Origin of the sequence: Nitrosospira sp. Nsp1 (assembly GCF_900100985.1) — a bacterium.
In the GTDB taxonomy this organism is placed as follows: domain Bacteria; phylum Pseudomonadota; class Gammaproteobacteria; order Burkholderiales; family Nitrosomonadaceae; genus Nitrosospira.
The window spans coordinates 57,672-115,342 of the sequence record NZ_FMUF01000008.1 but is presented as its reverse complement, the minus strand read 5'-3'; the positions used below and the strand labels follow the sequence as shown (position 1 = coordinate 115,342).

General features: G+C 52.0%; 55 protein-coding genes (2 of these 55 cut by a window edge). 10 read left to right on the top strand and 45 right to left on the bottom strand.

Annotation, left to right across the window (positions count from 1 at the left end; genetic code table 11):
- From BLP78_RS07215 to cysC, 17 genes are all read right to left on the bottom strand, one after another.
- Positions 1-627, bottom strand: the 5' portion of a protein-coding gene (locus tag BLP78_RS07215) for an RNA polymerase sigma factor (protein WP_218118939.1). 210 nt of this gene lie to the left of the window's left edge; the window shows 627 of its 837 coding nt (coding positions 1-627); it begins with the start codon at positions 625-627; its stop codon lies off the left edge, out of view.
- A 468-nt stretch (positions 628-1,095) separates the two neighbouring features.
- Complete coding sequence (gene glmS / locus BLP78_RS07210; protein WP_090457977.1) at positions 1,096-2,946, bottom strand: glutamine--fructose-6-phosphate transaminase (isomerizing); 1,851 nt, start codon at positions 2,944-2,946, stop codon at positions 1,096-1,098.
- A gap of 334 nt (positions 2,947-3,280) precedes the next feature.
- Complete coding sequence (glmU, locus tag BLP78_RS07205; RefSeq protein ID WP_256330146.1) at positions 3,281-4,663, bottom strand: bifunctional UDP-N-acetylglucosamine diphosphorylase/glucosamine-1-phosphate N-acetyltransferase GlmU; 1,383 nt, start codon at positions 4,661-4,663, stop codon at positions 3,281-3,283.
- Between the two features lie 345 nt (positions 4,664-5,008).
- On the bottom strand, positions 5,009-5,428 hold the full coding sequence (locus BLP78_RS07200) for a F0F1 ATP synthase subunit epsilon (protein ID WP_025040880.1): 420 nt from the start codon (positions 5,426-5,428) through the stop codon (positions 5,009-5,011).
- Between the two features lie 77 nt (positions 5,429-5,505).
- Positions 5,506-6,885, bottom strand: coding sequence for a F0F1 ATP synthase subunit beta (atpD, locus tag BLP78_RS07195; protein ID WP_025040881.1), 1,380 nt, complete (start codon positions 6,883-6,885; stop codon positions 5,506-5,508).
- 29 nt (positions 6,886-6,914) lie between these two features.
- The gene (atpG, locus tag BLP78_RS07190; protein ID WP_025040882.1) at positions 6,915-7,796 is read right to left on the bottom strand and encodes a F0F1 ATP synthase subunit gamma; all 882 of its coding nucleotides are present in this window, start codon (positions 7,794-7,796) and stop codon (positions 6,915-6,917) included.
- Between the two features lie 3 nt (positions 7,797-7,799).
- Positions 7,800-9,341, bottom strand: coding sequence for a F0F1 ATP synthase subunit alpha (atpA, locus tag BLP78_RS07185; protein ID WP_090457975.1), 1,542 nt, complete (start codon positions 9,339-9,341; stop codon positions 7,800-7,802).
- Between the two features lie 12 nt (positions 9,342-9,353).
- The gene (locus BLP78_RS07180) at positions 9,354-9,890 is read right to left on the bottom strand and encodes a F0F1 ATP synthase subunit delta (protein ID WP_090457972.1); all 537 of its coding nucleotides are present in this window, start codon (positions 9,888-9,890) and stop codon (positions 9,354-9,356) included.
- A 3-nt stretch (positions 9,891-9,893) separates the two neighbouring features.
- Positions 9,894-10,364 carry a F0F1 ATP synthase subunit B gene (locus BLP78_RS07175; protein WP_090457970.1) on the bottom strand — a complete coding sequence of 157 codons (471 nt, stop codon included), beginning with the start codon at positions 10,362-10,364 and terminating at the stop codon, positions 9,894-9,896.
- Between the two features lie 37 nt (positions 10,365-10,401).
- A complete protein-coding gene (gene atpE, locus BLP78_RS07170) occupies positions 10,402-10,674 on the bottom strand; it encodes a F0F1 ATP synthase subunit C (RefSeq protein ID WP_004180856.1) in 273 nt (90 codons plus the stop codon).
- A 60-nt stretch (positions 10,675-10,734) separates the two neighbouring features.
- Positions 10,735-11,541, bottom strand: a complete 807-nt coding sequence (atpB, locus tag BLP78_RS07165) for a F0F1 ATP synthase subunit A (protein WP_090457968.1) — start codon at positions 11,539-11,541, stop codon at positions 10,735-10,737.
- Between the two features lie 16 nt (positions 11,542-11,557).
- Positions 11,558-11,947, bottom strand: coding sequence for an ATP synthase subunit I (locus tag BLP78_RS07160; protein WP_025040887.1), 390 nt, complete (start codon positions 11,945-11,947; stop codon positions 11,558-11,560).
- A gap of 354 nt (positions 11,948-12,301) precedes the next feature.
- Entirely contained in the window at positions 12,302-12,772 is a 471-nt protein-coding gene (locus tag BLP78_RS07155; RefSeq protein ID WP_090457966.1) for a DUF3565 domain-containing protein, read from the bottom strand.
- Positions 12,773-12,949: 177 nt separating this feature from the next.
- The gene (locus BLP78_RS07150; RefSeq protein WP_256330144.1) at positions 12,950-13,933 is read right to left on the bottom strand and encodes a polysaccharide deacetylase family protein; all 984 of its coding nucleotides are present in this window, start codon (positions 13,931-13,933) and stop codon (positions 12,950-12,952) included.
- 108 nt (positions 13,934-14,041) lie between these two features.
- Positions 14,042-14,917 carry a putative O-glycosylation ligase, exosortase A system-associated gene (locus BLP78_RS15975; protein WP_256330153.1) on the bottom strand — a complete coding sequence of 292 codons (876 nt, stop codon included), beginning with the start codon at positions 14,915-14,917 and terminating at the stop codon, positions 14,042-14,044.
- Complete coding sequence (locus tag BLP78_RS15970; protein ID WP_256330143.1) at positions 14,877-15,389, bottom strand: putative O-glycosylation ligase, exosortase A system-associated; 513 nt, start codon at positions 15,387-15,389, stop codon at positions 14,877-14,879. The genes BLP78_RS15975 and BLP78_RS15970 overlap by 41 nt, the downstream gene beginning before the upstream one ends.
- Positions 15,390-15,526: 137 nt before the next feature.
- The gene (gene cysC / locus BLP78_RS07140) at positions 15,527-16,195 is read right to left on the bottom strand and encodes an adenylyl-sulfate kinase (RefSeq protein ID WP_090457964.1); all 669 of its coding nucleotides are present in this window, start codon (positions 16,193-16,195) and stop codon (positions 15,527-15,529) included.
- A gap of 682 nt (positions 16,196-16,877) precedes the next feature.
- Between cysC and BLP78_RS07135 the strand changes: the two genes are divergently transcribed.
- Positions 16,878-17,855, top strand: a complete 978-nt coding sequence (locus tag BLP78_RS07135; protein ID WP_090457962.1) for a sulfotransferase family protein — start codon at positions 16,878-16,880, stop codon at positions 17,853-17,855.
- Positions 17,856-17,950: 95 nt separating this feature from the next.
- On the opposite strand, the gene BLP78_RS07130 is transcribed toward BLP78_RS07135, so the two are convergent.
- A complete protein-coding gene (locus BLP78_RS07130) occupies positions 17,951-18,889 on the bottom strand; it encodes a glycosyltransferase family 2 protein (RefSeq protein WP_090457960.1) in 939 nt (312 codons plus the stop codon).
- Between the two features lie 240 nt (positions 18,890-19,129).
- Between BLP78_RS07130 and BLP78_RS07125 the strand changes: the two genes are divergently transcribed.
- From BLP78_RS07125 to BLP78_RS07110, 4 genes are all read left to right on the top strand, one after another.
- Positions 19,130-20,602 (top strand): lipopolysaccharide biosynthesis protein, encoded by a 1,473-nt coding sequence (locus BLP78_RS07125; protein ID WP_090457958.1) that lies wholly within the window; start codon positions 19,130-19,132, stop codon positions 20,600-20,602.
- 89 nt (positions 20,603-20,691) lie between these two features.
- Positions 20,692-21,843 carry a glycosyltransferase gene (locus BLP78_RS07120; RefSeq protein ID WP_218118936.1) on the top strand — a complete coding sequence of 384 codons (1,152 nt, stop codon included), beginning with the start codon at positions 20,692-20,694 and terminating at the stop codon, positions 21,841-21,843.
- A gap of 348 nt (positions 21,844-22,191) precedes the next feature.
- A complete protein-coding gene (locus BLP78_RS07115; protein WP_090457953.1) occupies positions 22,192-23,043 on the top strand; it encodes a glycosyltransferase family 2 protein in 852 nt (283 codons plus the stop codon).
- 195 nt (positions 23,044-23,238) lie between these two features.
- Complete coding sequence (locus BLP78_RS07110; protein WP_090457951.1) at positions 23,239-24,099, top strand: hypothetical protein; 861 nt, start codon at positions 23,239-23,241, stop codon at positions 24,097-24,099.
- A gap of 102 nt (positions 24,100-24,201) precedes the next feature.
- Here the strand turns inward: BLP78_RS07110 and BLP78_RS07105 are convergent, their stop codons facing one another.
- From BLP78_RS07105 to BLP78_RS07000, 22 genes are all read right to left on the bottom strand, one after another.
- Entirely contained in the window at positions 24,202-25,074 is an 873-nt protein-coding gene (locus BLP78_RS07105; protein ID WP_176752808.1) for an FkbM family methyltransferase, read from the bottom strand.
- 284 nt (positions 25,075-25,358) lie between these two features.
- Complete coding sequence (locus BLP78_RS07100; protein WP_090457947.1) at positions 25,359-26,267, bottom strand: O-methyltransferase; 909 nt, start codon at positions 26,265-26,267, stop codon at positions 25,359-25,361.
- 15 nt (positions 26,268-26,282) lie between these two features.
- Positions 26,283-27,650 carry a phenylacetate--CoA ligase family protein gene (locus tag BLP78_RS07095; protein WP_090457945.1) on the bottom strand — a complete coding sequence of 456 codons (1,368 nt, stop codon included), beginning with the start codon at positions 27,648-27,650 and terminating at the stop codon, positions 26,283-26,285.
- 73 nt (positions 27,651-27,723) lie between these two features.
- Positions 27,724-29,637, bottom strand: a complete 1,914-nt coding sequence (locus BLP78_RS07090) for an acyltransferase family protein (protein WP_218118935.1) — start codon at positions 29,635-29,637, stop codon at positions 27,724-27,726.
- A 324-nt stretch (positions 29,638-29,961) separates the two neighbouring features.
- A complete protein-coding gene (locus BLP78_RS07085) occupies positions 29,962-31,053 on the bottom strand; it encodes a glycosyltransferase family 4 protein (RefSeq protein ID WP_090457943.1) in 1,092 nt (363 codons plus the stop codon).
- The gene (locus BLP78_RS07080; RefSeq protein ID WP_090457941.1) at positions 31,050-32,267 is read right to left on the bottom strand and encodes a TIGR04063 family PEP-CTERM/XrtA system glycosyltransferase; all 1,218 of its coding nucleotides are present in this window, start codon (positions 32,265-32,267) and stop codon (positions 31,050-31,052) included. Before BLP78_RS07080 ends, BLP78_RS07085 begins: the two co-directional genes overlap by 4 nt.
- 205 nt (positions 32,268-32,472) lie before the next feature.
- Complete coding sequence (locus BLP78_RS07075) at positions 32,473-34,182, bottom strand: ArnT family glycosyltransferase (RefSeq protein ID WP_143002907.1); 1,710 nt, start codon at positions 34,180-34,182, stop codon at positions 32,473-32,475.
- A 4-nt stretch (positions 34,183-34,186) separates the two neighbouring features.
- Positions 34,187-35,308 (bottom strand): dTDP-4-amino-4,6-dideoxygalactose transaminase, encoded by a 1,122-nt coding sequence (gene rffA, locus BLP78_RS07070; protein ID WP_090457936.1) that lies wholly within the window; start codon positions 35,306-35,308, stop codon positions 34,187-34,189.
- Positions 35,309-35,357: 49 nt separating this feature from the next.
- On the bottom strand, positions 35,358-35,741 hold the full coding sequence (locus tag BLP78_RS07065) for an EamA family transporter (protein ID WP_218118934.1): 384 nt from the start codon (positions 35,739-35,741) through the stop codon (positions 35,358-35,360).
- Positions 35,742-35,748: 7 nt separating this feature from the next.
- On the bottom strand, positions 35,749-36,462 hold the full coding sequence (locus tag BLP78_RS07060) for a WbqC family protein (protein WP_090457934.1): 714 nt from the start codon (positions 36,460-36,462) through the stop codon (positions 35,749-35,751).
- Between the two features lie 12 nt (positions 36,463-36,474).
- Positions 36,475-37,158 (bottom strand): acetyltransferase, encoded by a 684-nt coding sequence (locus BLP78_RS07055; protein ID WP_090457931.1) that lies wholly within the window; start codon positions 37,156-37,158, stop codon positions 36,475-36,477.
- Entirely contained in the window at positions 37,155-37,391 is a 237-nt protein-coding gene (locus BLP78_RS07050; protein ID WP_090458009.1) for an acyl carrier protein, read from the bottom strand. The genes BLP78_RS07055 and BLP78_RS07050 overlap by 4 nt, the downstream gene beginning before the upstream one ends.
- Positions 37,392-37,398: 7 nt before the next feature.
- Complete coding sequence (locus tag BLP78_RS07045) at positions 37,399-39,168, bottom strand: HAD-IIIC family phosphatase (RefSeq protein WP_143002906.1); 1,770 nt, start codon at positions 39,166-39,168, stop codon at positions 37,399-37,401.
- Positions 39,169-39,195: 27 nt separating this feature from the next.
- Complete coding sequence (locus BLP78_RS07040) at positions 39,196-39,609, bottom strand: VOC family protein (RefSeq protein ID WP_090457927.1); 414 nt, start codon at positions 39,607-39,609, stop codon at positions 39,196-39,198.
- Between the two features lie 101 nt (positions 39,610-39,710).
- Entirely contained in the window at positions 39,711-40,433 is a 723-nt protein-coding gene (locus BLP78_RS07035; protein WP_090457924.1) for a class I SAM-dependent methyltransferase, read from the bottom strand.
- Positions 40,434-40,656: 223 nt separating this feature from the next.
- Positions 40,657-41,244 (bottom strand): acyltransferase, encoded by a 588-nt coding sequence (locus BLP78_RS07030; protein ID WP_090457922.1) that lies wholly within the window; start codon positions 41,242-41,244, stop codon positions 40,657-40,659.
- Between the two features lie 61 nt (positions 41,245-41,305).
- Entirely contained in the window at positions 41,306-42,259 is a 954-nt protein-coding gene (locus BLP78_RS07025; protein WP_090457920.1) for a glycosyltransferase family 2 protein, read from the bottom strand.
- Positions 42,260-42,431: 172 nt separating this feature from the next.
- The gene (locus BLP78_RS07020; RefSeq protein WP_090457918.1) at positions 42,432-43,733 is read right to left on the bottom strand and encodes an ArnT family glycosyltransferase; all 1,302 of its coding nucleotides are present in this window, start codon (positions 43,731-43,733) and stop codon (positions 42,432-42,434) included.
- Between the two features lie 262 nt (positions 43,734-43,995).
- Positions 43,996-44,385, bottom strand: coding sequence for a GtrA family protein (locus BLP78_RS07015; protein WP_090457916.1), 390 nt, complete (start codon positions 44,383-44,385; stop codon positions 43,996-43,998).
- Between the two features lie 48 nt (positions 44,386-44,433).
- Positions 44,434-45,138, bottom strand: a complete 705-nt coding sequence (locus tag BLP78_RS07010; RefSeq protein WP_090457913.1) for a class I SAM-dependent methyltransferase — start codon at positions 45,136-45,138, stop codon at positions 44,434-44,436.
- A gap of 29 nt (positions 45,139-45,167) precedes the next feature.
- Complete coding sequence (locus BLP78_RS07005) at positions 45,168-46,100, bottom strand: glycosyltransferase family 2 protein (RefSeq protein WP_090457911.1); 933 nt, start codon at positions 46,098-46,100, stop codon at positions 45,168-45,170.
- A gap of 379 nt (positions 46,101-46,479) precedes the next feature.
- Positions 46,480-48,015 carry a PEP-CTERM sorting domain-containing protein gene (locus BLP78_RS07000; RefSeq protein ID WP_090457909.1) on the bottom strand — a complete coding sequence of 512 codons (1,536 nt, stop codon included), beginning with the start codon at positions 48,013-48,015 and terminating at the stop codon, positions 46,480-46,482.
- A 366-nt stretch (positions 48,016-48,381) separates the two neighbouring features.
- Here BLP78_RS07000 and BLP78_RS06995 point away from each other — a divergent pair, with 366 nt between their 5' ends.
- The 5 genes from BLP78_RS06995 (at position 48,382) to BLP78_RS06975 (ending at position 51,986) form a co-directional block, all read left to right on the top strand.
- The gene (locus BLP78_RS06995; RefSeq protein WP_176752807.1) at positions 48,382-49,161 is read left to right on the top strand and encodes a GNAT family N-acetyltransferase; all 780 of its coding nucleotides are present in this window, start codon (positions 48,382-48,384) and stop codon (positions 49,159-49,161) included.
- A 17-nt stretch (positions 49,162-49,178) separates the two neighbouring features.
- Positions 49,179-49,430 carry an acyl carrier protein gene (locus BLP78_RS06990; protein ID WP_090457904.1) on the top strand — a complete coding sequence of 84 codons (252 nt, stop codon included), beginning with the start codon at positions 49,179-49,181 and terminating at the stop codon, positions 49,428-49,430.
- A complete protein-coding gene (locus BLP78_RS06985; RefSeq protein WP_090457902.1) occupies positions 49,427-50,284 on the top strand; it encodes a hydrolase 2, exosortase A system-associated in 858 nt (285 codons plus the stop codon). The genes BLP78_RS06990 and BLP78_RS06985 overlap by 4 nt, the downstream gene beginning before the upstream one ends.
- Positions 50,281-51,150: a hydrolase 1, exosortase A system-associated gene (locus BLP78_RS06980; RefSeq protein WP_090457900.1), complete on the top strand. Its 870-nt coding sequence runs from the start codon at positions 50,281-50,283 to the stop codon at positions 51,148-51,150. The genes BLP78_RS06985 and BLP78_RS06980 overlap by 4 nt, the downstream gene beginning before the upstream one ends.
- A gap of 206 nt (positions 51,151-51,356) precedes the next feature.
- Positions 51,357-51,986, top strand: a complete 630-nt coding sequence (locus BLP78_RS06975) for a tetratricopeptide repeat protein (RefSeq protein WP_090457898.1) — start codon at positions 51,357-51,359, stop codon at positions 51,984-51,986.
- A gap of 59 nt (positions 51,987-52,045) precedes the next feature.
- Here BLP78_RS06975 and BLP78_RS06970 read toward each other — a convergent pair whose 3' ends face one another.
- The 5 genes from BLP78_RS06970 to rfbA all read right to left on the bottom strand — a co-directional run.
- A complete protein-coding gene (locus BLP78_RS06970) occupies positions 52,046-53,104 on the bottom strand; it encodes an SDR family oxidoreductase (protein ID WP_090457895.1) in 1,059 nt (352 codons plus the stop codon).
- A gap of 108 nt (positions 53,105-53,212) precedes the next feature.
- Positions 53,213-54,493 carry a nucleotide sugar dehydrogenase gene (locus BLP78_RS06965; RefSeq protein ID WP_090457893.1) on the bottom strand — a complete coding sequence of 427 codons (1,281 nt, stop codon included), beginning with the start codon at positions 54,491-54,493 and terminating at the stop codon, positions 53,213-53,215.
- A 537-nt stretch (positions 54,494-55,030) separates the two neighbouring features.
- Positions 55,031-56,143, bottom strand: coding sequence for a fatty acid desaturase family protein (locus tag BLP78_RS06960; protein WP_090458008.1), 1,113 nt, complete (start codon positions 56,141-56,143; stop codon positions 55,031-55,033).
- 150 nt (positions 56,144-56,293) lie between these two features.
- Positions 56,294-56,842 (bottom strand): dTDP-4-dehydrorhamnose 3,5-epimerase, encoded by a 549-nt coding sequence (rfbC, locus tag BLP78_RS06955; RefSeq protein ID WP_090457891.1) that lies wholly within the window; start codon positions 56,840-56,842, stop codon positions 56,294-56,296.
- Positions 56,839-57,671: the 3' portion of a glucose-1-phosphate thymidylyltransferase RfbA gene (gene rfbA / locus BLP78_RS06950; protein ID WP_090457888.1), read on the bottom strand. Its footprint extends 55 nt past the window's final position; 833 of the gene's 888 nt are visible here — the last part of the coding sequence; its start codon lies beyond the right edge, outside the window; the stop codon is at positions 56,839-56,841. Before rfbA ends, rfbC begins: the two co-directional genes overlap by 4 nt.

Sequence of the window (57,671 nt, the reverse complement as noted above, 5' to 3'; positions counted from 1 at the left end):
GTAAAGATAATCGTCAAGTACCGTCGGATCGAAGGGCTCGTAAGAGCCAGCAGCCTGCTCCACCTCGTCGTTGATATTCCCAATATCGTCGTCTGCCTCGAGTTCTGTGTTGCGGTTTTCTTCTTTCCAGGCTTTCTTTTGAGCGCCCAGTTTCAGCAAAGTAAGACCGCCATTGAAGTCAACCTCAAAGAAATCCAGACGTTCCACGTACGCGATGCGCTCCTCAATCAACAGCGTTACAAATTTGTCATAAACCTGTTCAAACACCTGGCTTCTCGTGAAGGATAACGTTATTCCATCCGGGTTTTCGACCCTCGGCAATGCGCGGCGGATCCGTTCAGCAAGGATCTGGAAGAGCTGTCCGAAAAGAATTTCGTCTTTGTCGACTGAGCTTCGCCGCACGAAATACAAAACGCATTGTGTGGGAACGTACAGAGCCTCACCTTTGGGTAGCCGACATCGTTCGACGAGGTCTACCTTCGCAACGAGATTAAGCTCGCCAAGCATTTTTTCGATGTCAGGAAATCGCGTGTACAAACCTCCGTCAGGCTTATGTTTACGCAGAGGAACAATCAAAAAAAACTCCTTCGGTTTCAGGATGCGCTTAAGATGAGCAAGCATCTCCACATTCGCAGAAGACTTGCATCAGCTTTGCCAATACTGGCATCTACAACGAATCCTTCACCACCAATCAGCCCTTCAGTCATGCAGCACCAGACGCACTCGAAGAGTTTGCGGAAGGCATTGCTCTCATGAAAGCGGACATGTCGGTTCTTGGAGAGCCGGAGCGATCAAGAATCTCATCATCCAACCCGAAGTGGCAGAACCAGCGGTGTTTACGACTTTAATTGCTCGAAATAGCTGTCTCCAACCCCGATTTCGCTAAGTAATCCTCGTTCAGTTATTGCCTGAGTCAAAGTTACCTTCGTGGATCTGCGGTGGGCATCTTATTGGCCACTGTTGCATGAACTGCTAAAAAATGAAATAGGAATAATTATCTGCATTAACTTTTATTTAGTTATTTTTATTTTTTAACTTTAAAAATTATCCATAATAATAGTCATTTAAAGACCAAGGCGAGCTTTAAGACACCTGTTACTCCACCGTCACCGACTTCGCCAGATTCCGCGGCTTATCGACGTCAGTCCCTTTCTGCAGGGCGACATGGTAGGCAAGCAGTTGCAAGGGGATGGTGTGAAGGATGGGGCTGAGCAAGCCAGCGTGTTCCGCGAGGCGGATGACGTGGACGCCTTCGCTTTCCTGAATACGGGAATCGGCATCGGCGAAAACATAGAGTTCTCCGCCGCGTGCGCTCACTTCCTGTAGATTGGATTTGAGTTTTTCCAGTAGCGTGTCGTTGGGGGCGATGGCGACTACCGGCATATCCTTATCCACCAGCGCGAGGGGGCCGTGCTTCAGTTCACCGGCGGCGTAGGCTTCGGCGTGAATGTATGAAATTTCCTTGAGCTTGAGGGCTCCTTCCATGGCGATTGGATAATGCATGCCACGCCCAAGGAACAATGCGTGGCTTTTCCCCGCGAATCTTTCGGCCCAGGCCTTGACCTGCGGTTCGACCTGTAACGCATTCTGTAGTGCAACGGGCAGGTGCCGCAACTCGGCGATCATCTGGCGTTCGCGTTCGCCGGATAATTTGCCGCGCATTTTTGCTAATGTCATGGTGAGCAGCATCAGCGCCGCCAACTGGGTGGTGAATGCCTTGGTGGAGGCTACGCCGATTTCCGGGCCTGCGCGGGTGAGGAAGCGCAGGTCGGTCTGGCGCACCAGGGCACTTTCGGCCACGTTGCAGATGCCGAGGCTGTAGCGGTGCCCTAATGATTTCGCATAGATGAGGCCAGCCAGGGTGTCGGCTGTTTCCCCCGATTGGGAAATTCCTACCACGAGGGTATTCGGACTGACCGCGGGATTACGGTAGCGGTACTCGCTGGCGATCTCGACATTGCAGGGCAATCCGGCTACGGTCTCAAGCCAGTAGCGGGCTACCAGCCCGGCGTGGTAGCTGGTGCCGCACGCAAGTATCAGGATGCTATCCGTGTCATTGAAAATATTCTCTGCTTCGCTGCCAAACAACCTTGGAGAAATGGATTGCGCATTGAGGACCATCTCCAGCGTATTGGCCACCACGCCGGGCTGTTCGAATATTTCCTTCTGCATGAAATGGGCATAAGGCCCCATCTCTACCGCATCATTGCTGAGCTCACTTTCTTGCACGGCACGCGTCACTTCCTTGCACACGCTGTCATGCAGGCAATTGATAATGCGGTAGCTGTCGCGGTGCAGTTCGGCCACATCGCCATCTTCGAGGTAGATCATGCGCCGGGTGACCTGCAGCAGGGCGGACGCATCTGAGGCGGCGTAGTTGCCGGATTCGCCCAGCCCCAGCAATAACGGCGCGCCGTTGCGGCAGACGACAATGCGTTCCGGGCGCGATTCCTCCATGACCGCGATTGCATAGGCACCCTGCAATTCGGCTATGGCACGGCACACTGCTTCAAATAGATCGGGTGTTTTTTCCAGATGAAACGAAATCAGGTGGGCGATCACTTCGGTGTCGGTGTCCGAAGTGAATATGAATCCCTCATCCTGCAGGCGCTGGCGCAGCAGTTCGTGATTTTCGATGATACCGTTGTGGACGACCGCGACTTCCTTTGATTTTTTGCCTGAAAAATGCGGATGAGCGTTGCGCTCGGATGGAGCGCCGTGGGTAGCCCAGCGGGTATGGGCAATACCTGTTTCGCCGCTAAAGTTCTGGCTATCCGCAAGTTTGCTCAGTTCCGCAACGCGGCCGGTGGTACGCAGCCTGTGCAACCCGCCGTTGTTAAGCGCGATCCCGGCGGAATCGTACCCCCGGTATTCCAGGCGGCGCAGGCCTTCAAGCAGGGTGGGAACAATATTACTTGTTGCGACTGCGCCGACTATTCCACACATTTGATGGCATCCTTCTATAGGTTTGGCGAACAAACAGTACAAACGTCATACTGGAGAGAGAGTGAGTGTCGAGTGATGTTCAAAGCAGCAGCTTACGCGCGCGTCACGTTGGCGTGGACTGGATTTGGGGTCGAGCCCCGAATGAAGACAATTATCAGCTACTTGCCGGATAAACGGGGTGTGACAAAGAAATATATGCCTCTGTATGGTTTTCAGGAGTTTTGATGGGTTGCGCTCCGCTCCGCTCCACCCATCCTACTCAACATAGGTATCAAACTGAGAAGGTGCATAGGCATAAAGAAATATAATCCCGAAAATGCTGCGGTTTTGGTTTTTATTTCTCACCCTTCGGTTTTTTAACCGGCCGCTGCCAGCCCTCGATGCTCAACTGCCTGGCTCGTGAGAGCGACAGTTTATGCGGCGGCGTGTTTTTGGTGATGGTGGAACCGGCGCCGATGGTAGAGCCTTGCGCTACTGTAACCGGCGCAATCAGTTGAGTATCGGAGCCGACAAAAACATCGTCCTCGATGATCGTCTGGTATTTATTGGCGCCGTCGTAATTGCACGTAATCGTTCCGGCACCAATGTTGACGTTCTTTCCGATGACGGCATCGCCGATGTAGCTCAGGTGATTCGCCTTGCTGCCGGCGGCGATGGCGCTATTCTTGACTTCGACGAAATTACCGACATGGACATCCTCGGCGAGCCGGGTTCCGGGACGGATGCGTGCGTAAGGTCCGACACGACAGTTCTTTCCGATTTCAGCCGCTTCGATCAGGCTGAATGGCGCGATGGCCGATCCGGCCGCGACTTTGACATTTTTCAGGATACAGTGAGCGCCCACTTTCACGCCATCATCTAGTTGCACGTCGCCCTCGAAAATGCAGTTGATATCTATTTCCACATCCCTGCCGCAGACGAGCTGGCCGCGAATGTCGATACGGGCGGGATCCGCCAGCGTCACGCCCTGTTCCAGCAGTTTTGTCGCAAATTGGTTCTGGTAAATCCGTTCAAGCGCTGCGAGCTGAGTCTTGCTATTAACGCCAACTGTTTCCCAGGCATGCGCCGGCTGGGCAACTTTTATGCTGACGCCATCCTTGACCGCCATCGCAATAATGTCGGTAAGATAATATTCCTTTTGCGCGTTGTTGTTTTCCAGCTTGTGCAGCCAACCATGAAGGTACCGATTCGGGATCACCATGATGCCGGTATTGATTTCGCGGATTTGCCGCTGGGCCGGGGTGGCGTCTTTTTCTTCGACAATGGCGACGACCTCGCCTGTTTCGCCATCACGCACGATCCTGCCGTAACCGGAGGGATCGGCCAACTCTACAGTCAGAAGACCGATGGTTTTTTCGCCAGCGGTCGAGATCAATTTTTTTAACGTTTCGACGCTGGTAAGCGGTACATCGCCATACAGGATGAGTGTCATACCTTGCTCATCCAGATGGGGCAGCACCTGCTTCACCGCGTGACCGGTGCCAAGTTGCGGTATCTGCTGCACCCAGGTCAGGCTTTTGTCGTCTATCGCCTGCGGCACGGCCTCGCCGCCATGGCCGTAGACAACACAAATTCCTTGCGGCGATAATGCGCGCGCTGCGTCGAGCACATGTGCCAGCAGGGTCTTGCCTGCAAGGGGATGCAAAACCTTGGGCAGAGCCGAGTTCATGCGCTTGCCGAGTCCGGCAGCGAGAATTACGATATTCAGTTTAGACACGTCAATGAAAGAGCGGTCAACGAAAGGAAATTCTGGCGAACAGCAGACGTCTATCTGATTTATATGCCTTGCCGCACGCATGACAATGCTCGGGAACACATGCGCGACAAAGGGGCGACAACGTCGTGCCAATAACTTTGGAAGGCTAATTTATCACATCATGGGATCAGAATCCATCTACTGCTTAGCTGAACATCAGGTTCGGTGCCATGCCTGGTGTTACGCTTGGCAAGCCTGGCGTTGTACGTGCGTTTTGTTTTGCAGGCTGCTTGTCACCGTGCGGCTTATTCCAGGCATAAAAAAAGGCGGTTGTCGCCGCCCTTTTTTTGTCTGGAATCCTGCTTATCAGTGCCCGCTTTTTCGCAGTCTCTGAATGGTGGCCAATTGCGCGATCGCTTCGGCTAGCTCGGCTTGTGCCCGCGCATAGTCCATCGCGGAAGACCGGTCTCTCATGGCTTCTTCTGCCCGCTTCTTGGCATCGATCGCCTTCAATTCGTCGAGATCGGCGCCCCGCACAGCAGTGTCGGCAAGAATGGTTACCACGTCCGGCTGAACTTCGAGCATGCCGCCGGAAACATAGACCAGTTCCTCATCTTGCAGAGGCGCCTTGATGCGTACCGACCCCGGCTTGATTCTTGTCAGCATCGGTGTGTGTTGCGGATAAATCCCCACTTCCCCCGCCTCTGCCGGCGCCACCAGGAACTCGGCGGGGCCGGAGTAAATCGATTCCTCGGCGCTGACAATATCAACGTGAAACACACCCATTTTAGTTTCCATTCAACATTGATTGGCTGATCCCGTTATCGTTCACACAGAGAACAGCAGATTCATGAATATCTTTTCTATTGTAACGTCTTGGCTTTTTCGACGGCTTCGTCTATTCCGCCAACCATGTAAAACGCCTGCTCCGGCAAGTGATCGTATTCGCCGGCAACAATGCCTTTGAAACCTTTGATGGTTTCCTTAAGGGATACATATTTGCCGGGTGAGCCGGTAAATACCTCGGCCACGTTAAAGGGCTGCGAAAGAAAACGCTGAATCTTGCGCGCCCTGGCCACCGCCAGTTTGTCTTCGGGCGAAAGCTCATCCATTCCAAGAATGGCGATAATGTCGCGCAATTCCTTGTAGCGCTGCAGGGTTTGCTGCACGTCGCGCGCGGTATTGTAGTGTTCTTCGCCAACCACGAGCGGATCGAGCTGCCGCGATGAGGAGTCGAGCGGGTCCACCGCTGGATAAATGCCCAGCGAGGCGATGTCGCGCGACAGCACTACGGTTGCATCCAGGTGACCAAAGGTCGTCGCGGGGGATGGATCGGTCAAATCGTCCGCCGGGACATACACAGCCTGAATCGATGTGATGGAACCGGACTTGGTGGATGTAATGCGCTCCTGCAGCCGCCCCATTTCCTCAGCCAGCGTCGGCTGGTAACCCACCGCGGAAGGCATCCGCCCCAGCAAAGCCGATACTTCAGTCCCCGCCAGGGTGAAGCGGTAGATATTGTCCACGAAAAGCAGCACGTCGCGCCCTTCGTCACGGAAATATTCCGCCATGGTCAGGCCAGTCAGCGCCACGCGCAACCGGTTTCCGGGCGGCTCATTCATTTGCCCGTAAACCAGCGCCACCTTGTCCAGCACATTCGAGTCTTTCATTTCATGGTAGAAATCGTTGCCTTCGCGAGTCCGTTCGCCGACACCCGCGAATACGGAAAAACCGCTGTGCTCGACGGCGATGTTACGGATCAACTCCATCATGTTGACAGTCTTGCCCACGCCCGCGCCACCAAACAGCCCTACTTTTCCGCCTTTGGCGAAGGGGCAGACCAGATCGATAACCTTGATACCGGTTTCCAGTAATTCGGTAGATGCGGAGAGCTCGTCGAATGCAGGCGCTTTCCGATGAATGGACATGGTCTTTTCGGCGCCGATATCACCCATTTCGTCTATAGGCCTGCCGAGAACGTCCATGATCCTGCCCAGGGTCTTGGTGCCGACAGGAACCTTGATCTGTTCGCGGGTGTTCGTTACCATCATGCCACGGCGCAGTCCATCCGAAGACCCCAGCGCAATCGTGCGCACCACGCCATCTCCCAACTGCTGCTGTACTTCGAGCGTTAACTCTGTTCCCTCAAGCACGAGTGCGTCATACACTTTGGGCAGTTCTTCGCGCGCAAACTCGACGTCGACCACCGCCCCGATACACTGAACAATTTTTCCCTGGCTCATGTTGTTCCCTAAAATGCTAAATCAAAATATTAAACCGCTGCCGCGCCACCGACAATTTCCGACAATTCCTTGGTAATGGCGGCCTGGCGCGATTTGTTGTATATCAGCGTCAATTCATTTATGACGCTGCCGGCATTGTCCGACGCGGCCTTCATCGCCACCATTCGGGCGGACTGTTCGGATGCCATGTTTTCCGTCAGCGCCTGATAAATGAGGGCCTCGACGTACCTCACCATGATATCGTCGATAACAGGCTTGGCTTCAGGTTCGTAAATGTAATCCCATACGCCTCGCTGTCCCGTCGGACCATCGCCCGCTTTGAGCTGCTCATCGGAAAGCGGAAGCAATTGTTCCATCACCGGCTCCTGCTTCATCGTATTGATGAAGCGCGTATAAAAAATATACACGCGGTCGAAACGGTCCTGGGTATAGCCATCCAGCAGGATTTTTATCGCCCCGATCAGTTTCTCGAGGTCGGGCGCATCACCCAGGCCTACGACGTGCGAAATGACGTTCGCGCCCAACCGGTTCATGAATCCAAAACCCTTGTTGCCGATACAGCATGCTTCGATCTGTTCGCCTTCCGCTTCCCACGCTTTCATTTTACCTATCGCCATGCGCAACACGTTCGTGTTGAGCCCGCCGCACAATCCCTTGTCGGACGTAACGACGACGATACCGATCCGTTTCACCGTATCACGGTCTATCAGGAACGGGTGGCGATACTCGGTATAGGCCCGGCTCATGTGCGCGGCTACGTTACGGATTTTCTCGCCATATGGACGCGCCTTCTTCATGCGCTCCTGCGCCTTGCGCATTTTAGAGGCTGCTACCATTTCCATGGCGCGCGTGATCTTCTGCGTGTTCTTTACGCTTTTGATCTTGTTGCGTATTTCTCTGCTGCCGGCCATGGGTTAGTATGTTCCGTTTTTCTTGAAGTCCTGAATCGCGGCGTCGAGCGCCTTCTCGGTCTCCGCGTTCATATCCTTGGTGGTTTCTATCTTTTCCAGGATGGCGCCATACTTGCTGCGCATAAAACCTTTCAGCGCCGATTCGAACGCCAAGGCACGCTTGACTTCAACATCGTCCAGATATCCCTTGGTGACGGCGAACAGGGTGAGCGCCATCTCGGATACGCTCAAGGTGGCGTATTGTGGCTGCTTCATCAATTCGGTCACCATCTTGCCGCGTTCCAGTTGCTTGCGGGTGGCCTCATCGAGATCGGAAGCAAACTGCGCAAATGCCGCGAGTTCGCGATACTGCGCCAGCGCGAGACGTACGCCGCCGCCCAGCTTCTTGATAACTTTTGTCTGCGCCGCGCCGCCGACGCGCGATACTGAAACACCGGCATTGATAGCAGGGCGAATACCCGCGTTGAACAAATCGGTTTCCAGAAAAATCTGACCGTCGGTAATCGAAATAACGTTAGTGGGGACGAAAGCGGTTACGTCGCCTGCCTGAGTCTCGATCACCGGAAGTGCCGTAAGTGAACCGGTCTTCCCTTTGACTGCGCCGTTAGTGGCTTTTTCCACCCAGGCCGCGCTTACCCGCGCGGCTCGTTCCAGCAGGCGCGAGTGCAGATAAAACACGTCGCCGGGATAGGCTTCGCGTCCGGGCGGACGCCGCAGCAGCAGCGATATCTGGCGATAGGCCCATGCCTGTTTCGTCAGATCGTCATAAATGATGAGTGCGTCTCTACCGGAGTCGCGAAAATACTCGCCCATGGTGCAGCCGGAGTAAGGCGCAATGAACTGCATTGCCGCCGATTCCGACGCGGTGGCCGCCACCACGATGGTATATTCCATTGCACCGTGTTCTTCCAGCTTGCGAACGACGTTGTTGATGGACGAGGCTTTCTGTCCGATCGCAACGTAGATGCAAGTCATATTCTCGCCCTTCTGATTTATGATCGCGTCTATCGCCACGGCGGTCTTGCCTGTCTGGCGGTCGCCAATGATCAATTCACGCTGCCCCCGCCCTACGGGAACCATGGAATCAATGGATTTAAGGCCAGTTTGCACGGGTTGGTTCACCGACTGACGCCAGATGACGCCGGGGGCGATTTTTTCGATTGGCTCCGAACGGTGCGTGTTTATCGGGCCTTTGCCGTCGATTGGCTGCCCCAGCGCGTTCACTACCCGGCCTATCAACTCCTCGCCCACCGGTACTTCAAGGATACGGCTGGTACACTTGACGATGTCGCCTTCAGTGATGTGCTCGTATTCACCCATGATTACCGCACCCACGGAGTCGCGCTCGAGATTGAGCGCCAGACCGAAGGTATTGCCGGGAAATTCCAGCATTTCGCCCTGCATCACGTCCGCGAGGCCGTGGACACGCACGATCCCGTCTGTCACCGAGACAACGGTTCCTTGCGTGCGAACTTCCGCGGAAGCGGGGAGCCCTTCAATTCTGCTTCTAATCAGCTCACTGATTTCGGATGGATTCAACTGCATTTCAAATAGCTCCTAGCTTTTAAGTGCAACAGCCATGGCTTCCAGTTTAGCTCGCACGGAAGCGTCAAGCACTTCGTCGCCGATTTCAACCTTCACCCCGCCTATCAATTCCGGATCGATGCTTACTTTGGCTTCTATCTTGCGCTTGAACCTGGCCTCGAGGTCAGCCACCAAGTCTTTCAATTGCGCATCGCTCATGGCAAACGCGGAAGTAATTTTCGCGTCCAATACCCCATCATGACGGGTCTTGAGTTGTTCGAACATTTCGCTCACTTCCGGCAATACTTCGATTCTGCCGTTTTCCGCAAGCAGCAAAACAAAATTACGGCCTTCATCGGTGAGCTTGTCGCCACATATGCCGAGAAGCAACTCGCCCAATCGTTTGGCCGGAACCTTCGGATTACCGATAAGCGCCTGAATCCGCTCATCCACTGCTATCGCCGCTAGAAGTTGCAGCATTCCCGACCAGGCGGGCAGCGTTCCGCCGGTTTTTGCCAGCTTGAAAACGGCTTCTGCGTAAGGCCGTGCAATCGTGCGCGCTTCGGCCATCGCCTAGAGCTCCGCTTTGATGGATGCGAGCAAATCCGCGTGCGTTTTGGCGTCTACCTCGCGGCGCAAAATTTTAGCCGCACCGGCCAAAGCTAGGTCCGCCACATTCTGCCGCAACGTTTCCCTTGCGCGAAATACTTCCTGCTCGACCTCGGCCTTGGCACCGGTAAGGATGCGGCCGCCTTCATCTTTCGCCACTGACTTTGCTTCCTCGATAATCTCGGAAGCGCGTTTTTCTGCCTGGGCAATGATTTCGGCCGCTCGCTGCTTGGCGTCCCTCACCACATCGGCGGAACGATGGCTGGCCAATTCAAGTTCGTTCTTGCCTCGCTCGCCTGCAGCCAACCCGTCGGCGATCGTTTTCTGCCGGTTTTCGATTGCACGCATCAACGGCGGCCAGACAAATTTAACTGTGAACCAGATAAAAATGGCGAACGCCATCGCCTGGGAAAGAAGGGTCAAGTTGATATTCATGGCTAGTCTCTGATAATGGTACCGGGAGCAGGCATTATTACTTGATGACGGCCAGCAATGGATTACCGAATGCAAAGAGCATGGCCAGACCAACACCGATAATGAACGAGGCGTCGATCAATCCGAGTAACAGGAACACTTTGCCTTGCAGTGTCGGAATCATTTCAGGCTGACGCGCAGCGCCTTCAAGGAAGCTGCTGCACATGATACCGATACCGATACAGGCGCCGGCTGCGCCGAGGCCGATCATCAGGCCGATACCGATGCCCGTGTAGGCCTGAATCATCGCCAAGTATTGCAAATTGTCCATCTCGTTTTTCCTCTCTTCGTGGTAGTAAATAGTAATCTGGAAAGCAGGGTTGAAGCTGAATCAGTGGGACTCGTGCGCCATGGAAAGATAAACGACCGTCAGCATCATGAAGATAAACGCTTGCAGCGTAACGATCAAAATATGGAAAATCGCCCATCCCGCACCAAGCACCGTGCCGAATAGCGTACCGGCCAGGCCGGTAGCGGCCCACATGCCGAGCAGCAGAAAAATGATTTCGCCGGCGTAAATGTTTCCGTAGAGACGCAGGGAATGTGAGAGCGGCTTGGAAACGTATTCAACCAGGTTGAACAGCAGGTTGACCGGCCACAGCATGGGATTCTTGCCGAAGGGGGTGCAGACCAGCTCATGTATCCAGCCGCCCAGCCCTTTGACCTTTATGTTGAAAAAAATCATCAGCAGCCAGACGGAAAGCGCCAGCGCAAATGTGGTGTTCACATCGGCGGTCGGAACACTGCGCCAGTTGTGCAACCCCAATAATTCATAGACCGAAGCCATGATATCGATCGGCAAAAAGTCCAGCGCGCTCATCATGAACACCCAGACAAACACGGTAAGCGCCGCGGGGGCCACGAACGCATGCCGGTCGCCGTGAAAAGTGCTCTTCACCTGATTATCGACGAACTCGATGGCCAACTCGACGAACGCCTGGCGTTTGCCGGGAACGCCGGAAGTCGCGCCGCGCACCACCCACCACAGGAAGCCGAAGCTGATGATACCGATCAGCGACGACATCACGAGCGTGTCCACGTGCAGCGTCCAGAACGAGCCTTCACCTACCGAACTGGTCAGGTTCGTCAGATGGTGATCCATGTATGAGGTTGGGGTGAGTTCCTTGTCCGATGCCATTTTTTGCCTATTCAAACTATTTAATTCGGGCAACCTTTGCGTCGTCCCTTACAAACAACGCCATTCCGAAAATCAGGACCGTCAGTGCAAATGTTCCGATAAACCCGGCCGCGACAACATCCTTGTAAAGCGTCAGTACCAGCCAAAGCAGGATAATCATGACGATAACCTTTACCGCTTCCGCTTTTAGCGCCGTTATCAATACGCCCGTTGCGGTAGAACCGTTGTACCGCGAAACGATTGCCGAAAAAGCGGCTGCGGAAACCAGGCTGACCGCGCCCCCCAACAATGCGGAAGCGGCACCGTGAAATCCCCACAAAAAGCCAAGACCCAGCACCATCGCCATGGTGACGATCAATTGCCAGCGCATGACAATGCGCACTGGCTCGTTTCGTATCAAAGGCATTGTTTTCTGGCGTCTGTCAGAGGCAACCGACTAGCGTGAAGCCAGGCGAATTGCCATTCTGTTTTCGGAAGACCTGATTTTCGTTCCAGCCGGCGCCCTCTTCGGGTTTTTTTAGCCCATGCCGGATTGTGGAACCCGACGTTGGCTGATTTCAAAACACGCGGATTCTAAACTTCTTGAGCACGACAGTCAATTAAAACCACTCTGGGAGTGGGTAATACACGCGAGATTTTGAGGCGCAGAGCTACGCCCAGCCTACGCTCATGGCTATAAAGCAGCCGCAAGGACAAGTGAGGAGTACGGAATCATTCTCCATTGACTGTGGATGGTTTTATGAGCAAGAACGCCAGGATATTACACATCCTTATCCGGTGCGCGATAAAATTCCACGAAGAAACGTACAGCGCCCAGCGGTTCCACATGATGCGGAACCTCCGGCACAACGATTCCGACGTTGTCCGTGGATAATTCCGTGTCTGCGCCCAGCGCGGCCACGCAATATCGCAGCTTTCCTTCCAGAATCGTTATTTTTGCCCAAGTACCGGTTTTTGTGGAATGGTCTTTCGTCAACGCGGCGGGAACCGATTCCTCCGTAAATACAGGTGTCCGCTTGTATGGAACAAAGCCATCGGGCATCTCGAACTTATCGCACCGAACGCAGTTGAGCATTTTTCCGATCATGCCGTTACGGCCTTCCTCGGAAATGACCCACGGGCGATTGATAAATGGCGGATTATGCCGTACATGCTGCGCATGGCCGCAATTGAGGAGCGCTATCGGGTCGCCTTCGCTGTCCAGGTCGAATCCTGTAATTGGTCTTTCCATAAGTAATGAGGGTACCGTTAAAAGTTATTGGCCAAGTCCTGGAACAGATTGCTTATCAGACTCGTATTCTGAAGATGGCTCCTGCTGCCAAGACCTGATTTGTTCTGGGAAAAAAAGGATTAATGAAGCAATACCGAACTCGGGATATGAAATGCAGATGAGCTTATGTGAATGCCGCTAAACCGTTTCCACGGTCCTGAGCATATTTTGAACCATCCGAAGGGTTAAACGCACCGGCCCCCGACCCCATGGGGTAAACCGCGGGAGCTGGTATAAATCGCTGTCCATCCGTGCTGCGCCATGAGCGGTTGAAACCGCTGCATCGAAGCCCAAACGCCTGACCATCCTGACATGATCGGGCAAATAATCCTGCCCCGGCTTTCCGTTTGGGTAAGCGAAAAGCCGTACCGGCGCGCGAATGATGCCTTCAAGTATTTCCTTGCCATGAGCAATGTCGGCAGAAGCTGCGCCATTCTCCATCTTTGCGAGAATGGGATGGCTAGCGGTATGCCCGCCAATTTCCATCCCTGCCTCGTGCAGAACCCTGACCTGATCCGAGGTCATCATGAGATTGCCGCTGGAACCGGGAGCTACGGGGATGAGCGAGCTCATCGCCTCTACTTTCGATTGCCTTATGTCGGGAGGCAGGTACTTGAGCTTACCTAGCAGATACTCGATGGCTTGGCGGCGCTGGGGAATAGTTTCGATTTCGAATTGCCCCAACCCCAAGCTGCCAAGGTCGATTATACCTGCGGTTGCATGGCGGATCAATTCGATGACTGTATCGTTCCACATCCTGCCGCCATCGATGAAATTGGCCGCCACAAAAAAAGTAGCCGAAATGCCATGTTTTTTCAAAATCGGCAAGGCGACTTCCGCATTGTCGGCGTAGCCGTCGTCAAAGGTAATGCAGGCGGCGCGCGGCGGCAACTTCCCGTGACGCAGGCCCTGTATTGCATCGAGAAGCGGTATTATCCTGAAGCAGCCTGCAAGCTGTTCTATTTGGCGGTCAAAGTCTTCCGCATCGCCCTCTTCCGGAAATAATGGGTCCCGCCGAGGCAATACGCGATGATAGATCAGTATCGACAAGCGGTTGCGTGAACCCCCGGGAGAAAACAGGTGCAGGAGCGCGCGGTTCGGCAGTAAGATTGGAGGTTGCATAGGGTTAGGGTGATTTTCAGCATGCCTCATTCATGCGCTGGCATGGCGCGAAATTCTGGAATGCCGCTATGGAATTTACAGGAGAATATCCTTACCGATGTATCTGTCCTAGCTTGAGTCCCGGGTAATGGGTTGCGGGGGTGATGGCTCCAAAGTTCCCGTGTGTCGTGGCGAACCTGTGCCTTTCTTACCGGCCATCGACAAGGCTCTCTGCTTAAGTTCTTTTTCTACCAGAACACGCATGATTATCATGGCACCCATCAGGTAATACGGCACATCGAAATAGAGCAGGCTAAGAAATGTCCCACCTACCGCAAAGCCGATAATCGACACCTGAATCATGGTCGCCAGGCTTGAGGCCCACTTGTATCCCTCAAGGTTTTTTGTATTGCGAATGATCCATGAGCCCGTCCGCCAGGTATATAGCCCCAGCAGGAGATATAGCCCCAGGCCGACAAAACCGTGCTCACCGAGGGCCTGGAAATAAATGCTGTGGGCAGCATGTATGTCCTGGGGATTAGGCGCATAGGCCCAGAATAGTTCAGGCGTGATAACTTCGAAACCGCCGCCGGTCAGAGGGTAGTCCTTGGCCAGATTGTATGCCATCCACCAAGCATTGAAACGGCCCTGGACGGAGCCATCCTCCTCGTAATCATTAATGGTATCCATCCTTTCCGTCCACTGAGCAGGCATGAATGCGAGTGCTGGCGGAATAGCGAGGATAAACAGCGCGCCCATCCGCACTTTGTGCTGGCTTTTAAGCCATAGAAAAGCGACCATCGCTGCAATCGCCAGCAAAGCCCCCCGTGAATACGAACCGAGCGCGGCAAGCGCGCAAAGCATCATGGCCGCTGTGAGGCTATGGCGCACCCATGGCTTGGGGGAAATCGTCTGCAGATAGTGCATCAGGGGAATAGTCATGATAAGCGCCAGTGCGATCTCGTTATTTCCCCCGATGAAGGTGCCTTCCGGCCCCAGGACCATGTCCACCCCCCACCCCTCCGCCTATTACCGTGAAAATACCCCCCTTGACGCCGTAATAGCCGAGCGAGATCACGATTATCCAGATGAGCCAATTGATATGATCTTCTGTCCTGATCAGCATGATGACCACAAAGGTCATCAGCATGATCTTCATCACCTTGTTCCACTGGATAAACGCATCCTCGGGATAAAGTGAAAATACTGTGCTCACGTTCATCCAAAACACGAAGGCAATGAAGATCCAGGTCAGCGACGTTATCGGCAGGTTTTTTGGTTCCCTGGTAAATACGAGCGTTATCAATGTGACGCCGCCAATGATAGCGGCAAAGGGAAAGGAGGTCGCAAACCCCCACCCCTGAGTATGGGGATTCATGACGCTGATCCACACCCACATCAATGCCCCCCTGTGCGGCTTTTTGAAGATAGTGGGCAAAAAACCGAAAACGATCAGGGTAACGAGAATGTCTCTCATGTTTGCATGATAAGACCTTGAACTGTTCGCATCGCTTTATGATGCAAAGAAAAGAAGGGGTTGTTCAGGGTAATCGATAACGCCCATGATGACCTGATCCAATGACATTCGACCACGCATCCGCCAATCGACAATCGTCAATCAGCGGTGCCGCTAATGGTTCTGCTTCGTCCGGCTTGAAATCTGTTTCCGTCCTTGCCGCTCAGGTTTTCCCTGAAGACATTGCGCAGCTGCAAGTATTCAATTACCTGCGCGACACATTCTTCAAGCGGCAATTCACCCGTTTTGACCGCAAGTTCCGGATTGAGCGGGGCCTCGTAGGGCGATGAGATACCTGTAAATTCCTTCACCTCGCCGGTCCGTGCGCGCTTGTAGAGACCTTTCACATCACGCCGCTCACACACATCCAGACTGGCCTCGCAAAAAATCTCGATGAAATCGCCATGTGGAAAAATACTGCGCGCCCGTTGACGGTCAGCCCGAAACGGCGAAATAAAGGCCGTCATTGCGATCACGCCGGATTCGACCAATAATTTTGCCGCCTCGCCTATGCGGCGGATGTTCTCGGACCGATCCTGTACCGAAAAGCCGAGATCCGAACATAAACCCTGGCGCACGTTGTCACCATCCAGGACAAAAGTGCGGCAACTCAACTGATAAAGCTTGTCCTCTACCGCGTGAGCCAACGTCGATTTACCTGAACCGGATAGGCCGGTGAACCACAACACTGCCGAATGGTGCACATTCAACCGCTCTCGATGAGCACGGGTTATCGTGGCGCTATGCCACACTGTATTGTTATTCATGTCACCAACCTGGAGTTCTCCGTTTCTGGCAACCCGAATTATAGCTGCACTCATTCAAATTAACGGCTCAGGGATCGCAATCTTTGATTAATTCAATCGACCGGCTCGCCCTTGGACTTGAAATGATGAGGAAAATGATTCTACTGACAGATTCTTGCCTCCAAGTTCTGATGCAGCAAAATCGGTGATATCAGATGAGGAATTACAAGACGCGGAAGATTCTCGCCATGAAGTTTTCTGAAGATTATTCGTACTTCTGACAAAACTTAGGGGCCTGATCGCTCCATTCACAGATTGAACGCAAGGCCTGAAGTCTTCCCTCAAGAAGTTGAAATAATTATGGCAGCAAGCTGCTGCTCACACAATCCGATTTTTGGCCTTTCAGCCTTTTTGATAAATCCTCTTTGATAAATCCCTTGAATTCCCCTTTGGCGCGACCATCGCCATATGGACTACAATGCTTAAACCTGAATCCGGTAGTTGACCGTTCATCTGCCAGCGCATTTGCTAAGCGCAACAACCGAAAAGTTTTTTTGCGCTGTGAGCTTCAATTTTTTGGCGAGTTCACTAAGGGGCGAATTCAGGTTAAACAGTTTCAGTTGGTTGCCGTTATGCGCATGAGGCGCGATATGGATGAGATGCTGTGCGGACAATGGCAAGCAGGTATGAACAGAGGACTTGAGTGAAAGAGAATAACGCATTGATCATTTTAGGTATGCACCGCAGTGGCACTTCGCTGCTGACGGGCCTGCTGAGCCAGGTTGGCGTCAAGATGGGGAAGCGCCTGTACGCGCCCCAGAAAGGCGTTAACGAAAAAGGCTTCTGGGAACACGAGGATATTGTCGATACCCACGATGAATTACTATTGAACCTGGGCTCGCAGTGGGATGATTTATTGCCTTTGCGCGACAGATGGTGGGAGGATCGAGCGATTCAGCCATTTGTTGCCCGATTGGATAAGCTGGTGAGACGGGATTTTTCAGACGCTTATGTCTGGGCACTGAAGGACCCGCGGATGTGCCGGCTGCTGCCTTTATGGATTCCCCTCCTAGAAGCCCGGCAGGCTAAACCGACTTTTATCTGCATGAATAGGAATCCGTTCGAGGTAGTTGCGTCCTTAAAAAAACGGGATGGATTTTCCAAGGAAAAAGCGCTGGTTTTGTGGTTGAACCACTCGCTATCCGCCGAGTTTCATTCGAGAAGGCTGCCAAGGATTTTTGTTGATTTTGATCAGATTGTAAAAAATCCTGTCGAGGTATTGTCAAGAATAGAGCGGGAGGCAAATCTCGTCTTTCCAATAACCGTAAGAGAGGCGAAAGAAAACATCAATGGCTTCGTCTCTCCTGGTCTGCGCCACCATAAGGCCGATGTGGCGCCGGAGCATGCGTATGAGGGACTATCATCGATAGCGCATGAGTTGCACCGTATCTTCATCGAAATGGCTGTTGAGAATAATGGTCATTACGAGCGGATCGATAATATCGCGGCGGATTTCATGGCTTATCAGAAAAAATGGAATGTGGAATTACTCGAGCAGATCCGTAATCTCAATCAGGAACATGCAGACTACAGGATCAAGTTTTTTCGGATTTATACCTCCTGGAGCTGGTTGCTCGTCAAGCCTTTCTGGCTGATAGAGAAAGTATTGCGCAAGTATTGAAAATCGCGGAACTTTCTTTGCGATCGCCGTTATCGGCATACCGTCGGGGTGCAGCATCGCGGAGTTTTTTACTTACCGGTACCCACCATTTGGGCTCACCACTTCGGCCGCCATCCCAGTAAACCGGCGGGAACATATGCAAGCGTTTTCAAGTTGACCGGATGCTTCAGCCAAGCCTTCAGCAGAGAATGATTAGCTGTCTTCAGGTTGCCCGATGCCAGGTGCCAAAGGCCAAACTCCATTTGATAGCGGGCGATATTCTGCGTGAACTGGCGTTTGGTAATGCAACGGCCGTCACGACTGCATAAGCCCCATTTCATGGCTGCATCGCGTAACAGCTCGGTCCGGTAGTCGATCGCTCTCGCCATGCGGTTTCCCTGTTTTGGGTGCTGGCGATACAGGGTTAACGGTTTATTCAGCTTGATAACCTGATACTCCCTGCAAATACGCAGCCACAGATCCCAATCCTCGCTATAGGGAAGAGATTCGTTGTATGCCCCACATTTATCGAACACTTCTGCCCGTATTAGCGCCGCGCTGGTCAAAATCCAGCAATCCAGCAAAAGAAGATGATATATCCAGCCTGAAAATTCCTCATCAATGCCGGGTGGGAATGATGCCGGTTCAAAACCGGCAGGATCGGGAAATACTCCTTTTTGATCGGGATGCCACCAGATAAACGCGCTGTAGACCAATCCGATTTCCGGATGGCCTTCCATCTGCCCCAGCTGAAGCGCAAGCTTGTCGGGAAACCAATAGTCATCGTGATCCATCAGGCAGATGTACCGCCCCGCCGCCTCCCGGATTCCGTAATTCCGCGCTGCACATACGCCTGAATTGGCTTGCACCAGAAGCCGAACTTGTGATCCATGAGAAGCGACGATTTCACAAGTGCGATCCGTGGAGCCATCGTCGACCACGATCAATTCCAGGTTGCCGAGCGTTTGGCTGAGCACACTATCAATCGTCTCCGCGATATAGACCTCGCAGTTATAAGTGGGAATAATGACGGAAACGATTGGATTGTCTGCCATGCCAAGAAGGTTCTTTTGACGGGATTGGAAGAGGCTTGCCATAACCTCTAAAGGACGTCGGGTAGTTGGTCGTAATAGGGGCAAGTCGGTAATTAATATTATATGGCAGGCAACGCATACACTTCGCCTCCTTTTTGACGGCGAGTTCGGTATCATGCAGCATAGGCGATTTCCCATCAGGCATCGATCGTAGAAAACCCATGATGCCAACCCCCCACAACAAAACAAACAGACAAAGCCGTGGCTAGTTTTAGAGTATCGCTGGCTTATTCATACCTGAACAAATATGTGACGCTCGTCATTCATTTTGGGACGAGCATTGTAATGGCTCGTTTGCTTACACCGGCCGACATCGGCATTTACACTGTCGCGGCAGTGTTTGTGGGACTGGGCCATTTGCTGCGAGAGTTTGGAATCAACGAATATGTTGTGCAGGAAAAGGATTTGACGCCCGATCGTATCCGGGCCGCCTTTACCCTCAACTTATTATTTGGCTGGAGTCTTGCCCTTATCCTGTATTTTGCCCGAACGCCAATAGGCAACTTTTACAACAGCGAGGGCATACGCGAAGTTATCGGCCTGTTGTGCATCAACTTCCTGCTCGTGCCGATCGGTGCGATAACGTTCGCCCATATCCGGCGCGAAATGCGGTTCCACCATACGATGGTGATTCAGGTCGCCAGTACATTTGTTTCAGCGGTCGTGGGCATATCCGCGGCGCTTGCTGGCGAGGCATACCGTAGTCTGGTATGGAGCGCCATCGCCGGCACCTTGACCAGCGTTTTTTTAACGCTTGTATATCGCCCGCCAGGCATGCTGCTGCTGCCGGGCCTGCGCGAAATACCCCACGTTTTCGCTTTTTGCCGCTATGCCGGCCCTAGCGAGCTCATCATTCATGCTGGCCAGACCGCACCGGATTGGATACTCGGAAAAATACTGGACATGAGTGCGGTGGGTTTATATAGCCGCGCATTGGGCACAATCAATATTTTCAGCAAAGCCTTCATGGAAGGACTTTGGGGCGTCATATTGCCCTACTTTTCAAAACAGCATCGTGAGGGGGCTATCGACCGGGAGCAGTATCTTTTTCTGGTTAGCTGCCTAACTGCTATTGCATGGCCTTTCTTTGCGACACTTGCTGTACTGGCTGAACCGTTGATTCGAATCCTATTCGGCGAGCAATGGCTGGAATCGGTACCCGTCTTGCGTATTCTCTGCTTCAGCGCGATATTAGGCTATACGACAGCGCTAGTGGATCAAGTGATGAGGTCCTCTGGCCGTATCCGCACTTCCTTTCGAATTATTCTCGGCACGCAACTGCTGTCCGTTATTGCGGTTCTGACTGCAGCACAGCATGGCCTGGTCTGGGTTGCGGTAGCTACAGCGAGCGTGAGCATGGTTACGTTCTGCATCTATCAAATAGTGGGGCAACATATATTGAACATTCGTTTTATCGAATTCGCCCGCGTTTACGGTAAGAACATGCTGATAACGGGCGCAACCCTGATGCCGTCTCTTGCTGCTATGCTGACCTGGGGAAATGCTCCGTTTGCTTTGCTGCTCAACGCAGCCGCACTGGTTTTGGTGACAGGATTGGCTTGGGTCGGAGCTATCTGGCTGCTTAAGTCACCCTTATTGGGAGAATTAGCTGCCGTGCTGTCGCATATGGAAGCATGGCGTCGCAAACGTTTAAGCGGGGGGTCAACTCGATAATGTCAATTGGTAGGGCACTGCTCGTGTCTGCGTGGCAACCAGCGAGACCAGGCGCAGTGCAAAGCGGCTTGTACCGCAGATTAACAATAATGATCGATGCAATCAAGCAAAGCTGCTCCATGATTGATGCGCTGTTTTTTCTGCATTCTCAGGATCATGACTTGATGGAAGATCAGGTTCGAGCAATCGAATACGATTTGTCAAAACGTTGGGAAGTCGACGTCCGCGCGTCGTTTTGCCGGCGGGAGCCGCCGAGGGGTAACGAGAGCTTTGGCAGCAACTTTAAATCAGCCACAAGTTTCTTTCGGCTGCCGGGTTACAGCGAGTTTTCAGGCATAGCTCAGATTGCTGCTTTGGATGATTGTCTTGCGCGCAATCCAGACCTCATTTTCATCCATCGGCTTCACTGTATGGCGCCCGTATTGTTGACCAGGCAGGTTTTGCCGCCGGTGTTCTTCGATCTCGATGATATCGAGCATGTCGCGATGTTACGTCATTTATCGCAACCTCCGCACTGGTTGCGCAAGAACCTTGCCTACTTACAGTTGCCTGCGCTTTTACTCGGGGAACGTAACGCAATTAAATTATCACAGACAACTTTCGTTTGCTCTAGTCTGGACCAGCATAAACTTACACGGCTTTTTCATACCAGAAATGTCATGACGGTTCCCAATGCGGTGACGCTACCAGCAGCCACGAGCCCTTCGCTGGAGCCTCGAATCGTCATGCTGGGAAACTATGAATATCCACCCAACCGGCTAGGTGTAGAGTTCTTTCTAGATCAGGTATGGCCGATAATATTTGCTAATTGCCCTAGCGCCGAAGTTATTTTTGCCGGGCATCGGGTTGAGGTAATACAGCATTACGCGTACCCCCCGCCGCAAGTAACATTTCCTGGCTTTGTAGAAGACCTGGACGAACTTTACCGAAGAGCTCGCATCGTGATTTGCCCGATTCTGACAGGGGGTGGAACCAGGGTGAAGATCATGGAAGCTGCGGCTTACGGTCGACCGATTGTATCGACAAGCATAGGGGCTGAAGGAATCGATTTAATTGATGGAAAGGAAATTATTTTGCGAGATTCACCCAAGGATTTTGCCAATGCCTGTGTCGAACTGCTTAAAGACCATTATACAGCCCAAATATTTGGGCTTGCGGCACGGGCAGCGGCTGAGTCCAGGTACGATCGAAGTAAAATAGTGGCTAGACTTGCCAACTCCTTGCACCGAGCCGTAGAGTAAGTATAAGCCTGCCAGCCAGCTTAGGGCTTTCGAGCGAAAACACGGGAAGAAATGGGTACCATGTCGAGTAAATAATACGATCGGCACCGAACCATGTAACTGATGTCGATGAAAACGGCTTGTTTTCTTTTCTATTTACCTAGGTGTTCCGGTATTAAACTACCCGGCAGACGGTTTTATAATTTTGATTACCGCTTTAGCAACGAGCATCTCCGTCTGTTATCTTTCCGCGAGATAAAGGCAAGCAGATACAAGGAACTACAGTTAACCTCCCACATTACTTTACATCGACTTGTTGCAAGAGCACGGCTTAGCCTGGTAAGAATTAGATAAGCAAATCGGATATTTATGAAAATCGTCGCCATATTAGCCAGCTACAACGAGCAGAAATTTATCCGCGCTTGCCTCGAGCACTACCTTCAACAGGGTATAAAAGTGTATCTGCTGGACAACGACTCCACGGACAAAACGCTGGACATCGCCCGTGAGTACCTTGGCCGCAACCTGATCGGTATCGAGCGAATCCCTCGCCACGGCATGTATCAGTGGCAAAAAATCCTGATGCGCAAGGAGGAACTCGCGGATGAGATTGAAGCCGATTGGCTAATGCACGCGGATCCGGATGAAATCCGGGTTGCGCCAACGTCGGCCTACACCTTGGCTGAGGCCATTGCCGACGTGGACCGGAAAGGCTACAACGCCGTTAATTTCATGGAATATACTTTTTTGCCGGTGCGTGAGTCGCCCGATCACGACAATGCGGAATTCCAGGAGACGATGCGCTGGTATTATCCTTTTGCCCAGCGGCACCCCCATCGATTAAACGCCTGGAAAAAACAGAGCCGGCGCTGGCCCGGTACCAAGGCTTTCTTGAGCGAGCTGGCGCGGAACCACCGGCCGGCACCATCGGTGAATCTGCGTGATACCGGTGGGCATGTGGTTCAATTCCCGGGAATCCATCCCTACCCGGTGGACTTCAAGCTGAAACATTACATCGTGCTGAGCCTTGAACATGCAATCCAAAAGTATGTGAAGAAATCTTTTGATCCTAAAGAAATAGCGGGTTCCCATGGTTGGCGTGCTACCGCCAAGGAGCATGAGTTTCTCTTGCCTTCCCAATCCCAGATGCGCCTTTATACGTCGGATGATGAGCTGGATGCGACCAACCCACTCAAAGAACATCTGTTGGTGCAGCAATAATTGAACCGGATATTTACGGCAAGCTATGCGCAGAGTGCGTTCGGTTGCAGCAGCAATCGAACACTCGCTATAACGCTCGTCTGCTCCCTACATCGTTGAAGGTATGGCTGACCCTGCTACTGAAAGCTCAGGAACCGATGAATCGCTCCTGGCATCGAGAGAGAAGCCCGTTCGCCTGGCTGAGGAGGAGCTAGCATGGTGAAACGTACCGCGATCCTGTTCAGCAGCCATCTTCTGGGAGACACGGTGCTGGCAAGGCTGGCAAAGCTACGCGCCGAGGTGCCATCGAATCATGACGTGATTTTTTATTACGATGAGACAAAACTGCGCCATGGGCTTGTCAAACGCCGCGCTGGACCGGTGCTCGCGCATGGCAGCGATGACTGGCCCCGATACAAGCGTCCCAGCCATTATTTCCCAGGCAAAATTCCCGGAAATGAGGATGGCATGCTGCTCAGCGCATTTCATCGTTTGCCCGACTATGATAACTACTGGTACCTGGAATACGACGTGGTGTACTCAGGCCATTGGGGAAACTTTTTCTTGAATTTCGTCGATAACACGGCAGATATGCTCAGCACCAGCATCACGCGGCACGACCAGATCCCTGACTGGCCGTTATGGAAATCCCTGGAATTGCCCGGTGAGATAATACTGCCGCGGCAGAAATGGCTACGTTCGTTCAACCCCATCCTGCGCCTGTCGAGACAAGCTCTGAAGACCCTTACCACTGAATACGATCTGCATGCCTGGGCTGGTCATTCCGAATGCGTCATGCCAACAGTATTGGAATACTGCAGGCTGCGGATAGAAGATATCGGCGGTGATGGGGAGTTTGTGCCGGAGGGACGGGAAAATCGCCATTATCGTAATAACCGGCTCAGCAAGGCGCTTACCCCTGGGACTTTTGTTTTCCGCCCACCCATGGTAGCGCCTGGGCTGGAACCCAATCTCTTGTGGCATCCTGTCAAGGACGCGGATCATCATACCTGGGATGGAACTGCTGGATTTTATTTTTCTTTGCTAAAGGGGCTGCGGAATCTGTTGGGGCGGTGAATTACCTAAGCCCGCTGCCCTCCTTATTGGATGCTGTAGCTCATAGAAATAGAAATAGGCGCCCTCCGGCCGCTAACTAATCTCATGCATCTGAATTAGAATCTACTTTCTAAGTACTACGTCATAATATTTCGGGCCGGTCATATTGACTTTATCCTCCCATAGCCTTCTCATTTCTTCCGAAATTTGCTTGATTGGCAGCCAGCGAAATGCATTATCCGTATCACCCTCGACAAGACTCCCCTCCCGAAAATTATTTTGAATAAAAAGAATTTCTGCTTCAACATCCCCACCAATCCTGCGCATGCCATACGGCCAGAACTCAAGCGCTACCAAGCTTGCCATAGAAAGTATGTTCTTCCCTCCAGAGAAAATGTTTGGCTCGGCACCTTGTGTGTCCATCTTAACCGCGAGGGGGAGCTTTAACTCATCGGTTCTTATGATGTTGTCAAGCCGGTCAGCTACCACAGATACAGTCTCCCGCAGGCGCTCTACATAATAACCATCACTATCCGATATCCGGATTCGGTGATCACCAAAATTGTCCGGCGAAAGCTCAAATTGGAGTGTGTCTTTGCCATGGAATAGCGCAACCTGCTCCAGTGCGACATTGCCGTGAGGGCAATTTGCGTCGACGTTATGTTTTAAGTAGAAGAAGTTACGCGGTTCAGGCTCAAAACCAATACATTGCACTGCAGGGTTCCTCGCGATAGGAATCAGTGTAAGTCCGATGTTTGCTCCTATGTCGAGAAATGTACCGCCTCCATTGTTCTCAAAAAAATCTTTAAAAAGATTTTCAGTGGTAGGTGCCCAAATCCCCGTGGACATGTAACGACCAAGTACGCTTTTATCATTTATTGACCCCCAGACCAAACCGTTCGACCCGTTCACGGAAAGGCTCTCGACATGATATTTTCGTGCCATATCGATAAATAAATTGAGTTTACCGACGTCATCAACGATTGTTTCGAACATCGTGTTTCGTGCGCCCCAAGGCAGTTGTCTTACCAGTCCTCTCAATAACGAACGTGCTACAGGCTTCCACATCTCTGTTCCTCAAAAAATTGAACTACAGCAGGTTTTCTCTGTTATGACTAACACTCTAATATTATTTTCCAAGCTATTATTAACTACGCTCTACAGGTAATAATGGAACGGAGGACCTGGATGGTTTTGAAATAGAAAATAGTAACAATCAGCTCACCCGTCAGCTTTTCCCGGCCAGCAGGAAGTTTTGCTGCCTGGGCCAACCGTTTAGCTTAGCTTAGTAATGCGATGCCATACGCATCATCTACATCTGCTGCGGCAACAACTCTAGGATGCTCTACAACTTTGCGCCAGCCCTCGTAAGTCCGGGCTCCCCCTTCGAAGAAGCGGCTATCCTCCCATCGAATGTCATCCATGATCAGGACAGTTCCTGGCTTAAGCATCTTTACCATGGCTTCAAAGTCAGATACGTAATGGCTGTATGAGTGGCCTGCGTCATGAAATACGAAATCAAACTCGGCACCCTTCGCGCTTAGCTTTGACAGGCATTCCGTTGATGATCCTAAACAAAAGTCGACGGGAAGTCCGGCTAAAGTTTCCTGCGCAATCGCTTGTTGCTGCGGTCCGATCTCGATAGTCGATAACGAGCCGCCTCCAAGAGAGTCTAGAGTTTTCGCAATAAAAAATCCGGACATTCCATACGCGGTGCCTATTTCAAGGCATTTGGCCGGCCTCAGCAGCCGTGTCGCCGCGCAAAGCAGTCGTCCCTTTCTTCCTAACGATGAAGAGATTTGAAAATGCAAACCGACATCTGCCGACCAGTCACCAAAGTTAAATATCTCCCTTCGGTCCGCGATTGCGTCGGCAATTTTTGCAGCTTCGTTTGCAAGATTGATTGGCGCGACGGGTACGTGCGACGCCAGCTGATCGAGCAATAAGGCATACCGCCCGCTCGGGGTTCCCTTGATCTGCTGAACAACGCAAGCAGAGTCCTCCGTCCAACGTCGCATAAATTCAAGATAGAGTGCGGGATACTTATATTCCCTTACCTCGACCCACTGTGAAAGCCAATGCAGCAGGATGTCGGTATCTTTCTGAACTACGAGCTTCGGCCTGAGGCAGAAGTATGCGCGGTCAACCGCAGTATCAATAATGGACGCAACCAGGTTGCGAAGGCCCATCAAATTCTCCTTTTGTTATAAGTTGTTAACGGAACCCAAGCCAACTTTGCTCACAACATAACGGAACTTGCCCGATTTTTCCAGCGGAATTTCATTTACCTCTTCGACAACGATTTCCACTCCCTGGCCCAGCCTGGCCTTGAACCCCCCCTTGACTTTACTGGTCAGCCCAACCTCTAGTCTTTCATCCAAGACCACCCATACGCGCGTCAGATTCAGATCTTCCTGGATGATCTTGAAATTGCGTACCTGAGGAAGGTCGCGCAGGATATAAATGAGCGCCAGGCCGTGAATAACCGTGCCATTCTGTGCAACAAGAAAATCGGTACTGCGGCCCTGGATTTCCTTGAGCAGGGGAAGCCCTCTTCCACAAATGCAGAGCTTGCTGTCCAGTACGCCGATATCGCCGGTACGATAGCGGATGAAGGGAAAATCCCCAGTGGCCAGATGGGTGATGGTAATCTCTCCGGCTTCGCCGTGGGGCAGCGGCGCGCCCTGCTGATCCACAATTTCGACGATGATATCCTCTGCGGTAATATGCATGCCGCCCTGCGGGCATTCGTGGGCGATAAAACCGGCATCGCGCCCACCGTAGCCATTGGCCACCGGACATCCGAATATTCTACTGATCTGCTGGCGCTGCTCGTCGTAAAGCCGTTCTGAAGTAACGAATGCGACGCGGATGCCCAGATCGTCCATACGGCGCCCGCAGGCCTCGGCATGGCGGGCAATATGCGATAGGGCAGAGGGATAGCCGAAAAGCATTTTAGGGCGAATAGCACGGATTTCATGCAGGAACTGGTCGAGTTTTTGTGCCGACATTTCGAAGGCGGGGAGCAGGCGGGTCCTGAGCAGCTTGTCGCGAAGCGCGCGAAGGCCGTCCTGGGCGCCAAGTTCAATGGGTGAGCCCCAGATGACAACCTCGGGGTCACCGATATCCACGTCCCACCAGCGTGTGGCGCGCCACTTTGCGGCGACATCATGGCTGATGCGCTCTTTGCCGATATAAAATATCAGCGGTTCGCCGCTGGAACCGCCGGTGTTAAAGCGGGCGAGGTTTCGGCTATTTGCAGATTTCAACGCTTCGGTATTGGCGCGAATTTTGGGTTTATCCAGAAGAGGCAGGCATGCCAGGTCTTCGAGGCTGTGCATGTCTGCCGCCTTGAACCCGATGCTTGTGAACAGGTCGCGGTAATAGGGGACATGTGTCTGGACGTGGGTAAGCAACCGCTGCAGTTTGAAAAGCTGAAGCGCTTCCAGATGTTCTGTATCCCACCATTGAGATAGCTCCATATCTTTGCGAACCGCAACGCTGCTGTGATTTTTGATGCGCTCGTGCAGTGGGAAAACAAGGCTGGAGATCAGTAATGTATATAAGCTCATTTTGAAGAATCTCGCAGACTTGCCGCTGCCTGGTAGCGAATTATGCCGGGGAAGAGATTATGCTTTCGCCGCATCATGGCTGCCAGAAGCGGGAAACCAGATACTCGGAGCCGGCTTCTGTGAGATGCGAAACGTCCCAATGCATCATTGATTCGACGCGATCGCCCACTCTTGTAAGACACCCGTTCATGTCGCATAAAATGGTGTATGGCGAGATGAAGTTTGCTCCATGCCCTTCAGCAAATTCTATCATCTGCGAATCGAGTTGCTTAACCGCAGGATCCAATCCAAGCATGGTACGCCGAGGCAGTTCGGAAAAACCCACACCGAAGCGGGTTAGAACAACGGGTAGGGAAGGATGCCACCTGGGCACGGGGCCTATGATATCTATCCGCTTGATTCCCAGCTTTTTCAGCCCTTGCATGGTTTTCTCAAGCTTTTCCCATTTGTAGTTACCCCATACCGCTGCGAGAATAACCCTATCGGGCAGCTCTTCCGTGATTCTCGCGAAAACAAAATCATTGATATCGCGGCAACCCGCTCTGGAGTCGCTATTGAGGAATGGGGGGCAGGCGCTGGCTGTCAGGTATGTAACTTTATGGTCTGCCGCGAGTTGTTTTTTTAGACCGGAATACAGATGTGCAGCGTGGGAATCGCCCCACAGGAACACGGATTCGACCGGGGAAGGCGGCAGTTCCGTACATTCCCCAAATGAAGTGCTGTCCTGCTCCGGCCCCAGAAAACAGGGCTCACTCGGGAACCCCCTTGTGTGATTTTCGGGGTCGTCGCCAAAAGCCATGATTTCCTGCTGTTCGGGAGTGAGTCGATCAGGAAATCCTTCCATGCGGTGTCCGGCGAAGCCCAACCCGATAAAGAGCAGCGAACCGACCACGGATGAAAGGAAGATCTGCTTGCGAGAGAATTTTCGTTTGTCCCTGACAGGTTTCTCGACGAACTGCCAGGTGAGATACCCCATGCCTACGGAAAGAACGCCCAAGGCCGAAAAAACCAGCAGGGATGGCTTGTCCGGGCTATAGATGCGGGCAAATGCGAACAAGGGCTGGTGCCAAAGGTAGACGCTGTATGAAATAAGCCCGATACCGACCATTCCGCGCAATGAAAGGAACCTGCCAACCAGGGTATCGCGATTAGCGAAAGCGATAATCAGCGCTGCGCCGAGCGTGGGCGGCACCGCATATAAGCCCGGGAATCGGGTTGACTGCTCATAGAGGACGGTGGGTGCCAGAATTAATATGAGCCCTGTGACGCTAAGGAAATTGCGCAGCATCAGACTCAGGCGCTGTTCAGGTATGCCACTTGCCGAAACGATCGCAAGGAAGGAACCCAGTGCAAGCTCCCAGGCCCGTGTAGGCGCCAGATAGAAGTTGCCCACGGGATAGGCGCGCGAGGCCCATTCGCTGAGCCCGAATGAAACCAGTGCGGTGACGGCGACAAGCAATGTCAGTGCTTTTGGCCCCCATCTCCAGCACAAGAGCACGAGCAACGGAAAGCCAATATAGTATTGCTCTTCGACGCCGAGACTCCAGGTATGAAGCAGCGGTTTTTCATCGCTGTCGAGGTCGAAGTAGCCGCTCTTCAGGAAAAAATAAATATTGGGTGCAAAAAGGGAGGCGGCGACCATGCTTTGCGAGAAAGCCTTGAGGTGGTGCGGTGTCATCCAGAACCAGGCAAACGGAAGACTTGCCAGCATCACCAGGAACAGGGGCGGCAGGATGCGGCGCGCGCGCCGCTCGTAGAAACTCACGATAGAAAATTTGCCGGCCTTGTGTTCGCTGAGAATTATCGAGGTGATGAGATAGCCGCTGATGACAAAGAACACGTCCACGCCGATGTAGCCGCCGCTAAACCACTCAAAACCAGCATGAAAAAGAACGACGGGGATAACCGCGATGGCCCTCAGTCCATCAACTTCGGCTCGATATTTGAATCCCCCTGCGTGTTCTTTCACCACGCTTTGCGGTATCACGGCAGCTTCACCTCATGCCTTTTTTACACGTTATCAACTTAAATCTATATATCCGGCAACTGACCGCTCATTTTTCAGCTCATTTGCCGGTAAGCGCTATGACCGGAGAGGATTTTTGTACCCGTGAGCTTCACCTTCCTGGCGAGCTCGCTACGGAGCGGATCAGGTTAATCAGTTTATCGCAGTCTTGAAGCAAGACGTGGACGGTTTTGCGATAGTTCACCTTGGCAGCGTTGCAAAGCCTGAGCCAAGAGGCATCTGATTTTTAGATTGGTGCAAGGCGCTACATTGACGCTGGCCACCTTGAAAGAGGCCATGATTTTGTCATTTTTCCAGCGCATGCCTGTAAACGCGGAGCAGACGATCCCGAACATTGGGCCATGTGTAATGTTGCACGGCCTCGATTCCGGCCTTGCTGAGCCGCGCTGCCTTGGCGGGGTCGTGTAGCAGTGCAAGAACGGCGTTGGCCATGGCCTCCGGGTTTTGCGGGGGAACGAGTAAAGCGGTCTTTTCATGTTCCACCAGAAAGGGCACCCCGCCGACATCCGTGCTCACTACGGGAACGCTACTGGCCAATGCTTCCAGCAATGAGATGGGCATGTTATCGACCAGGCTGGGATTGATCATGATATCGGCGCTCTGGTATAGAACGGCCATGCCCTCATTGTCTATGCGACCCGTGAATGTAACCACATCCGCCAGGCCCAATCTGCAGGCAAGTTCTTCCAGCATCTGCCGCTCCGGCCCGGACCCGGCCAAGGTGAGTTTTGCCGCTGGAAACGCGTGTTTTACGATATTGAAGGCGCGCAAGGCAGTGGCGTTGTCGTAAATCGGCTCCAGGTTACGGGTAACGATGATATGCGGAAAATCCGCTTTCAGCGGGAACGCGGGGCGCGTTGCCGCCCCGAAGCGGCTAAGGTCGATAATGTTGGGTACGATGCTGGTGGAGAAGCCTCGCTTTCCAAATACAGCTTCGAGAAAGCCGGAAGGAACGATGATTGCATCGGCCCGATGCAGGCTTGGCTTTACCCAGAAAAAAGCCTTATTGAAAAAAACATCCGCCTCGCCGCCTCGGTAATTGATAATGACGGGTATGTTTCTGATCCTGGCTACCCAGATGGCCGGGGCGGCAAAAAGGTGCCATGACCAGCCGGAATTAGCCATCACATGAAATAACTGAACCCGGCTTGCTGAAAACCAGAGGTGAGTAAGATAAGGGAACAGCCGAAAACCTGCCCTTATCCCCTTGAGCCTGCCAATCCAGCGCGGATGGTAGGGACGGTTGACCTGAATCAGCTCCACCGTGGCATCCTCCTCACGCAGCAGCCGGGCTAATTGCAGCATCTGGTTCGCCATTCCCCCCGAAGGTGGCGGTAGAGGCCCAACCAGGCCGATGCGTAAACCGGTTGCTTTCACGGCAACGATTGCTTTGCGACAAGCGAGGCGTAGACACTCCGGTAACGGGCAACGCTGACGGGCCAATTACGCTGCGTTTCTACAAAGCTTCGGGCTGCGTCGCGCAGGCCAGGCCATCGATCGCCACTGGCAAGAAGGTTCAGCACCTTCGATGCCAGGGCATGCGGATCGCCAGCCTTGAAAAGGACGCCGGTCTTTCCGTCCTCGATTAATTCCAGATGGCCGCCGACATCCGATGCCGCAACGATTCTGCCTTGTGCCATGGCTTCGAGGGGCTTGAGTGGCGTGACGAGGTCGGTGAGCCGCATTTGCAGGCGGGGATAGATGAGAATATCGATCAGATTGTAATAGCGGGGGACCTGCTCATGAGGAATGCGGCCGGTGAAGATCACCTTGTCTTCGAGGCGCAACTGTGTAGCTACGGCTTTTAATTCTTTTTCTTGCGGGCCGCCACCAACCAGCAGGACGCGAATGTCGGGATTTCCGGCCAGCATTTCCGGTAGTGCCCGCAACAGGACGGTCAAGCCCTCATAAGCATAAAATGAACCGATGAAGCCTAGCAGCGTTTTTCCCTCAACGCCGAGATCTTTGGCAAGCTGCGGGTCCCGGCTTTTGCCCACGCTGAAGTTTTCGATATTCACGGCATTGGGGATGACCGTTATCTTTTCCGATGCGATGCCTCGCCCGAGGATGTCACCGCGCAGGCCTTCGCAAATGGTGGTTATGGCATCAACACGCCTCAAGGCGTAACTCTCCAACCCCCGTGTAAGGCGATATCGTATTCCCCATTCGCGACTGGTGCCGTGATCCACGGCCGCGTCTTCCCAGAATGCCCTGATTTCATAGACGACCGGAATGCCCAGCCTGCGGCCTACGCGCAGAGCAGGTATGGCGTTAAGTACCGGGGAGTGGGCGTGCAGGATATCCGGCTTGACGATCCGGGCCACCTCGCTCAGGCGGCGAGTAAGAGTATCGATGACAGAAACCTGATTCAGGACGGGCAGTTTCGCTCCTAAACCTGTTGCCGCCGGCGTCCTGTAAAAGCGCCACCCTTCGACATCTTCTTCCGGCACTCTGCAATTTTCCTGTTTTGATCCGGTCAGGTGAAAGGTTTCCCAACCCAGAGCGCGCTGCTCTTTGAGAATGGAGAGCGTCCTGAATGTATAGCCACTGTGGAGGGGAATGGAATGGTCGAGAATATGCAGGATTCGCATCAATTTACTTGGGTTGTCCTTGTATGCTATAGAGTTATTACGGCGGATCAGCGAAAAGATTCAAGTGCTACGCCTGGTTGTGGACGATATACCATGTTTAATAAAATGATATGGTGCACAACCATTGGTTTTCGGCTTTAGCTTTTCCTTGCCATGCTATCCGAGTTTGGCAAGCTGGGCGCAAATTCCGGGGGAAACAGCTTATTCATCGGGATTTGTTCTGCTGAGGCTTCAATTTGATTTCCATGCCCATATGCGGCAGTGGAATAACGAGATCACCTGCCTGTTCCTTTTTATCCAGGTAGCGGTAAACCCGGATTGACAGGTTATCAAACTCCGGCACATTGGTGAGAACCGGGATTTCCCTGATCGCCCGAAACCGGTGATCGTCCATGGCTTTAACCAGGAGTTTGAATTCAGGCAGATCCACTACGTCGCGGCTCTCGATCACAACGATGCCTACCCCGTAACGGTCGATTAACCCGACGACATCTTCTACGTTCTGGACATAGGAGACCATGCCGAATGACTTATGCACCGCCATGGATACCAGGATCTTGTCGGCTCGCAATACCGCCTTGTTCTTGCCGGGATCGACGGCACGCAGGTGAAAGATGAAATTGCCGTCATGTTTCCCGGCAAACAGAATCAGGCCGGTATCGTCCTGCCCGGCGACAAATTCAGCCGCCTGTTCGTATCCTGCGACGTAAGGGTGCGGCTTGGTCGAGCCCGCATATACATTCCAGCCGGCAAGCACGGCCAGAAACACGAACGCAGCTCGCCGGATACCGGCGTTCAGCACGACTCCCCGGCTTAACGGCATGCAGGCCAGCAATGCCAGTGGGGGCAAGGCATACATGGTGTAGCGCGGAACATTCCCTTCGCCGCTTCCGACGACCAATGTCGTAAACAGATACGAGGCCGCGAGCCAAAAAAAGATCAGCGAATCCTGCGGCTTGCCCCTGGTACCTATGCCTGCCCGAAGGGCAGTCCCTATCAGGATGGCGATACCGAGCGGCCATCGGCAAACATCCCACAGTGCTGACCAAAAATATCCCCAGCGCCTTCCGTTGAACAGTTGCGAGCTATTCGAACCGAATTGATCCACCAGGGAGTTGACCGGTACTGCACCGAACTTGAGCGCATGCATGGTGAGCAACGCGATTGCGGTGCCGACGATGATGTATGCCAGTGCAGCCTCTTTGCGCCATAGCAACCGTCCATGTCCGGTCAGCAATGCGTAGGCCAGCAAGGCGGGCAGGATGAAGACGGTGGTCTGCTTGAGCAGCAGCATGGATGCCAGCGCAAGCCCGGCAAGTCCGGCGCGACGCCAATCCGGAAGAGCCAGATAACGTTCGAATGCGAGAATCGACACAATGATCATCGCCACTGCCGGAACTTCCAGCATGACGGAACGTGTCCAATCGAGCACGCCGGGGGTCGAAAGATAGAGCAGACAGGAAAGCACGGCCACCGCTCTTCCCCAAATCGGGCTCGTCCAGGCATACCACGCCGATACGCCAGCCAGAGCAAATGCCATTACGGTGAGATGCGCACTGAATTCGGTAATCCCGAACACAGCGAAAAAAACAGATTCCACGACGGGGAAAAATGGTGGATACCAGTTTAATGCCAGGGCAGGATATTGAGCAAAATACTGAAGAGCGTACTCATAGGGCGCCTTCCAAGGCATGTCCTGCCAGAGATCAAAAAAGAAGACGCCATTCATGGCATGGCGGGATTCATCGGTCCACCAGAATTCGCCGGGATGCAGGGACTTCCAGAAGAGCAGGCACACGCCGCACCACAGCACCAGCAGAGCCAGCACATCGCGGGAATTGAGGCTTACGTCCGATTCGAGCTTTGAGTCAGCCCGATCAGTTTGCACCGAATGCCGTACGCTTGGCGTGGTCATCTCTTCATAACTCTGCAATGACCTTCAGGATGACTTCGCTTTGGAACTCTTCCAACCCCAGCCATAACGGCAACCGCACCAACCGTTCGCTCAGCAATTGCGTCTGGGCTAGCGATCCGGATTTGCGGCCGTGCTTTTCTCCCATGGGAGAGCTGTCAAGCGGCACGTAGTGAAAGACGGTCCCTATTCCCTTCTGTTTGAGCCCGGCGATGAAGGTGCTGCGCTTGTCGAGATTCGGCAACAAAAGATAGTACATGTGCGCGTTGTGTGTGCAATCGGAAGGGATAACCGGACGGCGTATTTTGCCCTGCATTTCAAGCGTATCGAAGTTATCATGGTAGGTGTTCCAGATATCCAGCCGGCGATTCGTGATGGAATCGGCCTCTTCCATTTGGGCCCATAGAAAAGCAGCGATCAGTTCACTCGGAAGATAGGATGAACCGAAATCAACCCAAGTGTATTTATCGACCTGACCGCGAAAAAAAAGACTGCGGTTTGTGCCCTTTTCCCTGATTATCTCGGCCTTTTCAGCAAAATTCGGCGCATTTATCAATAGGGCGCCACCTTCTCCCGAAATGATGTTCTTGGTCTCGTGGAAACTCAAAGCGGCGAGATGCCCGATACTCCCCAGTGGCCGCCCTTTATAGGTGGACATGATGCCCTGCGCGGCGTCTTCGATCACCAGCAAGCCGTGCCTTTCTGCTATCGACATGATGGTGTCCATCTCACAGGCGACGCCCGCATAATGAACTGCCACAATGGCCCTTGTTTTCGGCGTAATTGCCGCCTCTATCAAAGCCTCATCGATGTTGAAGGTGTCAGGCCGAATGTCGACGAATACCGGTACGCCCCCCCTCAATGCAAACGCATTGGCGGTCGAGACAAAAGTGTAGGAGGGCATGATGATCTCATCGCCGGGATGAATGTCAGCAAGAATCGCCGCCATCTCCAGCGCAGCCGTGCAGGAATGCGTCAGCAATGCTTTCTCACATCCGATGCGATGCTCCAGCCATGCGTTGCACTTTTTGGTAAAAATCCCGTCACCGGCGAGATGGCCGCTGGCATGAGCCTGGCTCACGTACCACAGCTCTTTTCCAGTCATGTAAGGCTTGTTGAATGGGATCATGGCTGCGCTTGCGTTTGGGTCGTATTCACAAAAAATAAGGTTGCGGGTGCTAGGCGCGCGCAATAATAATCAAGCCGCCAACTACCATTATCGTGCCGATAACGCTCTGTGTGGTGAGTGACTCATTCAGGAAAATCACCGAGAAAATCATAACGATGACAAACGCCAGGCTCATGAAAGGATAAGCGTAATTGAGCTCGAAACGGGTCATGGCCGCCATCCAGGCAAGCGAGGCAAGAAAAGCGGAAAGCAAACCTGATATGATCCATGGGTTAAAGAACTGCTGGAGAAGAAATAAAAGCTTATCCAACCCGCCTTCGGGCATGCCGCGCGTTTGCGCCATCTGCCACCTGAGCACCAACTGGCCATATACCGTGAACAGCAGAGTCAGCAGGATGTAGATATGTCCCGCCATATCGAATCGTCCGTTCATCTTTTCCTCATGCTTGATATTCGTTCTGACGCCATCCCCAGATGTAATGAGGCGCTTCCGGTCCCGCATTCATCAGCAGATCGAGTATGGTGACGAAGGGCGAGAATGGCGAAAAACATTGCCGATAAGGGGGATATGCCGGATATTCCTTATACACCAGTTCAATGCCGGCCTCCACAAACATGGGCTCATCGATATAATCCCTGGCTGAAGGACCGCTGATATATTTTGTCGCGCCTACGCTCTCCAGGATACCGATTAACCGCTCGGTTTTGCGGCCATTGACGCCGAGAAGCCGGCTGTCGGCAAACTGTGTATGAATTCCCAAAATATTGGAGAGATGCCTTATGGCACGCTGATTGTAATCAGAGAGACTTGTTATTGTATTGGCATACAGGAAATCCAGCAGCGGTTGCGATTCCTCGATGAAAGGCGCATTTCGGTAATTCTGCTCAATGATGCTTCTGTGTTGCTGCTTCCAGCTTTGATCCGGAATTTCCACCTCGCATATCAGGCGCTTCAAGTCGTGACCTGCTGGAATGGTAAGCCACCGCGGCCCGTCCCGGGTCATCAATTTGTTCCGGTGGCGCCAGTCGGAATGCGTATATTGGACATCGTCATAAAAAATGAAAAGATCGACGTCATGGATGAGATCGAAATAACCCTTCCAGGGGATATAGTTCGATTGGAGGATGGCAACCTTCTTGCAGCTGGCTTGCATAAAGTGATTCGGCTAGAGTAGTGATTGCAGCCGCTGGCTGGGAACGCCCGCTTCCGGACTGGCTGCGGCAAGATGGGCGGTATTCTCCTTGGTGCTCGCGATAATCAGCGCACCCGCCCCAACCAGGGTCCGCTCCGCCAAGGTGATCTTGTCACGAAGCGTGGCATTTACACCGACGAAACTATGAGCGCCGATCTTCACATGGCCTGAGACGACTGCATGCGCGGCAATGAAACAATTATCGCCGATTTCGACGTGATGACTCACTAGGCTACCGCACCAGATGATGACATTATTACCTATCCGCACGAAAGGCTGGATTATATTTCCTTCCATGATGAAACAATTTTCGCCAATGACCAGATCGCCCCATGTCACGCTCCTGCTGCTGATATATGTTGCAAGGCGGTAGCCTCGCGATTTAGCTTCGAAACACTTTTCCGCTCGAGCCTGATTGAGGCGAGCATAGCCTATCGCCACAAACATGTCATATTCCTGGGGTGCATAGTGTGCATGCACCTCCTCAAAGGCCAGCACGGGCAACCCCATGCATTGATCCTGCTGCAGGTGAGCGCCATCCACGGTGAAGGCGACCACCTGCCGGAGGCTATCATGAGTAAAGTAAAAGTAGGCCAGTTGGGCCAGTTCGCCTACACCGAAGATGATCAAAGGCCGATCACGCCGCTCATTATTCATGAGCATTTAATCCGCAGCGCCTCCAATAAGAGGTTCAGGCTGTTTATACCCGCTATTTCCTGGTCGTTGAACTCGACGCCGAATTCATCCTCCAGAGCCAGGATCAAATTCATGTGCTTGAGCGAATCCCAGGCCGCAAGCGTCTCGCGGGAAGCATCCACGGAAATATCTTGCGGCGGGATTTGCAGTACTTTGCCCATGACAACGCGGGTACGGCGCTCTATATCAGACATAAGGGTGTTATTCTCTTTCGACATGGATAAAAAAAGGGGACGCTATCTCAGGCATGGAAGCCGGCAACCTGTAGCGCCGATCTCCTTTCACTTCTTCCAGGAGCGTGAAACCTAACCCGCCCCAGAAATCGGCTACCTGGTTATTCTTGGCTGAGGGCAGGTATTCCGCCTCCCACGCTTGAACTTGCCAGTCTGCCACAATGTGCCGCATGCACTCTAGAACGAATGCGAACTCGAGCTGGCGGCCGAGTGCTCTGCAACTCATCAGAAGAGAATCGACCACCGCGGTATCTTGCCGCCGTTGGGCGATAAAAACACCTGTCAACCCAAGAGAGCCAAAGCGATCACGGGCTGATAAAGTATAGACGCGAGCGTCTGGGGAGGCGCGAAAGTTCGCGATCTCGTGGTCAGAATAGCGCCGGGTCGTCAAGTTAAACTGGTTCGTTTTCTGCGTCAATTGCGCAACCCGCCTGGCTTCCCCATCGGTGGCGGCGTGGATGGCCGCCACCTGCCCCAGCGATGAAAGATAGTCCTCCAGATTTGCATGCTGGTTGCGCTCGGTTCTCCGCTGCGCCTCGGTCTGATAAAGGCTGGCGCGTATCCTATCCTCCTGGCTGATGATCAGCGTATCGAACAAGCCGTCGCGTAACAGCAATGCCGGGTATTCATAGAGCCGATCCGGCACCTGCAGGGTGGTGACTTGAGGTAATACCTGCCTCAATAATTCCAGCTCCCGAGGATTGTCGTCCACAAATACGAATGCATCGAGACCAAGATTCAATTCCTTTGCCAGACCCGCCAGGTTAGCGGCCTTGTCGTTCCAGTTGATTCGGAAAGCGGACAGATGGGTGCGCTTGAGCAGACTCCACGGATGGTTATCCAGTACCTCAAGCACATCCTGTTCGTTGTTCTTGGAACAAAGCGCAATCAGCACTCCGCGCTCGGCCAATTGCAGAACGTTCTTCTGGAAATCGTAGTACACGCGTCCTGGGTAATCATGACCATCCAACTGGATACCTTCGATGCCATCCTCCCCGATTACACCTCCCCAGAGCGTGTTATCGCAATCCAGGACCAGGCACTTCTTGCCGCGTCCGTTGAGGGTAAGCACAACCTTTACCAGTTCACGCGCCAGCGCATCGAGAAAGGGCCGTTTGAACGGTGCCTTGGAAATATACCAGTACCGATAGTCCATCGCCTCGGCTTCGCCTATTCGATGTGCAAGCCGATCCCAATCCATTAAACAAAAGCGTGGGCTGTGCTCACGAACAAAGTTTCGCACAAAATCATTCAGTCTGGTTACCTGGCTGGCAACATCCAAAGCAGCGATTAAAACGCCTATCTCGGAATAAAAAGGAACGATGAACGTATTGAGGGCGATAGTGGGCACGTCGGTCGCCATCAAGACCGCAAAAATCGCACTCAACTCTTCTTGTGAACGGGAAGCGTCCCAGCCGGGCAGACCGTAGCTGGAATCCAACTCCTCAAGCATGAATGCTGTTACCAGAATGTTTGGACTACATTTAACCAGAGGCGAGTCCGGCGATACGAGGTCCTGACGCAGCGATCCATAACCACCGAAAACCAGAGTCGGCCGCATCCCGATCGCCAGCATGTGGTAGCGCAGGTAAGGCTCGATGCCTTCCAGCGTTATGTTACGCAAGAAGCCGAAGCGATACTCGGGAACCGTTGACGACAGCGCGGCATACATCGTATCGCCGGTACTGATCAGATCGGATAACGCCGGGGGGATATCCATGGGGAATGAGGAAGCCACTGCAACCACTCTAGTCTGTCGATATCATCAGGCGGGCTCCAATAACTCGATTATGCCAAAATCCTTGATCATGTAGAAGCTGACCTGCCTGTTATTGAAAAGGATCGCGGGCTTGGGAGCCGATATACAGATCACGCGGAACCCGGCTGCCTTCATGGCCTCAAGGCTGGCATCGAGATTCTCCGTTTCGTAACAAAGATGGTAGATGCTTTCATTCGATGTAGCGAGAATTGCATCCAGCGGACCCTGCCCCTCGGCTGGACCGACCAACTCCACGGTAGGCATGGAGAAGTGGGTACACAACCAGAGATTCACGTTTTGTAGCGGGTCGTAGACCTCCATGGCCACCTCATGACCCAGCCCCCGGAGGAATCGAAGGGTCTGCTCCGGCCGTCTGCTGGCCAGACCAAAATGGTGGAAGCGAAGAAGAAACGCTTGCATTGGAGATATCGTTTCAGTTACGAAGCTGCTTGGAGGGCTCTATATCGAGCACTCAAGAAATTGGTAAATTGTGGTGGGCGGGGATTTGCTGGATATTCCGTCTACCTGGGCCAGCTCGCCCGCATTAATAACGAATTGCACAATTCGGGATAACTGACGCCTACTTTGAGCATGGCCTGCAAAATCGCTTCGCTGAGATTCAAATCGAGCATCTGCTGTGTCGTGATCGGTTTGAGCAAGAGGCCTTCAACCTTGCGCACCTCCAACCCCTCGCTCTGCACCATCGCAAGCAAAGACTCCAGCGTGAAATAGCGTTTATGGCCGAACTCGAGATCCGCTGAGCTTAAAGCGCCCATGTCGGCGAGCAAGCCCGCGGCGTGCCCGAAACGGCGATGCAAAGACTCAGCGTTGGGGACAGCAATGTATATCGATCCATCCGGGGATAACAGGCGGGCATACTTTCGGATAATCAAAGCAGGATCGTCCACATGCTCAAGAATAAAGCCCATGCTGACAGCATCGAAGCGCTCGTCGGTCTCGAAGTCCTCGAAATAACCATGGATGATATCGATTCCTTCAGTTGCAAAACGCTCGCGGAAGCGATCGATCATTTCCTGGGAGCCTTCCAGCACGCGATAGCGCTGGAAGGCGTTGGCAAAGTATTCCGTAGAGAAACCATGTCCCAGACCCAGTTCCAGCATGCTGCCGGTTCTAGCCTGCGCCATGTCCACAACTCGCTGCGGATACCACTGCAGGGTCAGATTATTATCCAGAACATAATTTCGGTCGTACGCGGTTAAATCCTGATCAATTTCCTGGCTCATGGATATTCCTTTGTCATTCTCAATAAATGTTCTTGAGTGTATAGGTCAGGTAAGTTCTCCTTTCGAGGCTAACGGCCTCGGGATGGAGAACCTGAATGGCCGTAAAGAGGACTGAAGCATTACCCAGTGGACACAATCTTCTGCCGTAAAGAATGCAAAGCAGCTCATGAGAAGGGTTTGCACACGAGTTTCCACTCCCGGTTCTTCGAAGCCAACCCGTCATTTAATTCCTGATGGATCGTTCTGCCAAATATCTTCTTTCCAGCTCCAGGAGATCCCGGCTTCTATTTTTTATTTTTTTGGCTGGCGTCCCGAAATATACCGCCCATGGATCAGTCGACTTGGTTACCATGCTACACGAACCGATTGCGGACCCCTCTCTAAGTATTACACCGGGAACAATAACGCTTCCCGCACCGACAATGGCATGACGACCTATCTCAACCCGCGCTCTCGAGATCTTACGAAATTCCATGGGTACGGTCGGATTTGTTAACGCGTTTCCGCCATAATCATCCGATTGAGCAAATATAGTTACGCCAAATGCCAATCCCGAGAAGTCCGCCATGATAATGCCCTCGCGGCCAGCGATAATGCGACAGCCATGAGCAACGTGAACATTCTTACCAATCTCGACATTTCCGGAGAGGATACAGAAATCGTCCACGATGGAAAAATCGTCAATCGAGATGTACTCCGGCATGTAAAGACGTGAAGTACGGCTTATAAGCACATCCTGGCCCAGTTTCCTGAATTTCATTCCCTCGAGTTCTGGTCTTGTATAGTAACGATCTTTTTCTTGTTGGTTCATGGCATTCCGATAACTGAAAAGAATCGAGCGAAATAATGAAGGATTATAAAAGGGTGAATGTTCAGCGGTAAATATCCCTGACTATATACGTCGGACGGTTCTGCACCTGGGTGAATACTTTTCCGAGATATATACCGACGATGCCCGTCGCCGTGGTCAAAATACCAAGACTAAGCGTCATGACAGTCATTAGCGAGGTGAAACCCAGCAGGGTGTCGTCAAAAAATAATTTCCGAAAGATCAGGTAGAACGCGAAGGAGAAACTTAGCAGGGTTATGGTTACCCCGGTGTTGAACAGCCAAACCAGAGGCTGGGCGGAAAACGAACTGACTGCGTTAACCATCAAGCCTATACGCCGCATGAGCGTATAGGTACTGCCGCCGGCGCGCTGTTTTTTTACGATGGGCAGGCCAATCTGCTGGAATCCGGTCCAGCTCATCATCCCGCCAAGAAACAGGTTACGGTCGCCCATTTGCAGCAGCGCTTCGACATAGCGACGCGACATGATCCTTTCGGTAAGAATATTTTCGGGAATCTTTATATCGCTGAGCAAATTGAATCCCTTCCAGAACAGGCCTCCACTTATCTGCTCGAATCGTCCGCCCTTGCGCGCTTCCTGGTAACCAAAAACAACGTCGCAGTCCGATTCACGAAGCTTATGGTGAAACTCAGCCAATATTAAAGGCGATACTTCCAGGTCGCAATCGATGAGGAAGACCAGTTTCCCCTGCGCATGCTGCAATCCGGCTTGTATCGCATGATGATGGCCAAAGTTGCGTGACAGATCAATTATTGCCAGTTGGGAAATGTCAGCCCTGCGTTCCAGCGCATAGGCTAATGAATCGTCCGGGGATCCATCATTGACCAGCAATATCTCAAAGTGATCGCATTTTATATCGGATAAAGCTTGCAGGCATTCGGCAAGAAACCGCTCAAGGAACGGCCGCGATCGATACATGGTAGAGACGATGGTAATATCGGGCAGTATATCGGTAGTCTGGGGTTGTTTTGTCATCTAACACTATCCTGCCGCAGGGTAAAGGGTACTCGGGTTGTCTTGGATGTTACGCCTCGAAAAAAGCAAATCAAGCTACGGTGGACGAGCGGATTTCCTCGCGAAACGCGGCTCGACTTCCGATAGGTTTGCACTATCACACCCGAAGCAGCCATATTCCCCCCCACATCCATCATGCACCGGGGAGTGCAGCAAGTGCAGCACCCCGTTTTCTTGAATTCAACATCTCATTTACGATCCAGGCGACATACGCGATAACAAATGGCATGACAGGAAAGTGATAACGCGACTGTCCGGAAAAAACAAGACTGATAAGAGTGAAATAGATCGCGATTACCAAACCGTAATACATGGCAGGCTTTGCCGGCGTACGTAAGAGTTTCCAGATCGCTACTGCGAAGCCGCCCAACAGGAGAAAATAGTAAATCTGATTGATTACGCGCACCGACCGAAACCATTTGGCATGCTGGTCATACCAGGGGGTACCGGATTGATAGCCCCACTCCCCTTCGCCATCCATGCCCCAGAAGCGGAAGAATTTCTTGGGCATCATGCCGATAAACGTGCCGGGGTTTTCGAGAATCCACTCCTTGGCGAGCTTTCGAGCGCGTTTATCCGCCGCAACCTGGTCGGCAACGCTGAACTCGGCTTGCTTGAATAGCGGGTCGGTTTCAGAGTAATCATGCCCATAGTCCCCAACGACGGATGGATTATTCCCGGCTAAAAGAGATGTTCCACCGTTTGTCGAGACAGGAACAAATTCATCAAAAACAAGGTAGTTTCGCAAAGTCCACGGCGCTATTACAGCCAGCATCAGTATTGAAACCGCTATAGCACGGATGACTCCGGCTTTGAGGTCGAGCAGAGTCCAATCCCGGGAATAAGCAATCGCGGCGAGGATCGGTGCGAGTAGCAGCGTTTGTGTTTTTATTAATGTGGCTAAGCCCAGCGTTATGCCGCATAACAATATGGCCAAGGCAGAGTGACGGCTTAGCATCAATAGACTGACAAATAGGAGCACGCATGTGTAGAGCACTTCGGAAGCCACCAATGGTACATAGGCTGCACTATTAGGATACAGAGTGAGCAGAAAAATACTCAGGCGAGCTGTCGAACTGCTTTTAAATACTGTTTTCACAAAGTAAAAGAGCAGCCAGAAAGTGCATCCCGCCAGAACCAGATTGGCGAATTGCACCGCAATGAGATGCGGACCGGTGAAAGTAAACAAGAACGCAAGAAATGCAGGATAACCGACTGGCCAGTAAGCGGTTGGAAAGCCCCCTTCAGAATATGAGCCATGCTCTACGATGTTGACAGCCCTGCTGAAATACCACATTGCATCGGAACTTGGTTCTACAGGGACAAAAAGAAGAAGCGCAAGACGGGTTCCGATAAATACGGAAAAGCACACGGGGGTAAACCACGGATGCGTGAGCAAGGACTGAAGCCGTGCAAGTAAGATATCAACTTTCATCGTATTTTTTGAAAAAGAGCGAAAAAGTCGATCGGGGCGACTGCTGAAACACCAACATGAGCACCATTATGAGATTAGTTGATCGGGCCGGCGCTCTTCTTCCTTAAAATATTATCCTTACCCTCGTTCTCGAGGATATTACCGTGGCGGATTTTTTGCCGCCACATCTATTCGGCGGCAGTGTGACGCCTCGCCAGCCCCAGGATCTCAGATTCGGAAATGTGCTTATCGAGACGTTCCAGAGCGTCGCGAAACCTGATATTCACCCACGATTTGGGATGAAAACATAGTACCGGCTGCCAAGATAAAAGACGACGGTATAAGGTACTATGCCTATGGTCTGTGCAAGATATGAATTTATTCCAGCGCCATCCCGCAACCCGTAAAGCGTCATCAAGTTTGCAATATAGGCAAGCAGAAAAGCCAGCAGAAAACGCGCAGCAGTAGGATAAATGCCGCCATTGTGGCGAAATGTCCATTTTCTGTTAAAAAAGAAACTCAGCAGCAATCCAAAACCGTATCCGAGCAGATTAGAGACGAAGTCATCGAGTCCTGCGAGGCCTTTTGCAGCAAATATAACCGATAGACCGAATAATGTATTTGCGACCCCCACCAGAATAAAGCGTAATGGTTGCAGTAAGCTTGCAAGCACGTGTGTTCTCCACTTGCCGTTGGCGAAAAACGCGACGTAACGGGAAGGCTAGTCACCTTTTGCGGCGGTTACATAATATTGGGCACCAAGCGGTAGCCACCCCAGCGAGGCCTCGATGCTCCGGATAAAGCTGAGCAACTTTGGAAAAAAAACCCGGTAGCTCACCGACGCAGATGAAAAACCCGCTGACCTGAAATTCCTGTACATGGTGCTGGCCCTGATCAGCACGGCATTTTCATCAAAGGGACAGGAATTGACCGCCCGAACGGTAAGCGGATTGAGGGGATTATGCTCATAAATCATGACGATCCCGTTCCGCTTCAGAACGCGCCGCAGTTCCCGCAATAAATAAACATGTTCCTCGGGAGAAATATGATGGAAAACACAACAGGCGTAAGCGGCATCAAAGCTGTTATCTTCGAACGGAAGCGCCTTCCCGTCAAAAGCGATATATTTCGCCATGCTGCCGAAATTTGCAGCCGCAATTTCAAGACTGGCTTCTGAAACGTCCAGGCAAGTAAGGTGTGCAGAAGGAAAATACTTGCGGAAGAAAGGCACTGAAGTACCTACTCCCGCTCCAAAGTCGAGGAAGGACCCATCAATGTCAACACCCCGGGCCACTTGAACAATTCTTCTCAAGTCCTTCATTTTGTACTCGGCGAAGTACTCCGGGTTTTCGCCTGAGGCGACTATATTTTCGCGATGAAGCGACTTGTATTCTTCGGCAAATTTATCGAACTCTGCGCGATCCATTTGAGTTACCTGATCGGTTGGTCTTGCCGCTAAATCATTTTCTCAATGATGTATCGGGGCCTGCGTTTCGTCTCGGCGTAAATTTTGGCAATATATTCTCCTATAATCCCCAGGCTCAAAAGCTGGATTCCGCCTAAAAAATACATGGGGATCACAGTGGACGCCCATCCCGGCACGCTTCCATCGAAGAAAAGACGCGCTATCAACGCCCAACTCCCGATGGCGAAGCTGAACATGGATACGGTGAATCCCAGTAGTGTAATCCATCGCAGAGGAAGCGATGAGAATGAAGTCAGGCCGTCCCACGCCAGGGCAAGCATCTTTTTTAAAGGATATTTTGATTCACCGGCAAAACGCTCGGCGCGCCTGTAATATACATTTTCAGTTTTGAAACCAAGCTGGGGAATAATTCCGCGCAAGAATACATTGGCTTCGCCATACTGCTTCAAGGCCTCTATCGCGTGGTAGCCCATCAGGCGATAATCTGCATGGTTAAATACGATATCAACACCTAGCAGGCGCAGCACCCGATAATATCCTTCTGCACTCATTCTTTTGAATCGCGCATCCGTTCTGCGATCCACCCTGATACCATAGACGATCTCAGCGCCTTCCCGATATTTGATCACCATCTCCCTGATCGCCGATAAATCATCCTGAAGATCTGCGTCAACACTAATTATCGCGTCCCCGCTAACGGTCATGAGCCCGGCGATCAAAGCGTTCTGATGTCCGCGATTTCTCGACAGTTTAATGCCATGCATTGAACTGTCACATCTTGCGACATTTTCGATCAGGTTCCATGTTTTGTCTTTCGAACCGTCGTCTATAAAGGTTATCGTACTCTCGGGATCAACCAGTCGCTCGGCTATAAGCTGATTCAGCAGTTCCCGGAGATGACCGATCGTGGTTCCAAGCACTTCTTCCTCGTTAAAACATGGAACTACTATTGCGAGATTCATCTATACCTCATCTTTACTCGGTCCATTTCGCGCGCATCGGTAGATTACAAAAGAGGATCGTGCCTCTTCGTATTCCAGCGTTGCACCTGAGAACTATTTGTTGGAGTGATCCCGATGTAGCTGACGACTATCATTCTTGCTCATCTACGACATATTTGCGGAAATCTGTTGCAGGATAGGCCGAGCATGGCACATGAGATCAGTATCGGCCAGAAGGATATCTTGGCAGGACGGAATTATCTCCTTCGATAAGGGTGATTCCGCGTAGCTCATCCGATCAAGAGAAAAAGAAAAACCTCTCAGCAATGATCGCAAATTTCAAATTTGCCTGCCACGTGCGGGAGCAAGGTATGGCGTTCCGGAAATCGTGTCAAGTACCTCAGACCGCGACTGAGGAGAGCGCCAGCTTTGCTGGCGCTTCGGTATTTCGTTGACGTCTGCGAGCAATCCATCCGATCAGGCCAAGCCCCGCAAGCAGAAGCGCATATGCTTCCGGTTCGGGAACCACCCCCGCGACCGGCTTGTATAGCCACACAGCGGCATCCCACGCTCCGCCGTTCTCGAGAGCAATCTGGTCGAGCGCGACGAACGCACCCAGCGTGGGATCATAATGCCACTTACCGAGAACACCGGTAGCAAAATCACCATGAGGATGACTTGACGTCGAGCTTTGCATCTCGTGGATAGTCCACGTGGTGTTGGAGCCGATGTTGCCATCTGCGTCGGTGAGAACGTTCACTGCCCAAACTGTTCCGCCGCCGCCACTGCCATCCCATAGCACAATCATGTTATCGGCAGAATCATAACCAATACCATAAGTCGCACCCATTACGAAATCACTGCCATCGCTGTTTACGAGATTGATTCCGATATCGGCATTACTATTGGGATTGGCTGTATTGGAATTATCCAGATCCCATATTGCCAAATCTGCCGTATATGGCCCGATATGATTGGCGGTCCTAATGTAAAGGTTGTGCGTCGTATCAATTGTTGCGGTGCCCTGGTATCCGACTGAATTCCATGTAGTGCCAATAGCTTCCCATGAGTCCTTACCGCCGTTTCTCACGTCTCCCACTGCATAGCGGTAGAGTACCGGAAACCCTGATGCATTCGAGTCTGCGGTAAGGTAGACTACGTCTTTGCCGTTCTCGGTACGGTAGGCAGTGGTAGCGTTAACGTAAATAGGCGGTTGAGATCCGGTCCACTGCCCCTGCCGGTCGATCCACATGTTGCCGCCTTGCGCAACATTGATCGTATTCCAGCCTGAACCGGTCGTACCACCGACCTTATTGGGATCCGCCTTATCAGGATCCCACAGGAAAGGGCCAGCGCGGGTCACATTCGTGCCATCCGTCTTCTCGAAATTTCCACCGTTCTGCGCTGCGCCCCCGAACGTAATGAACATCTTATTGACGGGCAGATAGTTGTTGTTGTCGTAGGTATGCGCCGATTGTGGCGCCGCGCTGTCGACGATAAATCCATAGGCGTCTATTCTGCTTGGTAGAGAACCCCGCTCCCATTTGCCTGTAGCGCCATCCCACACGTACATTTCATTACCCACGTAATTTGCGTGGCCGCCGCCCCAAAGCATCATTTGTCCACGATCTGAATCCCAGGCAAAAGAACTCCAGGCATTAACAATAGCGCCGGGCCAACTATTCGGTACCGCATCGGCGCCGACCGGCCAAGCATCGGAAAAGAGGTTGGTGCTTGCCTTGACCCAACCACCCTCAGGCGTCGCCGCCAGCAGTGATGACAAACGTTCGAACGAGGTGTCCGCATATGCTGACGCCATGAAGAATGACGCCGAACTGGTGGCGAGGAGAGCGGAAAACGCAAAATTTGCCACCCAATTGTTCCGCGCATGCATACTCATGTTCGCTCCCCATTTTTGTATGTTAAGTTTATGCATACCGCTGCGCTCCCCAATTAGGGTAACTTTTTGAAGCGTACAAGAAAATACATTGAAAAGTAAAGCGATTTCTACTTTTAAGAATTAACCTTCCGTGACTTATAGTACTATTGACGCGTTTTTATCAAGAGTCACAAAATAACGCCGCACGGAGCAGAACCCAACTGATTTTCTACCGAGATCATGACGATTTCGGTATCAGAAAACCACTATTCCTGGGCTAAAGGCTGTAGCAGCGGAATTTACCGAAGTCTGCGGATAAAATAAGAAAACTGGATTGAAGATGCTGGCGCGTCATTCCCGGTTCCGCTTATATTATAAAATATTCAGGTCGCAGGACTGGTCTTATTATGTCGTAATTTCTCATTGCCACTTGTATTTGATATCTTGGCTACTCAATGGTTTTGCGTGATGACCTCAATAGCAGTGCAAAAAAAAGCATTTCATCAGATGTTACAGCACTGGGGTTGGTTCAATGTCGGGCTTTTCGTACTCAGCAAGTTTTTGGGGATGATATCAAGAGGAAAGATTCGCCTATACAGGTATTATTTAATCGCCCAGCCAGTCGCAAAGACAGCTTTACTTCCGCCGGGAAGGGGCAGGAAAATAGAAATCCGGCTGATTCAAGAGCAAGACGAAATCATCCGGGAGTTTCCCAGACCTGCCACGGCGATCCGAGCCAGATTCAAGCAAGGAGCCAAATGTCTGGTCGCTTTGAAGGAGGGGCGCTTTATTGGTTTCCTGTGGCTATTGCTGGGAAGCTATCAAGAGGATGAAGTGCGGGCCCGCTACATACCGCTACCGGCAGAACGGGCCGCTTGGGATTTCGATGTGTATGTAGCGCCGGATCTCCGACTGGGATTGACTTTTCCGCGTCTATGGGAACAGGCAAACCGCATCTTGACTGAAAATAACATTTTATGGTCGTGCAGCCGTATTTCCGCGTTCAACTCCGGTTCGCTCGATGCCCATGCACATTTTGGAACATTGCCCTTGGGCAGCGCACTCTTTTTTTGTGCCGGCCGGTGGCAAATTACGTTCTCCTCTATATCGCCCTACTTTCATTTGTCGTCCCGCCCCGATTCATTCCCGGAATTTCGTCTTGATACTGAGGGGCTTGAGGCGTCTTCCTGCTCAAAAAGATAATCAACTATGGAGTAAACATGCAGCATCTTGAAGAAGTAAAGAAAATTCTATCCGACGTACTGAGCCTCGGGGAACGAAAAAATTCCCTCAAGGAAGATTCCTCCTTGCTCGGCAGCATTCCCGAATTGGACTCCATGGCAGTGGTTAATCTGATCACCGCCATGGAAGAGCATTTTGATATAACCGTCGATGATGATGAGATTACCGCAAGCACCTTTGAAACCGTTGGCACACTGACGCGCTTCGTTGAACAAAAATTGGCTGAATGAACTCATTTTTGCACGTCGCTCCCGCCACGCCCTTCTTTTTAAAAGCGGAGTTGGGCGAGCGTTTTTGTCTTTACTACGCCCCTCCTCCCGGTTGGGAATGCCGCGGTGTACTGATTTATGTTCATCCCTTCGGCGACGAAATGAATAAATCGCGCCGTATGGCGGCGATGCAGGCAAGAGCCTTTGCCGCAGCGGGGTTTGGCGTGCTGCAGATAGATCTTTTCGGCTGTGGAGACAGCAGCGGCGAATTCGGGAATGCAAGCTGGAATATCTGGAAGCGGGACCTGGCTGCTGCATGGAGTTGGCTGGAGGACAGGGTTGCCGCTCCGGTCAGCCTCTGGGGTCTGCGCCTAGGCGCTCTACTAGCACTCGACTTTGCCAGAAGCTCGGAAAATGCAATTGACCGGATTATTCTTTGGCAACCTGTAATAAGCGGAGAATCTTTCCTGACCCGGTTTTTGCGCCTTCGGCTCGCCAATGAAATTCTTTTGGGCGAGGCCGGTACAGAAAAAAACACCGGAACGAATGCTATGCGCAATGCCTTGAGGACTGGAAATCCGCTTGAAGTAGCCGGCTATGAACTCGCGCCGGACATGGCTGCCGCCATTGATATCTTGCAAGCGGCTGAGCTACTCGTAACACGATGCCCCATTCACTGGTTCGAGATTGTGGCTGAACCGGGCCGTTCCATGACCGCGGCCGGAGCGAAGGTTGTCACCGCATGGAAGCAGAATGGCGTTGATCTGCATTTGCATCTTGTGCCTTGCTTACCGTTTTGGGCGACACAGGAAATCTCGGAGTGTCCTGAACTCGTGTTGGCGACAGCCGATATTTTTGCTGAACAAGCCAGATGAATTTCGAGGAACGCGCGCTCGCCCTTCAGTGCAATGATTCGTGGATGTACGGAATTTTGAGCCTGCCTGAGCGAACTGCTTCGAGAGGTGTGCTGATCGTTGTAGGCGGACCGCAATATCGGGTGGGAAGCCATCGCCAGTTCACATTACTTGCTCGTCACCTCGCCTCTCTTGGCATACCCGTTCTACGTTTCGATTACCGGGGAATGGGAGATAGCGAAGGCGCCTCAAGAACTTTTGAAGATTTGGAAGATGATCTCCACTGTGCGATAGAACATTTTTTTGAAGAAGTGCCCGCGCTCAGTAATTTGGTGATTTGGGGCTTATGCGATGCTGCCTCAGCTGCGCTTTTCCATGCGCACCGCGATCGGCGCATAACTGGCCTGGTATTACTGAATCCCTGGGTAAGAACAGATCAAGGTGCTGCAAAAGCCTATCTAAAACATTACTATCTCGCTCGTATTCTCGACCCTGAATTCTGGGGCAAGGTTTGGAGCGGGCGTTTTAATTACGCCAATGCAACTCAATCTCTTGTGAAGACTATCGAGAAAGCCCTGCCGGGTCGAAAAATTACAGCCACGAGGGATAAGGCTGGCGATAGATCCTGTGATTTCGCCAGCTTGCCGGAACGGATGCTGGATGCACTCAGTCGTTATAAAGGAAAGATACTGCTGATAACGAGTGGCGACGACCTTACCGCCCAGGAGTTTCTGGAGCTAGTTAAAAGTTCGCGTGAGTGGCAGCGACGGCTGGCGGCACCAAGTGTATCGCGTCTGAATTTACCGGAAGCCAACCATACTTTTTCGCGGCGTGTATGGCGCGATGAGGTGGCCGTTGGGACGAGCGACTGGATTCAGTCGTGGTGAAAGATTAACCATCGTTTTCGATCGGGCCTTACTCGACATGAGCGGTTTCTCGACATGAACACCCAGGTGTGCCAATGGAAAAAACCTGACGTACTCGCGAGCCAGGGGTCATAATTGATGCACCTTTCCGGAAAACGCTGGATGAACAGTACCGTACTGCGCTTGTTGAAGCATCCTCCGAAATACGCTAATTGTAAGGAACGTTTATGAAAGCTATGCCGTTCATTGTTATATTAGTCGTCTCGATTATTTCAGCAGACCTCAAGGCGGCCCCCGCTCCCTATTGTGGAGAAGTCATACCAGGAGGTGCGGGAGGTGATTATACGAACAGCGACTATAGAGGAAATCTGAAAACCGTTGAAGATTATCATTTTACGCCTAATGTCGAGAAACTGGTCAGTGGCAATACCGGATACATCGGCGGAGACTTGAGCTATACACTTCTGCTGTTTCCGAATCACCATCGCGCATTGGCAGCAATGGGTAAACTTGCCTTAAAGGAGAAAACCTTAAAGCCGAGCGGCTCCAAATATTCGGTTGAATGCTTTTTTGATCGAGCCATGCGGTTTAAACCAACCGATGGCATGGTTCGTATGGTATATGGCAATTATTTGCTGAAAGCAGGACAAATTGATAAAGCCACGGAGCAGCTTCAGATAGCGGCTGAGCTCCAGCCAGAAAACCCTACCATCAACTACAATCTCGGCTTGCTCTATATGCAGAAGAAAAACTATGAACAGGCAAAAACTTATGCGAAGAAAGCATATGAACTAGGCTTCCCCCTTCCAGGTCTGAAGAATCAGTTGATACAAGCAGGAAAATGGGACGGCGACTAAGGCAACGGATCAGCTTCGAGAAAACCCAGAATATACCTAAATACGATAAAAATGTGTATCTAGGCTGATTCGCCCGTTGCTTCTTTCTCGGGCGCGAGATGGGCGATATACCAAGCCATGGCTTGCTTAAGCCCTTCATCTATCCGATGAGTCGGCTCAAAACCCAACATTTTTCCAGCCTTGGAAATGTCCGCCTGAGAATGTCGTACATCGCCCCTGCGAAAATCCGCGTACGTGGGCTTATGGTTCCGCAAGTCGGGAAATTTCTCCACAAGTGACGCGCATATCATCTCATAGAGTTGATTCAGGCTTGTACGCTCGCCAACTGCCACATTGTAAATCTGATTGACCGCCTCGGAATTTTCAGCCAGCGCCGCAAGAAGATTGACTTGAACGACGTTCTCGATAAAGCAGAAATCCCGGCTGGTTTCGCCATCTCCATTAATGTATAAAGTCCGACCCCGGATAAGCGCAGCAATCCATTGAGGAATCACTGCCGCATAAGCGCCGTTTGGGTCCTGCCTGGGACCAAAGACGTTAAAATAGCGTAACCCGACGGATTGCATACCATAGCAGCGCGCGAATACATCCGCGTAGAGTTCGTTGACATACTTGGTAACGGCATATGGCGAAAGAGGCTGGCCAATTACCGACTCCACCTTGGGTAGACCGGGATGGTCGCCATATGTCGAACTGGAGGCTGCGTAAATGAAGCGCTTCACCTGGGTGTCACGCGAGGCCACCAGTAAATTCAGGAATCCGGAAATATTGTTTTCATTTGTCTGGATAGGATCTTGAATGGATCGCGGCACAGATCCAAGCGCGGCCTCATGCAGCACATAATCCATGCCTTTGCATGCATCCCTGCATACTTGCAGATCCCGGATATCCCCTTCGATAAAGCTGAAGTTGAGCCAGGCCTCTTCCCCTACCAACTCCCTTATCTGCTCGAGATTGTGCCGATGACCGGTCGAAAAGTTATCCAGACCTGTTACCTTTTGATTCAGCGTGAGCAAAGTCTCCAGTAAACTGGACCCGATAAACCCGGCAACGCCGGTGATCAGCCAGTGATATGGATGATTCTTCAAATGCTGAAGCACGTCTTGGTATCTTGTCATTATTCGATCAGCCCTTTCCTGAAGAATCTGTGAATAATTTCCGATTTTACCAGCTCAGTCGTCAAACAAGCACTCCACAAAAGATTTGTTCAGTGATCTTCATTTTCTTCAAAGCCGCCAGACGTTGAAACCAGCATCACGCAGGGCTGCTGGGTCAAACTGGGATTTAACATCGATAAAGCAGCCATTACCGGTGATTTTGGATTGGAAATCGGTCAAGGGTCTGTTCATAAATTGCCGATGCGAGACGGCAACAATGAGTGCATCGGCGCGTGGAAGATTTTCCCACGACTCAAGTTCCAGGCCATATTCATGCCGAGCTTCTTCGGGATCGGCCACAGGATCATGGATGTGAATTTCTATGCCATAAGACTTGAGTTCACTGATCAGGTCGGCAGTTTTAGAGTTTCTGAGATCGGGGCAGTTCTCTTTGAAGGACAAGCCCAGCACATTCACTCGGGCGCCCTTGACATTAATGTCAGCCTTGATGATGTGTTTTATGGTTTGCTCGGCAACAAATTTAGCCATACTGTCGTTGATACGGCGGCCAGCCAGAATAACCTGCGGTATGTAGCCGATCATTTCAGCCTTGTGGGTAAGGTAATATGGATCGACACCAATGCAATGGCCCCCAACCAGGCCGGGGCGAAAAGGAAGAAAATTCCATTTCGTGCCGGCAGCCTGAAGAACCTCCATGGTGTCGATTCCCAGCTTATCGAAAATGATGGCTAGTTCGTTCATCAATGCGATATTCAAGTCACGCTGCGTATTCTCGATCACTTTAGCGGCTTCGGCCACCTTGATACTGGATGCACGGTATACACCGGCGGTAATTATACTTTCGTAAAGCACGGCGATTTTCTCCAACGTATCCTGGTCGTCTCCCGACACAACCTTCAGGATACTGGTAAGCGTATGCTGCTTATCACCAGGGTTAATACGTTCGGGAGAGAAGCCGACGTGAAAGTCATCTTTCCATTTCATACCAGAATGCTTTTCGAGAACCGGAACACAGATTTCTTCCGTTGCGCCTGGGTAAACCGTAGATTCGTAAATAACGATGGCGCCCCGCTTCATATGTTTTCCGACGACCCCGCTGGCGCCGATGAGCGACGAAAAATCAGGCTGATGAGCAAGGTCTACCGGGGTGGGAACTGCGACAACAATATAATCAGCCTCGGACAGCTCTGCCGGATCGGTGGTAACAGACAGGTGACATGCTGCTTGTAGATTATCAAAGGAAACTTCACCGGTCGGATCTATGCCGCGCTTGTAACTGTCGACTTTGCTGCTGGAAAGGTCATATCCTATGGTTCGCCGCTTTTTTCCAAATTCAACCGCCAAGGGTAACCCTACATACCCCAATCCTACTACAGCCACCAGGCTCATCAGTTATCTCCCACTCCGTTTATCATTCATATCGGCAAAGCGACCTGCCGTACTGTACTCCAACTCCCTATCATCCGACAGTATCTCTTTGAATAACATTGTACTAAAGTGCAATTTCCACAAGACTTATTTCAGATATCATGCCGGCAGGTGACTCAGAGCAAGAGCGTGGGAAAATCCAGCGGCAAATCAATTTCAGGAGGAACAGCCTGAGCAACGCGCCGACCCGGGCCGTAAGTACTTCGCGGATTGCCTGGAGGCAGGGATCGAGAACGCAACAAACACGACATGGCCCGCCAAGAATAAAACAAGAGGGTGAAGATTGCTACCGGGCCGGGGGAACTATTACTTGATACGCCGCCGCTTTCGCAAATCTGCCAGGCACAGGGATGGCCAGCTTGCTTCGAGCTGATGCATTCGTTTTTAGTGGCCCGCTTCCTGTCGGCCTTGTACATTTAGGCATGATAACGCTCATTGCCTGACGTGTTTATGTTTCAGATTTTTTTGTCCGTAGCGCAACAGCAGCCCGGTTTTTTATCAGGCATTTCTTTGTCTGCGTACGCCATCCTCAAACGTCGTATCAGAATTGGCCACGTCAGCTTGATGTCCATGGGTATTTGCAGACGCTTCACCCCAAATACGCCGCAATGCGTCCCACATGCTGGTCCGCACCGTCTTCAGATAAAGCGTGTTATCGCTCAAGCCATTTACGAGACGTCGTTGGGCCTCACCCAGGTTGTGGTAGGGCAAGCTCATGAAAAGATGGTGGGTCGCGTGGTAGCGCAAGCCAACCGGGGCCCATAAGGCGGTAATGAACAGGTTGCCCGGAACATTTATCGAGTCGAGGTATTGCTCGTGAAATTCCATGGGTTGATCGCCAGGATTGCGGTAAGCATGTGCGCTTAGCGTACGCAAGGAATTTATAAAAAAGATGAACATTGCAATGACATACCAGAAGACCAGAAAGTAGTAGGTCAGCACGCCCAACGCAATGCAGGCAACCACCGCTGTTATGAATACAAAAGCGGCAAATTCCTGGAGCTTCCAGTGCCTGTCGCTGCGAATCGCATTCTCCTCACGCTTGTAATTCATATCGATGGTGAGAGAAGAAGCCCGTTCCCAGACCAGTTTACGCAGCGGGGGAATGAAATACGATAACGGTGTGAGAACCAAAAAACGGATGATGAAAAAGAGCGGCAAAATAAATGAGAGCAGTACATAGCCGACCATGATCACCGGCCTCAAGGTAGCAAAAGGGACGTATTCCCCATCCTTGGCGGTGCCATAGACATCACGCTTGTGATGATCGTTGTGAACGCCGTCATAGGTAAAAGAGGGAATCAGCAACGGTATGCCGCAAGTGACGTTCCACACCAGGCGGAATAGTCCGAATGTTCCCGTTTTCAGGTGGGCCAGTTCGTGAATGAAAATAGCTGCACGATAAAACGCAAGTGTAGCGATAATAAAAAGTGGAAATTGCCAGGCAGAAAACAGCGGCATGGACAGGACAGCCAAAAAGGCGGTCCAACCCAGCGAGATATGAAAGATAAAATCCGCCCAGTAAATCCAGGGATTGGGCGTCATGAGATCGCGGACAAGACTGTGCGCCTCCCGCAAGGGAAATTCCCGGCCCGCTGTCGTTTCTATCATTCCTGGATACTCATAGAATCGTTTCGTTTTGTGATGAATCAGGATTGCGGGCATTTACTACTTGATTAAATCATCCATGTTTCCTATGTCGATACACAACCCGAAGGGTTCATCGGCTTGGCACACCACAAGATTGCAGGCTGAGAAGCCTCAAAATACCTCGGCATCAGCCAGCGTTGGTGCAATGGCGTCTTTCGCCGAAATAATGGGTTGTGCACCCGCTTCAACTGGCCATGAAATCGCAATTTTCGGGTCATTCCAGACAATGCTACGCTCAAAGTCGGGAATGTAGTAATCCGTAGTTTTATACAAAAAATCGGCACTTTCGCTCAATACGTAAAAACCATGGGCAAAACCCGGTGGCACCCATATCTGACGGTAATTATCTTCGGTCAACTCCACCCCGACCCATCGGCCAAAGGTTGGAGATGACTTGCGGATATCGACCGCCACATCAAAAACCGCACCGCGTACTACACGCACCAGCTTGCCCTGAGGTTGCCGGATCTGATAATGCAAGCCGCGCAATACACCTTTGACGGAGCGGCTATGATTATCCTGCACGAAGTTTACGCCAAGCCCGGTAGCCTGGTTGAAATTTTTCTGATTGAAGCTTTCGAAGAAGAATCCCCGGCTATCACCAAAGACTCTCGGTTCGATTATCAGTACGTCCGGAATGGCGGTGGGAATTACCTTCATATGACCACCCGCTCATTCAAGAGACGCAATAAATACTGACCGTAGCCATTTTTTTCCAATGGTTTCGCCAGCTTCTCAAGCTGCGCGGCGTCTATAAAACCTTGACGATAGGCGATCTCTTCCGGACATGCCACCTTGAGACCCTGGCGGTGCTCAATGGTTTCGATAAAATTGCTGGCTTCAATCAGGCTTTCGTGAGTACCTGTGTCCAACCATGCATAACCACGGCCCATGATTTCGACATTGAGCTGGCTGTGCTCCAGGTAGCTCCGGTTTACATCGGTGATTTCCAGCTCGCCCCGAGCGGAAGGCTTGAGCCTGCTCGCAATATCGACAACCTGGTTATCGTAGAAATACAGGCCGGTCACAGCATAGTTACTCTTGGGCCGGACCGGTTTTTCCTCCAGTGAGGAAGCCTGATTATGGCCATCAAAAGCAACCACGCCATAGCGCTCGGGGTCTTGTACGTGATAGGCGAATATGGTCGCTCCTTCCTGCTTTGCCATGGCGCGCTGGAGTCGCAGGTGCAAATCGTGTCCATAAAAAATGTTATCGCCGAGCACCAGGGCGCTGGGATTATGCCCGATAAAGTCTTTACCAATGGTAAAGGCCTGAGCCAACCCATCCGGACTGGCTTGCACGGCATATTGCAAGTTCAGCCCCCAATCGCTTCCATCGCCCAGCAGCTGTTCAAAACGCGGCGTGTCCTGCGGCGTGGAGATGATGAGGATATCGCGAATACCCGCCAGCATGAGTGTACTTAACGGGTAATAGATCATCGGCTTGTCGTAAATAGGCAGCAGTTGTTTTGAAACCGCCTTCGTGACGG

Excerpts from the sequence above, each read along its gene's own strand:
- BLP78_RS07155 (WP_090457966.1), bottom strand. The coding sequence starts at position 12,772 with ATGGAAAGACCAATTACAGGATTCGACCTGGACAGCGAAGGCGACCCG.
- BLP78_RS06980 (WP_090457900.1), top strand. The coding sequence starts at position 50,281 with ATGAATTTCGAGGAACGCGCGCTCGCCCTTCAGTGCAATGATTCGTGG.
- BLP78_RS06970 (WP_090457895.1), bottom strand. The coding sequence starts at position 53,104 with ATGACAAGATACCAAGACGTGCTTCAGCATTTGAAGAATCATCCATAT.
- BLP78_RS07010 (WP_090457913.1), bottom strand. The coding sequence starts at position 45,138 with ATGGATCGCGCAGAGTTCGATAAATTTGCCGAAGAATACAAGTCGCTT.
- BLP78_RS07025 (WP_090457920.1), bottom strand. The coding sequence starts at position 42,259 with ATGACAAAACAACCCCAGACTACCGATATACTGCCCGATATTACCATC.
- BLP78_RS07105 (WP_176752808.1), bottom strand. The coding sequence starts at position 25,074 with ATGTTCGAAACAATCGTTGATGACGTCGGTAAACTCAATTTATTTATC.
- BLP78_RS07150 (WP_256330144.1), bottom strand. The coding sequence starts at position 13,933 with ATGCAACCTCCAATCTTACTGCCGAACCGCGCGCTCCTGCACCTGTTT.
- BLP78_RS07020 (WP_090457918.1), bottom strand. The coding sequence starts at position 43,733 with ATGAAAGTTGATATCTTACTTGCACGGCTTCAGTCCTTGCTCACGCAT.
- BLP78_RS07095 (WP_090457945.1), bottom strand. The coding sequence starts at position 27,650 with ATGAGCTTATATACATTACTGATCTCCAGCCTTGTTTTCCCACTGCAC.
- atpB (WP_090457968.1), bottom strand. The coding sequence starts at position 11,541 with ATGGCATCGGACAAGGAACTCACCCCAACCTCATACATGGATCACCAT.
- BLP78_RS06960 (WP_090458008.1), bottom strand. The coding sequence starts at position 56,143 with ATGATAGAAACGACAGCGGGCCGGGAATTTCCCTTGCGGGAGGCGCAC.
- BLP78_RS07035 (WP_090457924.1), bottom strand. The coding sequence starts at position 40,433 with ATGAGCCAGGAAATTGATCAGGATTTAACCGCGTACGACCGAAATTAT.
- glmS (WP_090457977.1), bottom strand. The coding sequence starts at position 2,946 with ATGTGTGGAATAGTCGGCGCAGTCGCAACAAGTAATATTGTTCCCACC.
- BLP78_RS07040 (WP_090457927.1), bottom strand. The coding sequence starts at position 39,609 with ATGCAAGCGTTTCTTCTTCGCTTCCACCATTTTGGTCTGGCCAGCAGA.
- BLP78_RS06990 (WP_090457904.1), top strand. The coding sequence starts at position 49,179 with ATGCAGCATCTTGAAGAAGTAAAGAAAATTCTATCCGACGTACTGAGC.
- BLP78_RS07115 (WP_090457953.1), top strand. The coding sequence starts at position 22,192 with ATGAAAATCGTCGCCATATTAGCCAGCTACAACGAGCAGAAATTTATC.
- BLP78_RS07130 (WP_090457960.1), bottom strand. The coding sequence starts at position 18,889 with ATGGCAGACAATCCAATCGTTTCCGTCATTATTCCCACTTATAACTGC.
- BLP78_RS07060 (WP_090457934.1), bottom strand. The coding sequence starts at position 36,462 with ATGCAAGCCAGCTGCAAGAAGGTTGCCATCCTCCAATCGAACTATATC.
- atpE (WP_004180856.1), bottom strand. The coding sequence starts at position 10,674 with ATGGACAATTTGCAATACTTGGCGATGATTCAGGCCTACACGGGCATC.
- BLP78_RS07175 (WP_090457970.1), bottom strand. The coding sequence starts at position 10,364 with ATGAATATCAACTTGACCCTTCTTTCCCAGGCGATGGCGTTCGCCATT.
- atpA (WP_090457975.1), bottom strand. The coding sequence starts at position 9,341 with ATGCAGTTGAATCCATCCGAAATCAGTGAGCTGATTAGAAGCAGAATT.
- BLP78_RS06975 (WP_090457898.1), top strand. The coding sequence starts at position 51,357 with ATGAAAGCTATGCCGTTCATTGTTATATTAGTCGTCTCGATTATTTCA.
- BLP78_RS07065 (WP_218118934.1), bottom strand. The coding sequence starts at position 35,741 with ATGAACGGACGATTCGATATGGCGGGACATATCTACATCCTGCTGACT.
- BLP78_RS06985 (WP_090457902.1), top strand. The coding sequence starts at position 49,427 with ATGAACTCATTTTTGCACGTCGCTCCCGCCACGCCCTTCTTTTTAAAA.
- BLP78_RS07050 (WP_090458009.1), bottom strand. The coding sequence starts at position 37,391 with ATGTCTGATATAGAGCGCCGTACCCGCGTTGTCATGGGCAAAGTACTG.
- BLP78_RS15975 (WP_256330153.1), bottom strand. The coding sequence starts at position 14,917 with ATGGTCCTGGGGCCGGAAGGCACCTTCATCGGGGGAAATAACGAGATC.
- BLP78_RS07200 (WP_025040880.1), bottom strand. The coding sequence starts at position 5,428 with ATGGGTGTGTTTCACGTTGATATTGTCAGCGCCGAGGAATCGATTTAC.
- BLP78_RS07080 (WP_090457941.1), bottom strand. The coding sequence starts at position 32,267 with ATGCGAATCCTGCATATTCTCGACCATTCCATTCCCCTCCACAGTGGC.
- atpD (WP_025040881.1), bottom strand. The coding sequence starts at position 6,885 with ATGAGCCAGGGAAAAATTGTTCAGTGTATCGGGGCGGTGGTCGACGTC.
- BLP78_RS07100 (WP_090457947.1), bottom strand. The coding sequence starts at position 26,267 with ATGGGCCTTCGCAACCTGGTTGCGTCCATTATTGATACTGCGGTTGAC.
- BLP78_RS07005 (WP_090457911.1), bottom strand. The coding sequence starts at position 46,100 with ATGAATCTCGCAATAGTAGTTCCATGTTTTAACGAGGAAGAAGTGCTT.
- BLP78_RS07075 (WP_143002907.1), bottom strand. The coding sequence starts at position 34,182 with ATGACCACGCCAAGCGTACGGCATTCGGTGCAAACTGATCGGGCTGAC.
- BLP78_RS07055 (WP_090457931.1), bottom strand. The coding sequence starts at position 37,158 with ATGAATAATGAGCGGCGTGATCGGCCTTTGATCATCTTCGGTGTAGGC.
- BLP78_RS07030 (WP_090457922.1), bottom strand. The coding sequence starts at position 41,244 with ATGAACCAACAAGAAAAAGATCGTTACTATACAAGACCAGAACTCGAG.
- BLP78_RS06965 (WP_090457893.1), bottom strand. The coding sequence starts at position 54,493 with ATGAGCCTGGTGGCTGTAGTAGGATTGGGGTATGTAGGGTTACCCTTG.
- atpG (WP_025040882.1), bottom strand. The coding sequence starts at position 7,796 with ATGGCCGGCAGCAGAGAAATACGCAACAAGATCAAAAGCGTAAAGAAC.
- BLP78_RS07180 (WP_090457972.1), bottom strand. The coding sequence starts at position 9,890 with ATGGCCGAAGCGCGCACGATTGCACGGCCTTACGCAGAAGCCGTTTTC.
- rffA (WP_090457936.1), bottom strand. The coding sequence starts at position 35,308 with ATGATCCCATTCAACAAGCCTTACATGACTGGAAAAGAGCTGTGGTAC.
- cysC (WP_090457964.1), bottom strand. The coding sequence starts at position 16,195 with ATGAATAACAATACAGTGTGGCATAGCGCCACGATAACCCGTGCTCAT.
- rfbC (WP_090457891.1), bottom strand. The coding sequence starts at position 56,842 with ATGAAGGTAATTCCCACCGCCATTCCGGACGTACTGATAATCGAACCG.
- BLP78_RS15970 (WP_256330143.1), bottom strand. The coding sequence starts at position 15,389 with ATGAGAGACATTCTCGTTACCCTGATCGTTTTCGGTTTTTTGCCCACT.
- BLP78_RS07160 (WP_025040887.1), bottom strand. The coding sequence starts at position 11,947 with ATGCCTTTGATACGAAACGAGCCAGTGCGCATTGTCATGCGCTGGCAA.
- BLP78_RS07000 (WP_090457909.1), bottom strand. The coding sequence starts at position 48,015 with ATGCATAAACTTAACATACAAAAATGGGGAGCGAACATGAGTATGCAT.
- BLP78_RS07110 (WP_090457951.1), top strand. The coding sequence starts at position 23,239 with ATGGTGAAACGTACCGCGATCCTGTTCAGCAGCCATCTTCTGGGAGAC.
- BLP78_RS07120 (WP_218118936.1), top strand. The coding sequence starts at position 20,692 with ATGATCGATGCAATCAAGCAAAGCTGCTCCATGATTGATGCGCTGTTT.